Below are 44,354 nucleotides of genomic sequence, written 5' to 3'. Positions count from 1 at the left end.
GGGTTGGGCAGGACGCCCAACCCCGGTCTTGCCGTGTGCGCAGGACTGCGCACACGAGCAAGCGGCTGCCAAGCCCCCAGGGATGGGTTCACGGCGTCCCCGCACTCCGACACCGCCCCACCAAACCACGGAACGCACGCTGTTGCTGTTGCTTCTGAGGTTGCCGGCCAGCGGCCGGCACTACCACGGGTGCAGGGCGCAGCCCTGCAAAGAAACCCCTATCCTCGCGGCCGGCTGCGGGATGGCACCAGTGCGAACGTATCCACCGCCAGCTTCTCGGCGTGGTTCAACCACGCGCGGATCTCCAGATCATCCACTTCGTGGTCCAGACCGAAGGACACGTTGATCTTGCCGTTGGCATCGGGCTGCACCCACTGCTGCGCCAGTACCACCTTGCGCTGCGAGGACACCGCCTCGATCCAGAAACCACGATCCGGGCGCGTGCTTGCCACCAGCTGCAGCATGTACTGGCCGGCACGGGTACGGCGGCCCTTCTGGGTGATCATGTGCGCCTGGCGCACGCTCGGGCGCGGGCCCTGGAACGCATCCAGCGGTGCATCCACGGCAATGCCACCGCGCAGGTCATTGTCGCGGTACAGCTTGATGCCGTTGTCACGGTTGACCAGCAGGGCGCACCAGTCACCATCGGCTGAGCCATCCTCGAACGCGGTGCAGCGATCGACATAGGCCAGGGTGTTGTCCGGGTTGGCATCGTCGAACTGGCGCGAGGTGTTCTCCAGGTACACCGACTTCAACCCCCAGTCCTTGTCGTACTCCAGCAGCACCGGCGGCTGCACGTGCTGCAGGCCGACCACCACCTGGTCATCGCCATCGATCTTCAGCTCGCGGGTCGGTTCGCCCAGCCACAGTGAACGCGCGAAGGCCAGGTACTGCGGATAGTCGCGACCACCATCGCGCTGGGTGGCCACGCTGGCGCTGGGCGCGCGCTGGCTGTCGATCAGCGAACGGCCGAAGCCCATCGTCTTCAGGTTCGGGTCCAGTAGGCTGAGCAGGGTCGCACCCGAATCCAGGGTGGTGCCGGCATCGGCGCTGAGCTGCTGCGGAGCAATGCCGTCGCCGAGGAACAGCAGCAGGTTCTCGCGCTTCTGCTGGGTCAGAATGTGGGTCAGATCGTTGGGCATCGCCAGGTGGTCGGAGGCGATCACGATCAGCGTGTCCTTGCCGTACGGGCTGGCCTGGATGCGCTGCACCAGCTGCGAGATCAGCCGGTCGCTGCACTTGAGCGCGTTGAGCATGTTGATGTTGCCGTACTGGCTCTGGTAGCGCTCGCCCTTGCACGACACCGGCAGGTGGCCCGCCGGATGGTGGGTGTCCATGGTCAGCGTGGTCAGCATGAACGGTGAGCCGGCGCGCGAGAGCTGTTCAAAGCGCTGGTAGGCGGTGTCCAGCAGCACGTCGTCGTGCACGCCCCAGGCCGAGTAGTGGATGCGGCCGATCTTCTTCTGCTGCTTGAACCACGCCAGGTCGTGTACTTCATCGAAACCGTGGCTGGCCAGGAACTGGCCCTTGCCGGCGAACTGGCCGTTGGCGCCACCCAGATAGTGGTTGGTGTAGCCCTGCTGCTTCAGGTAGTCGCCCAGGCACACGGCCTTGGGCAGGAAGCTGCCCATGCGGTCCATGCTGTTCTCGTCGCCTTGGGAGGTGGTCAGCGGCACACCGCACATCGACGAGACCAGGCCGGCGATGGTCCAGCCGCTGCCTTCGGCCGAGGCCAGGCCGCGCACGTCCAGCGACTTCGTGGCCAGACGGTTGAGATTGGGCATCAGGCCTGGGAACACGTTCTCGTCCAGGTAGGTGCGTTCCAGGCTTTCGCCATAGATCCAGACGATGTTGCGCGGGCGCTGCAGCGGCTGCGTCGGCACCTGGTATTCGGGCGCGATGCGGGCGAAGTCGACCGGCCGCAGCTGCTGGTAGAGGCGCTGGCCGTCGCGGGCCAGCGGGCTGATCATGATCGTGGCCACCCATACGGCCGCGAAACCGGCAAACAATGCGCCACCGTGGCCGGGCCGGCGCCAGCGCTTGACCCGTGTGGCGAACAGCGGCAGCAGCGAGACCAGCGCCAGCACGATGAAGCCGGCGATATAGCCCTTGAAGTCGGAGACACCGGCGCCTTCCATGTCGGCGCCCAGGTGGTACAGGGTGGCGGCATTGAGCCCATCACCGGACAGCTTGTCGATCAGCCACCACGCGCTGAGCGTCAGCAGCAGCAGCGAGAGCGCACCGGCCTTCCACCACACCCACTTGTCGGACGCGAGGAACAACCAGCACAACAGCAACAACGACAGCAGCAGTATCCAGAGCATAGGCAGCTTCGGCAGTGACGGGGTGGTGGTGATGGACGTCGTACCGACGCGTGTCCATCCGACCGGCGCTGCCACAAGCACATCCACATGACAGGCCGATGACCCGATAGTGCATGCACGAACCTGACTGAAATGTTTGTTGAAATGACGCGTGTGCAATCGCGCTCAGAAGGTAAAACGAGCGTGAAAGGCTTCGTTGGATTGCATTAAAAACCGCATGAATACGGGTGTTTTCGTCGACGCGCTAGCGGTGCCCGCGCTCTTCGCGTGCCCGCGCACGGCGGTCGAACAGCAATGCACTGGTCACGATGCCCAGGCCGAGTACCACGCCGATGAACAACAGGATCAGGGCGATGAGCGGGTAGCCGAACAGGTGCCAGCCGGTGTCGATCTTCATCATCATTGCCGCGGCCATGATCAATGCCGCGCTGATGATGCCGGCTGCCACGCGGTTGGCGATCTTCTGCAGGTTTTCCATCAACCGCGATTCTTCCAGGCCGGTGACCTTCATCTGCAGGCGGTTCTCGGCCAGCAGCGCCATGATGTCCGACAGCTTGCGCGGCCCATCGCGCAGCAGCTGCTGCAGCTCCATCGCCTCGCTGGCGATGTTGGCTGCCGACAGCGATTTCTTCAGGCGCGCACGCATCACGTGCTGCAGCTGGCGCTCGACGATGCGGCGGGTTTCCAGCTCGGGTGCCAGCAGCCGGCACACGGTTTCCAGGTTGAGCAAGGCCTTGCCCAGCAGGCTCAGTTCCGGCGGCGTGCGCAGGCCGCAGGCGGTGGCGATGCGCACCATGTCCAGCACCACGCGGCCTTCGGAGAAGCTGCCGCTGGCGGCGTAGCGCGCGATCAGCTGGCCGGTCTCGCGCAGGTAGCGTTCTTCGTCGAACGCCTCCAGCCGCGTGCTGATGCTGATCAGGTCGTCGGCAACTTCTTCGCCGCGGCCATCGACGGCAGCGAACAGGATCTTCAGCAGCCGCTCGCGCAGGCGTGGCGGCATGTGCGCGACCATGCCCAGGTCGAAGATCGCCAGCCGGCCATCGGGCATCACCCGCAGATTGCCCGGGTGTGGATCCGCATGGATCTCGCCGTGCACGAAGATCTGGTCCAGGTAGCCGCGGATCAGCGCCGCCGCCAGCGGGTCCATCGACTGCTCGGTGCGGCGCACATCGGGAATCGCATCTACGCGCACGCCGGTGGCCAGTTCCATGGTCAGCACGCGCTGGCTGCTGTAATCCCACAGTGGCTGCGGAATCCACAGTCGCCGGAACGGCTTGAGATGGCGGCCGAAACGGGCCAGGTTTTCGGCCTCGGCGTGGTAGTCCAGCTCCTGCATCAGGGTCTTGGCGAACTCGTTGAGCCAGTCGCGCAGGCGTACGCGGCGACCGACCTGGGTCAGGTGGTCGGCCGCCAGCGCAAAGCTGCGCAACGCCTCCAGGTCCGAACGCAGCTGCGCGGCGACCTCGGGCTTCTGCACCTTCACCGCCACCTGGCGGCCATCGTGCAGCACCGCGCGATGCACCTGCGCGATCGACGCGCATCCCAGTGGCTCGGGATCGAACGCGGCAAACAGCTTGTTCACCGGCGCGCCCAGCTCCTGCTCGACGATGGCATGGATGCGCTCGACCGGGATCTCGGCCACCTTTTCCTGCATGCGCTCCAGCGCGGTGGCGAACTCCACCGGCACCATGTCCGGGCGCGTGGACAGCATCTGGCCCAGCTTGACGAAGGTCGGTCCCAGCGCTTCCAGGTCGCTGACGAACTGTTCCGGGTTGCCATCGGCGGGCACGTCGGCCTGGTTGCTGGCGGCGTCCAGGTTCATGCCCGAGAACACGCCCGAATGGCGATAGCGCATCAGCAGGCGCAGGATCTGGCTGCGCCGGTTCATGCCTTTGACCAGCGGAGGGTTGCCATTGGCGGTGGGCGGATTGCTCAAGCGACACTCCCATGCGACGAATACAGGTAGTGCCGGCCGCTGGCCGGCAATGTCCGGATTCCGCAGTGTCGCCGGGGGGCGGTAGGCACGCGGTGAATCCGACCGCTTCCGCAGCTGCCCCGGTATCGGTCAGAATCAGCTCATTCCCTCTCTTGGACGCCCCATGGCCGGTGCCAGCCTGTTTGCCCTGCTCGACGATATCGCCTCCCTGCTGGACGATGTCTCGGTGCTGACCAAGGTCGCGGCGAAGAAGACCGCGGGCGTGCTGGGCGACGATCTGGCGCTGAACGCGCAGCAGGTGACCGGGGTCAACGCCAACCGCGAACTGCCGGTGGTGTGGGCGGTGGCCAAGGGCTCGCTGGTGAACAAGGTGATCCTGGTGCCGGCGGCCCTGGCGATCAGTGCGCTGGAAGCCTGGCTGCACAGCCGTGGCTGGAACGTGCCGCTGATCGTGCCGCTGATGATGATCGGTGGTGCCTTCCTGTGTTTCGAGGGCGTGGAGAAGCTGGCGCACCGCTTCCTGCATTCGGCTGACGACGATGCCGAGCGCCTGGCCGAGCGTCGCAAGGCGCTGGCCGATGGGCAGGTGGACATGGTCGCGTGGGAGAAGGACAAGGTGAAGGGCGCGATCCGCACCGACTTCATCCTCTCGGCCGAGATCATCGTGCTGACCCTGGGCGTGGTCGCCACCGCACCATTCACCAACCAGGTGATCACCCTGGCGGTGGTGGCGCTGGCGATGACGATCTTCGTTTACGGACTGGTGGCAGGCATCGTCAAGCTCGATGACGTCGGCCTGTACCTGTCGCGCAAGGGAGGGGCCATCGCTGCCTTCGGTCGTGGCCTGGTCGCCTCCGCGCCGTGGCTGATGAAGTTCCTGTCGGTAGCCGGCACCATCGCCATGTTCCTGGTCGGTGGCGGCATCCTGGTGCACAACGTGCCGGCGCTGCACCACGCGGTGCAGGCACTGGGCGGGGAAGGGCAGTGGGGCTGGCTGATCAGTGCGGTGGGCAACATGGTGGTCGGCATCATCGCCGGCGCCATCGTGCTGGCCGCGGTGACCGGGTTCCAGAAGCTGCGCGGGAAGTAGGCGCCGGCCCATTGCCCGGTAGAGGCCGACCTTGGTCGGCGCTGTGATTCCGCGCGTGCCAACCAAGGTTGGCACCTACCAAAGCGTTGTCCTTTGCATTGGTAGAGGCCGACCTTGGTCGGCGCTGTGTTTCCATGTGTGCCAACCAAGGTTGGCACCTACCGGAGCGTTGTCCTTTGCATTGGTAGAGGCCGACCTTGGTCGGCGCTTTGTTTCCGCGCGTGCCAACCAAGGTTGGCACCTACCGAAGCGATGTCCTTTGCGCTGGTAGAGGCCGACCTTGGTCGGCGCTTTGTTTCCGCGTGTGCCAACCAAGGTTGGCACCTACCGAAGCGCTGTCCTTTGCGTTGGTAGAGGCCGACCTTGGTCGGCGCTTTGTTTCCGCGCGTGCCAACCAAGGTTGGCACCTACCGGAGCGCTGTCCTTTGCATTGGTAGAGGCCGACCTTGGTCGGCGCTGTGTTTCCGCGCGTGCCAACCAAGGTTGGCACCTGCCGAAGCGATGTCCTTTGCATTGGTAGAGGTCGACCTTGGTCGGCGCTTTGTTCCGGCGCGTGCCAACCAAGGTTGGCACCTACCAAAGCGGTTTCCGGTGTACCGAAGAACTACCCCGCCTGTACCCGGTTCTTGCCTTGCCGCTTGGCTGCATACAGCGCGTCATCGGCGCGGCGCAGCAGGGTCTCGGTATCGTCGCCGGGCTGCCATTGCGCCAGCCCGGCACTGAAATGCACCGGCACGCGCTGGTCCTGCACGGTCAGCACGCGGTGTGCCAGTGAACGCTGCAGGCGCTGCACGGTGGCCATGCTGTCGGCGCCCTGGGTCTCCGGCAGCACCAGCACGAACTCGTCGCCACCCAGCCGCGCGATGCCATCGGTGGCGCGCAGCAACAGCTTGCAGACGGTTACCAGGTGCTGCAGCAGTGCATCGCCACCGGCATGGCCATGTGCATCGTTGGTCTGGTGGAAATCATCCAGGTCGATCACCGCCACGCCCAGCGGCGAGTTGTTGCGCGCGGCGCGGGCCAGTTCACGTTGCAGCAGTTCGTCCAGGCCGCGGCGGTTCAGCGCCTGGGTCAGTGGATCGATGCGCGCCAGGTCACCGGCGGCACGTAGTTCCTGCTCCAGCTCGGCGATGCGCTGCTCTGCACGCTCCACTTCCTGCCGCGCGTTGGCCAGGTGATCGCGCGCCTGTGCGGCCTGCTGCTGCACCTTGCCGGTATCGCGCATCACGTCCTGCAGCAGCTGGTTGAGGTCGGCGATGCTGCGCGCTTCGCGCAGCTGCAGCGCGTAGCTGCCGATGCGGTCGTGGTATTCACCGGTGCTGGTGGCCATGCCGTCCATGCGCTCGATGAACTCGCCCATCAAGCCGCGCATCGCCGCCTTCGAATCGTCGATGCCCTGGCGCAGCAGCCCCTGCTTGTAGATCACTTCGCGCAGTTCGGCGCGGGTGCGCTCGACCGCCTCAGCTTCCAACGGCCCGTCCAGCAGCTGGCGTACTGCGGCGATCTGGCCCTGCAGCCAGCTGCGGTCATCCAGCAGCTCGCTCACGTTCTCCAGCAGCAGCGCGAACAGCTCCAGCAGCAGCGCCTGCTGCTCCTGCCAGCTCTCGGCACGCACGCCGACCTGGTGGCCGAGCTCGCGCACGCCCTGTTCGATCGGTTCCAGCGCCGTACCCGGCTGCCACTGGCGCAGGCGCGTGGCCAGTGCTTGGGCCTGCTCGCGCAGATCCGGGTCGTGCTGCAGCAGGGCCACCACGGCGCCACCCAGCAGCAGGCGCAACTGCTCGGACAGGCGCAGGCTTTCCGGTTGCCCGTCCGGTGAATGCTGTTCGATGGTGCGGATGTACTTGTCGATCAGCTGCCGCATCGCGCGCCCGTAGCGCGGCCAATCGGCACTAGCCTGCGCCGACTGCAGGCGATCACCCATGTCACCCAGTTCGCCGGGCAGGGTGGCCATGCCGTTGGCGAACGCGGCCAGCAGCGGCTCCGGCGCGTCGGCACCAGCAAACAGCTGCTGCAGCGCCACCCCGCCGCCGCCCTGCAGCACCACCCGGTCACCCAGGCCATCGTCCACCACCGCGCGCACGCGTGCCGGCGGCCCAAGGGCGGTACCGGGGGCAGGGCGGTGGTCGGGCTGGTCCGTCATGGAGCAAATCCTGGGGCTGGCAGGGACTGGTTCCAGCATATCGGCGCGGCCGCCGACGGCTTGAACGGCTAGGATGGGCGACAGGATGCCGCAGTGGAGGTGGTGATGCGCGTGATGTTGCTGGGGGCGACCGGCCTGGTTGGCGGGCTGACCCTGTCCAGGCTGCTGGACGACCCGCGCTGCAGCGCCGTGATTGCGCCGACCCGCCGCCCGTTGGCTGTGGCCCACGCCAAGCTGGAGAATCCGGTGCTGGCCTTCGATGCGTTGCCTGGCGCGCCCGAGTGGGCACGCGTGGACGCGGTCATCTGTGCGCTCGGCAGCACCATCGCCCAGGCCGGCAGCCGCGAGGCCTTCCACCGTATCGACCATGACTACCCGCTGGCGTTCGCCCGCTTGGCGCAGGCGCAGGGTGCGCAGACCTATGTGCTGAATTCCGCAGCCGGTGCCAACCCGCAGTCGTCGATCTTCTACAGCCGGGTGAAGGGTGAGCTGGAGCGTGACCTGCGCGCGCTGGGCTTCAACTCGTTGACCCTGGTCCGCCCCGGGCTGATCGGGGGCGAGCGCACCGAGGTGCGACGTGGCGAGCGCTTGGCTCTGACGGTGTTGGGGGCATTGGGGTCGCTGCTGCCACGGGCATGGCGGATCAATCCGGCCAGCGAGATCGCCACGGCACTGGTCGAGGCCGCGCTGGCCCCGCAACCGGGGCAGCATGTAGTGGCATCCAGCGCACTGGCCGGCTGATGTCGCGTGCGCTACGCCTGACCCAGCTGCTGCAGCTGCTGCGCCGCCATCGACGGCCGGTGGCCGGGCAGGTGCTGGCCGAAGCGCTGGGCATCAGCCTGCGCACGCTGTACCGCGATATCGAGACCCTGCGCGAGCAGGGTGCCGACCTGCGTGGCGAGGCCGGCGTCGGCTACCAGCTGGCACCGAGCGATACCTTGCCTCCCATGACCCTGCCACCGGCCGAGATCGACGCGCTGGTGCTGGGCCTGCGCTGGGTTGCGGCGCGCACCGAGCCGGCGTTGGCTGAGGCCGCACGCGATGCTCTGGCGCGTATCGCGCATGTATTGCCAGCAGCACGCCGGGAAGCCTTGCGTGATAGCGGCCTGCGCGTTGGCCCTTCGCGCGCTGCGGCCAAGGTGCCGGCGGCACGCCTGCAGGCTGTGCGCGAAGCGGTGAGCGCGCAACAACGACTGCAGTTCGGCTACCAGGATGCGCAGGGCCAACGTACCGAGCGCATTGTGTGGCCGTTCGCGCTGGGCTACTTCGATGAAGTGCCGATGCTGGCGGCGTGGTGCGAAGGCCGCGAGGACTTCCGCCATTTCCGCCTGGACCGCATCCGCCAGGTGCGCGTGCTGGGGGATCGCTACCTCGTGCCGCGCGCCACCCTGCTGCGGCGCTGGCAGAAGGCACAGGGCATCGCACCGGACTGGCTGGATCGTTTGTAGCGTCGAGCGTGCTCGCCTGCTTCTGTGCTTCGCTTCCTGCTTCTGGGGGAGGGCGGCCTTCGCTCTTCGCTCCTGGTAGGGGGCGAGCTTGCTCGACCGCCTTTGATCTTCGCGAACAGCAGTCGAGCAAGCTCGACATCTACCAGGGCCGGGGCAACAGCCGCCGAGCACGCGCGACGCTACTGACAGAATCTGTCAGCAGGGCCGTACCACCATGATCGCTCCCAACAACGGAGCTTCCCCCATGTTCACGCCCAGCACCCTGCTGCAGTACGTGCGCGACGTCGCCACCAGCGCCACGTTCTACAGCGGCATTCTCGGCAAGCCACCGGTCGAGCAGTCGCCCGGCTTTGCTTTGTTCCTGCTCGGCGATGGCGCCGCACTGGGCCTGTGGCAACGCGACGACGTGCAGCCGCCGGTGTCCGCACAGGCCGGTGCCGCCGAACTGGCGATGGTGGTCGGCAACCCGCAGGCCGTGCAGCAGATGCACGATGCGTGGCGCGCACTCGGTGTGCAGATTCTGCAGGCACCGGTGACCCTGGAATTCGGCCATGCCTTCGTCGGCGCCGATCCGGATGGCCACCGCCTGCGTGTCTACAGCCGCGCGGAAGGCATGGTCGCGCGCGATTGATCGCCCGCATTGTGTAGATCCACGCCATGCGTGGATGCAGGCACAAAAAAACGCCGGGCAGTGCCCGGCGTTTTTCCAGTTCATGTGCCAACCCAAGGTCGGCACCCACCGATAAGGTGGCCGATCAGCTGGCCAGCGCCAGATCGTCCATCATCGCGCGCAGGAAGCGGGCCGCTTCACCACCGGTGGCCGCGCGGTGGTCGAAGGTGACCGACAGCGGGATCACCTTGTGCGCTTCCACACCGCCCATCACCGGGGTCATCTGGTGGCGGGCACGGCCGGCACCAACGATGGCCACGCACGGCGGCACCACGACCGGGGTCGCGTAGCGGCCGGCGAACATGCCGAAATTGGACAGCGAGATGGTGTAGCCGCTGAGTTCCGAGGCGGCGATCGAACGCGATTCCACCTGCTCGCGCAGGCGGTTGACGCCTTCGCGGATGCCGCGTGCATCGAGCATGTCGGCGTTGCGCAGGGCCGGCACGAACAGGCCGTCGTCGGTGTCCACGGCGATGCCGATGTCCACCTGCGCGTGCAGGGTGCGGGTCAGCGCTTCGCCGTCGAACCAGGCGTTCATCGCCGGCACCTTCTGTGCGGCGACCACGATCGAACGCACCAGGCGCGCGGTGACGTCGTTGCCCGGCAGCCAGGCGTGGATGTCGGCGTCGTCGTTCAGCGTGGTCGGCACGACCTTGCTATGCGCATCGGCCATCACGCGCGCCATGTTGCGGCGCACGCCCTTCAGCGGTTCCGGCTGACCCTTGGCGATCACGCCCGGCGGCTGGGTACGCATCGGCTTGCCGGCGGCAGACAGAGGGGTGCGGGCTTCGCTCTGCACCGGGGCAGACACCTGCGCCGGGGCCGGCGCGGCATAGGCAGCAGCGGCCGGAGCCGGAGCGGCACCGATCTTGGCGCTGCCATCCGCAGCCGCCTGCTTGACGTCGGCCATGGTCACCGCGCCATCGGCGCCGGTGGCGCGCACGCGGGACAGGTCCACGCCCAGCTTGCGCGCGGTGGCACGCACGGCCGGCACGGCCTTGACGCCACCGACGGCCAGCGCCTGCTCGGCGTGCACGGCGTTGGAACTCTGCATGGCGCCGACCACGGTACCGGCGTCATCACGCTCGGCGGCGGCGGGCTTGGCCGCTTCGGCGGCCACCGGCGCGGCAGCGGCCGGCAGCGGCGGCGGGGTCGGTGCCGCGGCCGGTGCAGCATGGCCGTGGCTGTGGCCGGTGTCCTGGCCATCCGCGCGCTGTGGCAGGTTGGGGTCCAGTTCGAAGCTGGCCAGCACCGAGCCGGTCGGGATGATGTCGCCGGCAGCGCCGGACAGCTTCAGCACCTTGCCGGAGAACGGCGACGGCACTTCGACGACGGCCTTGGCGGTCTCCATCGAGACCAGCGGCTCGTCCAGCTTGATCACATCGCCTTCCTTGACGAACCACTCGACGATGGTCGCGTCCGGCAGGCCTTCGCCCAGGTCGGGCAGGTTGAAGTTCTTGGTCTGGCTCATTTGCAGTTCTCTTCCAGCAGTTCCAGTTCGCGGGCCGGCAGCCAACCCGTCGCGCCATTGGCGCGCTCGGACCACCACCACCCGCCGTGTTCGTGATGAAGCTTCACCATCTCGCCGCTTTCCACATCCAGCTCGCGGGCGTCGTAGTCGCACAGTGCTTCGGCGCGACCCTCGTCCAGCAGCTGCAACCAGGCGATGGGCGCCCATCCAGCGCGCCCATCGTTGGTGCGTACCCAGGCAAACGCCGGCCATTCCTCGTCACGGACACCTACTTCGACGATCTGGCCGGTGTGGAACCGGAGCGGGTTGGGATACTGGCTGCGGTAAGCCCCCAGAAGGCGGGCCCGCATGTCAGCCGGCCGCCACCGCGCGCTTGGCCGCAGCCACGATCCGCTCAACGCTCGGCAGGTACTTCATTTCCAGGCGGAACAGCGGAATGTGGGTGTCGTAGCCAGTAACGCGCTCGACCGGGGCCAGCAGGTCGTAGATCGATTCCTCGGCTAGGCGCGCAGCGATTTCGGCGCCGAAGCCCGCGGTCTTCGGGGCCTCCTGCACGATCACGCAGCGGCCGGTCTTGGCCACCGATTCGGCGATGGTGGCGAAGTCCAGCGGACGCAGCGTGGCCACGTCGATGACTTCGGCGCTGATGCCTTCGCCGGCCAGCTTGTCGGCCGCTTCCAGCGCTTCCTTCACCTGCGCGCCCCAGGTCACCAGGGTCACGTCGGTGCCGTCGCGCAGCACGAAGCAGACGTCCAGCGGCAAGGCTTCGCCGTCGTTGACGACCACTTCCTTGTACTGGCGGTAGATGCGCTTGGGCTCCATGTAGATCACCGGATCCGGCTCGCGGATCGCGGCCAGCAGCAGGCCGTAGGCGCGCTGCGGCGACGACGGCAGCACCACGCGCAGGCCCGGCACGTTGGTGAAGATCGCTTCGTTGGCTTCGCTGTGGTGTTCCGGTGCGCGGATGCCACCGCCCCACGGCACGCGCAGCACCATCGGGCAGTGCAGGCGGCCACGCGTGCGGTAACGCAGGCGTGCGGCGTGGCAGACGATATGGTCGACCATCGGGTACATGAAACCGTCGAACTGGGCCTCGGCCACGGGCTTCATGCCCTGCGCGGCCAGACCGATGGTCAGGCCGGCAATGGTGGTTTCATCCAGCGGGGTGTCGAGGATGCGTTCGGAGCCGAAGCGCTGCTGCAGGCCGGCGGTGGCGCGGAACACGCCGCCGTTGACGCCCACGTCCTCGCCCAGCACCAGCACCGACGGGTCGTGCTCCAGCTCCCAGGCCAGTGCCTGGGTGATGGCTTCGATCAGGGTGATGGGGGTGGTGGTCATGCTCTCTTCTCCGCGCGCGACGGCGGCGCTGTCGGCGGCGTTGGTGTGCGCGCCGGGCGCGCCGTTCTTGATCTCATCCATGGCGCTTCTCCAGGGCGATCGCCTGGGCACGCTGGGCCAGCAGGTCCTGCGGCGGATCGGCGTAGAGGAAATCGAACATCGCCTCGACCGGCTGCACCGGCGTGTTGAGGTACAGGTTCACTTCCTCGTCCACGCGCGCGCCGCACTCGGCGACCCACGCGGTTTCCTCGTCCTCGCTCCACACGCCGGCGTTGATCAGGTACTTGCGCAGGCGCAGCATCGGCTCGCGCTGCCAGGCATCCTTCACTTCGGCGTCGTCGCGGTAGCGGCGTGCGTCATCGGCGGTGGTGTGGTCGGACAGGCGGTAGGTCATCAGTTCCAGCACGGTGCCACCGTTGCCGGCCAGCGCACGTTCGCGCGCCTGCTCCATCGCCGCCAGCACTGCGATCAGATCGTTGCCGTCCACCTGCAGGCAGTGCAGGCCGCCGGCCAGGCCCTTCTGCGCCAGCGTTTCGGCACCGGTCTGGGCCGAACGCGGAACCGAGATGGCCCAGCCGTTGTTGACGATGCACAGGATCAGGGGCAGCTTGTAGGCGCCCGCCGAATTCAGTGCCGCGTAGAAGTCGGTCTTGGAGCTGCCGCCGTCGCCACACACGGCCACCGCGATCTGCGGTTCCTTGTTGAGCTTGAACTTCAGCGCGGCGCCTGCGGCATGCAGGCACTGGGTGGAAATCGGCACGCAGAACGGGAAGTCCTTGGCCGCGTTGCCGCCGTAATCGTTGCCGCGTTCGTCGCCGCCCCAGTACATCAGCACGTCGTGCGGGCGCACGCCACGCATGAACATCGCGCCATACTCGCGGTACGAAGGTGCGAACACGTCGTCCTTCTGCATCGCGGCACCGATGCCCACGTGCGCGGCTTCATGGCCCAGGCAGGCGGCGTAGGTGCCGAGCTTGCCGGTGCGCTGCAGCGCGATGGATTTGCTGTCGAACGTACGTACGAACAGCATCTGCTTGAACAGCGGTACCAGGACCTTGGGGTCGCGCAGCGACGCGGGCAGGTCATCGCGGACGAGCTTGCCGTCCGTGTCCAGGTACTGCAGGTATTCGATCTTGAATTCAGCGGCAACCGTCATTGCGTACTGCACCTTCGACAGAGAAGTTACAAATGATATGAATCGCCATGTTAAGGAACGCGTACGGAATAGCCTTCCTGCGGCGCAACACGGCGACACCCCGTTTTACCCCTGCCGGCGGGTGGGGGGCCAATAACAACAACGTATTCAGTCGTTGCTGCAAAGCATCAGAATATGCCTCTGGCTGACTGCCCGCGCAACGGCCTGATCGGTTCCACGCGCAGGCCCGGCATCGGGCGATGCTCCACGGCCTTCCGCACGCCCGGGTATGGAGGTGGCGGCTGCCAGCACGGCGGCAACGCGCTACCCTTGCCGCCCCCGATCTGGCCGCACCCATGTCCGTCGACAACAACCAACGCGATCTCGAAGCCGGCATCCACACCGATCTGCAGGGGCGCCTGACCTATGGCGGCTACCTGCGGCTGGACCAGCTGCTCAGCGCGCAGCAGCCGCTGTCCAACCCGCCGCACCACGATGAGATGCTTTTCATCATCCAGCACCAGACCTCGGAGCTGTGGCTGAAGCTGCTGGGCCACGAACTGCGTGCCGCGATTGGCTTCCTGCAGCGCGATGAAGTCTGGCAATGCCGCAAGGTGCTGGCGCGCAGCAAGCAGGTGCTGCGCCAGCTCACCGAGCAGTGGTCGGTGCTGGAAACGCTGACTCCGTCCGAGTACATGGGCTTCCGCGACGTGCTGGGCCCGTCGTCGGGCTTCCAGTCGCTGCAGTACCGCTACATCGAGTTCCTGCTGGGCAACAAGAACGCGCAGATGCTGCAGGTGTTCGAGCACGACGCGGCCGGGCAGGCGCAGCTGCGCAGCGTGCTGGAAGCGCCCAGCCTGTACGAGGAATTCCTGAAGTACCTGGCCCGCTTCGGCCATGCCGTCCCGGCAGTCTACGAGGCCCATGACTGGACCCAGCCGCATGTGGCCGACGACGCACTGCAGCCGGTCTTCGAACGCATCTACCAGGACACCGACCGCTACTGGCGCGAGTACTCGCTGTGCGAGGACCTGGTGGACCTGGAGACCGCCTTCCAGCTGTGGCGATTCCGACACATGCGCACGGTGATGCGGGTGATCGGCTTCAAGCGCGGCACCGGCGGCTCGTCCGGGGTGGGCTTCCTGGCCAAGGCGCTGGAGCTGACCTTCTTCCCCGAACTGTTCCAGGTACGCACCAGCCTGCAGGCCGCGCCCCCGGCAGAACTGGGGTGATCCCCATTCAGCTTGGGCCCCGGCGATTGGCTGGATCGTTTCAGATGCAAGTTCAGCGAGCAGGCCGGCACCTGCCTCAAACGGCGTGTATTTGACGTGAACGCCAGAAGTCGGTGATCCTCGCGCGTTGCTCCAACTGCACATCGGACGTGCTCGTCATCCACCGAACCAGGAAATCCGCATGAGCGTAAACGCCACTGCGAACACCCCAGAGCCGGCGCTGCCGGACTTCAAGACCACGCTGGGCCACCCGCGCCCGTTGTGGATGCTGTTCATGACCGAGTTCTGGGAGCGCTTTGCGTTCTACGGCATCCGCTGGGCCTTGGTGCTGTACATCGTCGCCCAGTTCTACAACGGCAACGCTGCCGGTGAAGGCGACGCCAGCCGCATCTACGGTGCCTATCTGGCCCTGGTGTACGCCGCGGCGATCTTCGGTGGCTACGTGGCCGACCGGGTCCTGGGCTACCAGCGCTCGATCCTGACCGGCGCGATCATCATGGCCGCCGGCCTGTTCATGATCTCGCTGCCGCAGGAGCACATCTTCAAGCTCGGCCTGGCCACGATCATCGTCGGCAACGGCCTGTTCAAGCCCAACATCTCGACCATGGTCGGCAAGCTGTACGGCCTGAAGGACGAGCGCCGCGATTCGGGCTTCACCATCTTCTACATGGGCATCAACATCGGCGCGATGATCGCCCCGGTGCTGACCGAGTACCTGGCCCGCAAGGTCTTCGGTACCACCGAAATGCCGTCGTACAAGGTCGTGTTCATTGCCTCGGGCGTGGGCATGCTGATCTCGCTGGTGTGGTTCTACATCGGTCGTGCCGGCCTGAAGGGCATCGGTGCACCGCCGGCCGGCGCTGAAGGCTTCGGTCGCATCATCATGGTGCTGATCGGTGCCGTGGTCGCCATCCCGGTCGCGTACTTCCTGCTGGCCACCGGCGCCACCGCGCTGGCCTGGATCCTGGGCGCGATGTTCACCGCGCTGGCCGTGCTGCTGCTGGTCGAGGGCATCCGCGAGGGCAAGGTGCAGCGCGACCGCGTGATCGCCATGCTGATCATCTTCGCCTTCAACGTGATGTTCTGGATGTTCTTCGAGCAGGCCGGCAGCTCGTTCACCTTCCTGGCCGAGAACATCGTCAACCGCCAGTTCGGTGACTGGACCTTCCCGACCGCGTGGTTCCAGTCGGTCAACTCGGTGGCCATCATCACCCTGGCACCGATCATCGCCTGGATCTGGGTGGCCATGGGCCGCGCCAATCCGTCCATCCCGCGCAAGTTCGGCCTGGGCCTGCTGTTCAACGGCGCCGCGTTCGCGCTGTTGATGTTCGCCCTGTCGCAGATGGTCGTGGACGGCAAGATCCCGTTCTGGACCCTGTTCATGGTCTACGTCATCCAGTCCGTGGGTGAGCTGTGCCTGTCGCCGATCGGCCTGTCGATGGTGACCAAGCTGGCCCCGGTGCGCCTGGTCGGCTTCGGCATGGGTGGCTGGTTCCTGTCCACCGGCATCGGCAACAACCTGTCGGGCATCTTCGCCGGTGTGGTCAGTGGTGAAGGCGGCATGACGGTCGAGTCGGCCCTGAAGGGGTATACCTTCGGGTTCTGGGCCCTGATCGGCTCCGGCGTGGTGCTGTTCCTGGTCGCCCCGCTGATCAACAAGCTGATGCACGGCGTCAAATGATGAGGAGAGGGTAGAAGGCATGCGCAGCAAGCTCGGTGGTGCAATGGGGGTGGTCTGTGCGGCGCTGATCGGCGCCTGTTCCCAACCGCAACCGCCTGCCGCCGCCGAGCCCACGCAGCCTCTGGATACCCGACCCACCGAGCCACCGGTCGCTGACCCCAGCGAACCGGTGGCCTCGGGCAACACCCCGGTGGCGGCGGACATCGCCGCCATCGCCGGGCTCGGCGCGCAGTTCGACCCGGCCCGCGATCCCGCCGACGATCTGGCCACCGCCAAGGTGGAAGCCCAGCGCGGCAAGAAGCGCATCCTGCTGGAGGTCGGCAACGCCGCCTGCGATCGCTGCCAGGCGCTGGACGAGCTGGTGGAAGGCAACGGCGATCTGCGCCGCTTCCGCGATGCCCACTACGTGTGGGTGAAGATCAACGCCAGCGACGAACAGCCCAACACCGCCTTCTTCGCCCAGTTCCCGGAAATGGAGCGCGACTACCCGCACCTGCTGGTGCTCAATGCCGATGGCAGCCTGCTGGTGTCGCAGGCGACCGGCGAACTGCGCAAGGGCGACGCCTTCCAGCCGGCACGGGTGACCGCCTTCCTCAAGCAGTGGGCACCTGACAAACCGGAATAGGGTAGTGCCGGCCGCTGGCCGGCCGCTGGCCGGCAGCTTCGGTGGATGCCGACCGCTGACCGCCACCCCCGGTGGGTGCCGACCGTTGGTCGGCACTGAGGCACATCCACGCGTGACGTGGGTCGATTGCGCGCGCCGTCACACTCTCCGAATCGGCATCTCAACTTCACCGTACGTACGCCGTTACCGGCAAGGACCTCAGTCGACATCCCGTCGATACACCCTACCGGAATGCCCATGCACAGCGACCACGCCGAACGACTGCCCGAACCTGCCAGCACTCTGGCCGACGGCGAAGCAGGCGATGGCGTGACCCTGCCGCCGCAGGAGGCACTGCTGGATGACGCGGGTACCGGCGAGGACACCGTTGAACTGGCACCGCCGCGTCACCGCCTGCCGCAGATCGCGCTGCCCGACAACGTGGTGCTGAAGGGCGCGGTGCAGAAGCTGGTCGAGCAGAAGGCGCGGCTCGATGCATTGGCCGCCGAAGGCCAGCTGGCCGGGCTGCTGCCGCCGGAATGGCAGGGCCATGGCGTGCGGGCCATCGAACTGTCCACGTTCATCCAGGGCGTACTGCCGTTCCTGCAGCCGGGCGAACGCGGCGAAACCGCGCCCGCACGCCTGCCGGTGCGCCATGTGCTGGGGGACGACAGCCGCTGGGGCCTGGACGATGTCTCCGAACCGAAGTCGCTGGCCTGGTACCTGGCCAGCGACGAACGCGCTACCGCCGGCAGCAAGGATGTGGCCGAGGCCTATCTGGTGGGTGCACTCGGCCTGGCGTGGATGCAGGAAGGGCGCAGCCGTCCTGGATTCCTGCGCGCGATGGGCCAGGACAGCCTGGCGGCGCGGGTGACCATGCTCGGCTACCCACCAGCCGGGGAGTTGGCGCTGTACAGCGTCACCGCCCACGGCCAGCCACAGATCTGGTGCGTGCATGGCCGCCGCCGCATGCGCCCGCTGGTGGCGCCGTGGCTGAGCGTGCCGCTGCTGACCGCCTATGGCGTGCCGGCGCCGGTCGCGTGGCCGTCCAGTTTCCCGCCGGTGGAGGCGGTGGCCGAACTGCTGGCGACCGCGCGGCAGGGGCGCGCGCTGCCGGAAGTGGACCTGGGCAAGGTCGTGGCGAAGATCGCCGAGGACGCCGCGTCTGACGCCTGGCAGCCGGTCAGCCTGCTGCAGCTCAACACCTGGTCACCGCGCTGGCACTTCTTCCTGGGCACCTTCGTCGGCCTGCCGTCGCTGCTGCTGGTGGCTGCCGCGCTGGCGCTGCCGGGCGCGGTCGAAGCGGCCACGGTTGCCGCCTCGCTCGGCTTCGCCGGGGGGGCCATCGCTGCGCTGGCGGTGCCGTGGATCCATGCGCGGCGCAAGCATCTGAGCTGAAGCATGAGCGCCATCCACGCGCGGCGTGGATCTACAGGGGGCCGGGTGCCGCGGTCTGCAGCTGTTGCCGGGCCCGCTCCATGGCGGTCTGCAGTCTTTGTTTGAGGACCTCACGAGAGGGCAGCGTGGTCAGGTACTCCGCAACATGGATGCCTGAGCGATCCAGCTCCAGCAATTCGATCTGACCCGCCTTCTTCCCCGTGCAGAGGATGATGCCCAACGGCGCCTGCTCGCCGTCCTCACGTTCGTAGCGGTCCAGCCAGCGCAGATAGAGTTCCATCTGCCCTTTATAGGCGGGCTTGAATTCGCCGATCTTCAGCTCGATGGCGATCAGCCTGCGCAGACGCCGGTTGTAGAACAGCAGGTCCAGGTGGAAGTCATCGCCGTCGATCTGGATGCGCTTCTGGCGGGCGACGAAACTGAAGCCGGTGCCAAGTTCGAGCAGGAAACCCTGCATCTCGCGTAGGATCGCGCTTTCAAGGTCCTGCTCGTCCCAGCTGTCCTTGAGGCCAAGAAAATCCAGTACGTAGGGATCACGCAGTACCAGCCCTGGAGACAGCTGCTGGTTGTCGCGCAGTGCCGCCAACTCATCGGCGATGGTCTGCTCGGGTTGACTGGAAAGCGCCGTGCGCTCGTACAGCATCGAATCGATGCGCTGGCGCAGCGTGCGCACACTCCAGCCTTCGGTGGCGGCCATCTGCGCATAGAAGTCACGCTTTAGCGGATCCGCCAGCGGGATCAGTGCGATGAAGTGGGTCCAGCTCAATTGTCGTATCAGCGATACGACAATCTGCTCGTCTGCAAATGCGGTGGAGAACTGCACCATCCGGCGCAGGCTCTTCTCACCGAAGGAGGTACCGAACTCGGTCGTCAGCGCCTTGGCTATCCGGGTGAAGACAAGCTCTCCGTAGCGGGCCCGTCGGCCCCTCAACTGATCAACGTGGATGCGACGCCCGATCCGCCAGTACAACAGAGTCAGTTCGGTGTTGATGGTCCTGTGCATCCTGTTGCGCGCCGCGCAGATCAGCTCCCTGAGATCGGCCAGCAATTCCTGGCCATGCGGCAGCGTTGAACGCGAGTCATCCATGAGGGGGCCCGTCCGATGTGGATCCATGGCCGGGCTGATACCCGTTGAACGTTTACCGTCAGGCCGCACACGTGAGCAGTCCAATAGGAGAATTCACTGAATCAGCCCGTTTCGATACACCAGCCTGGCGGAAACGGGCCGTAACGGGCCAATGCGGAAATGTCGCTGGGCGAGGGCGACACTTCAGGGCGGGATCTGCGGGAGGTGAATGCGTCCGATGGCATCGCTTGCGGTCGGTCCGCAGTCCGCCAAAGAGCGGGTCCCGTCAGATCAAAGGGGGCGGACGACAATCGCCCGGCCACTGTTCCGCTACCGCTCGGGGTCGGAACCCGCAACTTGGGGTCCAAAACGACTTAATCCCCTCCGTCCCCTTTTTCTTTCAGACCCCTTCGCCCATCCGCTCCAGGCCTTCGCCGGCCAAGCGCAGGATCAGCTTTTCCAGCACCTGCTCTTCCTCGTCGCTCAGCACCGACATCAGTTTGCGGGTGATCTCGATCACCATCGGCGCGATGGTCTCGTACACCTCGAAACCGGCTGCAGACAGGGCAAGCACCGAGCGGCGGCGGTCGTCGCCGTGGGTCTCGCGCTTGATGAAGCCGCGCTCCAGCAGGCGGGCCACGGCACGGCTGACCGCCACCTTGTCCATCGCCGTGCGGTCGGAGACCTCGCTGGCCGAGGAGCCCGGGTACAGCGCCAGGATGGTGATCACCCGCCACTCGGGAATCGCCAGACCGTAACGATCGCCGTATAGCTTGGCGATGTTGCCGCTGACCCGGTTGGACAGCACGCTCAGCCGGTACGGCAGGAACTGTTCCAGGTCGAGCAGGACGTGCGAGGCACGCAGGCGGGTCGAGGCGGGATCGGGGCTCATGTTGCGGTGCACCTTGCTGGTGGTTTCAAGTGTAACTATAAGGGTTGGGTCCAGACCCTGCATTCTCGCCGGGTCCCTACCTGCCCGCACCTGGTTTGTACCGATGCGGTACCGATTCGGAGCCACGCCATGAATACCGCAGTCCCGACCGCCTCGCACCCCAACCCCGGCATGCAGGTCACCACCTTCGAGAACCCGATGGGCATCGACGGCTTCGAGTTCGTCGAATTCGCCGCCCCGGCCGGCCGTGGCCAGGAGCTGCACGAGTACTTCCGGAAGATGGGTTTCAGCGCGGTGCTCAAGCACAAGCAGCGTCCGATTACCGTCTATCGCCAGGGCGACGTCAACTTCCTGGTCAATGAAGACCCCGATTCGTTCGCCTCGGACTTCGCCGAAAAGCACGGCCCGTGCGCTTGCGGCTTCGCCATCCGCTTCAAGAAGCCGGGCCAGGAGGTCTACCAGACCGCGCTGGGCAACGGCGCCGAAGCCATCGCCTTCAAGCCGGACAGCAAGGCGGTCAGCGCGCCGGTCATCAAGGGCATCGGCGACTGCATGCTGTACCTGGTCGACCGCTACGGCAGCGCAGGCAGCATCTTCGATGGCGACTACGAGTCGATCGCCGGTGCCGACCTGCACCCGGTGGGCTTCGGCCTGACCTTCATCGACCACCTGACCCACAACCTGTACTTCGGCAACATGCAGCAGTGGTCGGACTACTACGAACGCCTGTTCAACTTCCGCGAGATCCGCTACTTCGACATCAAGGGCCTGAAGACCGGCCTGGTGTCCAAGGCGATGACCGCGCCGGACGGCATCGTGCGCATCCCGCTGAACGAATCGTCCGACCCGAAGAGCCAGATCAACGAGTATCTGGACGCGTACAAGGGCGAGGGCATCCAGCACATCGCCTGCTTCACTGAGAACATCTACGAGACCGTCGAAGCGATGCGCGCGCAGGGCGTGGATTTCCTCGATACGCCGGAGACCTACTTCGACGTGATCGACCAGCGCGTGCCGAACCACGGTGAAGACGTGGCGCGCCTGGCCAAGAACAAGATCCTGATCGATGCCGATCCGGAAACCCACCAGCGCAAGCTGCTGCAGATCTTCACCCAGAACTGCATCGGCCCGATCTTCTTCGAGATCATCCAGCGCAAGGGCAACGAAGGCTTCGGCGAAGGCAACTTCACCGCGCTGTTCGAAAGCATCGAGCGCGACCAGATCCGCCGCGGCGTGCTGTAACGTTCAACGGTAGCGCCGGGTCATGCCCGGCGCCTGCTCATCTGTAGAGCCGAGCCATGCTCGGCTGCTTCCCGTTCCGGTCTCGCCGTTTTTCAGGAGCCCCCATGTCCACCGCCATCACCGCCCGCGGCTACCAGTCCGGTTTCGGCAACGAATTCGCCACTGAGGCCGTCGCCGGCGCGCTGCCGGTCGGGCAGAACTCGCCGCAGAAGGTGGCCCACGGCCTGTACGCCGAACAGCTGACCGGCACCGCCTTCACCGCGCCGCGCGGCAGCAACCGCCGCAGCTGGCTGTACCGGATCCGCCCGGCGGTGACCCATGGCGAATTCACGCCGTTCGCGCAGTCGCAGCTGCAGTGCGATTTCGGCGCTCAACCGGCTTCGCCGAACCAGCTGCGCTGGAGCCCGCTGCCGCTGCCGGAACTGCCGACCGACTTCGTCGAGGGCCTGTACACGATGGGCGGCAACGGCTCGCCCGATGCGCATGCCGGCGTGGGCATCCACCTCTACGCCGCCAACCGCGACATGGTCGGCCGCTACTTCTACGATGCCGATGGCGAGCTGCTGATCGTGCCGCAGCTGGGCGGCCTGCGCCTGCTGACCGAGCTGGGCGTGATCGAGATCGAGCCGCAGCAGATCGCGGTGATCCCGCGCGGCGTGCGCTTCCGCGTCGAACTGCCCGATGGCCCGAGCCGCGGCTACATCTGCGAAAACTACGGTGCGCTGCTGAAACTGCCGGACCTCGGTCCGATCGGTTCCAACGGCCTGGCCAACCCGCGCGACTTCGAGACCCCGCACGCGGCGTTCGAGGATGTCGATGGTGATTTCGAGCTGATCGCCAAGTTCGAGGGCCGCCTGTGGCGTGCGCCGATCGACCATTCGCCGCTGGACGTGGTGGCCTGGCATGGCAATTACGCGCCGTACCGCTACGACCTGCGCCGCTTCAACACCATCGGTTCGATCAGCTACGACCACCCGGATCCGTCGATCTTCCTGGTGCTGCATTCGCCCAGCGACACGCCGGGCACCAGCAACATGGATTTCGCGATCTTCCCGCCGCGCTGGCTGGTGGCGCAGAACACGTTCCGCCCGCCGTGGTTCCACCGCAACATCGCCAGCGAGTTCATGGGTCTGGTGCATGGCGCCTACGACGCCAAGGCCGAAGGCTTCGTGCCGGGCGGCGCGTCGCTGCACAACTGCATGAGTGGCCACGGTCCGGATGCGCCGACCTTCGACAAGGCCTCCAATGCGGACCTGTCCAAGGCGGACGTGATCAAGGACACGATGGCCTTCATGTTCGAGACACGCGCGGTGATCCGCCCGACCGCGCAGGCCTTGGCGGCCGGCCATCGCCAGGGCGATTACCAGCAGTGCTGGAACGGGCTGCGCAACAACTTCCGCTGACCCGGAAAAGGGGACGGAGGGGATTAAGTCGCAAACAGCGCACGTGTGCTTGAAACGACTTAATCCCCTCCGTCCCCTTTTTCTTCAAGCGGCCTCGGCGAATGCGTCGCAATGCTCCAGCGGCAGCGCTTCCAACAGGCGCTGGCGTACGCGCTGGCAATAGCCGTCCGAGGTCAGCGCGGGCAGCATCTGCATCGCCGACTGCAGCCGCTGCAGCACCTCGTCTTCCGCACGCGCCTGCTGCAGGTCGCGGAACAGTGCAGCCGCCTGCGGGTGGCGCTGCATCTCCAGGATGCCCAGCACATAGATGCGCGCGGCCACCAGCGAGCGGCGGCGTTCGACCGGTGTGGCAGTCGCTGCAGCCGGAGCCGGTGCTGCAGCAACAGGTTCGGGTGCGATGACAGCGCTGGGGGAGGGCGTGGCCGTGGCCTGCCCTGTGCTCAGGTAGCCCGCCTGCACCAGCTGGATGACCATCGCCGGCGCCTCCGCACCGAGCAGGCCGGTCAGTTCGGCGATGCTGCGCTGGCCGTCGCACAGGATCAGCAGCCGGCGCTGGCGCATGTCCAGCGGCGCGCGGTGGGCCTGCAGCGCGGTTCGGGCGAGATCGGTCTTGCGCGGTTGCATGGGAGGGACAGCCAAGTCGGTGCACGCCGAGCCTGAACGAAGGCGATGAAACCGCGATGACAATGCAACGCCTGCACGCACCTTGCGCTAGCGTGCAGCCACCTTCGTGCCAGGGAACCGCACCGATGAAGCACCTCCCGATTGCTGGTCTGTTGCTGCTGTCGCTCGCCGCCTGCAACCGCAATGCCGAGGCACCCGCCGCGGCCGACGCTACCACGCCATCCAGCGCAGGCGCCTCCGCCAGCCCGGCAGCCACACCCATTGCAGCCGCGGAACCGGGCCCGGCACGCCTGGATGGCTTCGCCGGCGCGACGCTGGGCACCGGCATCGCCGAGGTCCGCAGCGGCTTCGGCGCGCCACTGCAGGGGCTGGGTGCCGACGCCAGCGGCACGCCGCTGCCGGCCGACGACAGCAACGACGGCTGCTATTTCCTGCATCCGCAGGACGCCGAAGACCCGCGCCTGATGATCGAAGGTCGCAAGCTGGTGCGCTATGACGTGCGCAGCCCCGCGATCACCGCACCGGGTGGCGGCAAGGTCGGCATGACCCTCGGCGAGCTGCAGGTGCTGTACCCCGAGCGCGCCGACGTCGGCCCTGACAAATACGACGAGAAGGCCCAGCACCTGCGCGTGCGCCCGGCGCAGGACGGCGCTGCGGTGATCGACTTTGCGCTTGGCGCTGATGGCCGGGTGAGTGCATGGCGGGTCGGGCAGACCCCGCAGGTCGATTATGTGGAAGGCTGTGGCTGATCCTTGATCCACGGCCCAGCCATGCGCGCGGGGCCAGCGTAGAATCGCGCCACGACCGCTGGGGGAGTGCTCGATGATCGCTATTGCCATTGCCTGGTTCCTGCTCGGCCTGCTGTTGCTGGCGCTGGGCGGGGACTCCATCGTCAAGGCCGTGTCCGGCCTGGCCCAGCGCTTCGGGGCCAGCCCGTTCACTGCGGGCCTGCTGTTGCTCGGGGTGACCACCTCGTTGCCGGAACTGGCGGTCAACGCGCGCGCGCTGGCGGTCGGCCAACCCGAGCTGGCGCTGGGCAATGCAGTAGGCAGCAGCATCGTCAACGTGGGCCTGACCCTGGCCATGGCGGCGATCGCCGCCCCGCTGCTGCTGCGCGCGCGCCTGCAGACGGTGCTGTGGTGGTCGCTGCTGGCAGCGGGCGTGCTGCTGATCCTGTTCGGGCTGGATGGGCGCCTGGTGCGCTGGGAGGGTGGCGTGCTGGTGGCCGGCTTCATCGTCGTGCAGGTGCTGCTGCTGCGCCGTGGCCGCAGCGAGAGCGCGGACGTGCAGGCGACCATCGCCGAGTCCGCCTTGAGCCGCACCAGCCTGCCATTGAACGTGCTGCGCGTGCTGATCGCGGCGTTGACCCTGTACTGGGGCGCGCGCCTGGTGGTGGGTGCCGCAGCGGACTTCGGTGCGGCGCTGCGCTGGACGCCACTGCTGGTCGGCCTGCTGCCGGTTGCAATCGGCACCGCATTGCCGGAGGTGGCCACCGCCATCGCCGCCGCGCGTCGCGGTCACGGCGACATGGTGCTGGGGCACGTGCTGGGCTCCAGCGTGGTCAACCTGCTGCTGGTGATCGGCGCGATGGCGATGCTGCAGCCGCTGGCGCTGCCGGCCTCGTTCGTACGCCTGGAACTGCCGGCGCTGCTGGCCTTCGCCCTGGTGCTGTACCCCATGCTGCGCGGCGATCTGAAGATCAGCCGCGGCGAAGGCGGGATCCTGCTGGTCGCGTTCACGGGCTGGTTCGTGCTGGAACTGCTGCTGGTGGGTGCCCCAGCGTTGTAAATCCACGCCATGCGTGGATGCAGTTGGCTCCGTGCCGACCAAGGTCGGCACCTACCGGTCACCCCGCCGATGATGCGGTAGCTGCCAACCTTGGTTGGCACTCGGGGAAACAAAGCGCCGACCAAGGTCGGCCTCTACCGGATTTACCGGTTCTGCGTGGTTTCTTCTTCCCGCACCGGTTCCGGCGGCGGCAGCTGCTCTTCAGCAGCCGGCTCGTTGCCGGGCAGGCTGGGGCGGGTTTCCATCAGCAGCGACAGCGCGGCCTTGGCCATCATGTGTGCGCTGATCGGTGCAGTGATGAACAGGAACACGGTGATCAGCAGCTCGCGCGGCTGTGGGTCCTGGCCGAGGAAGATGTGGTAGCACACCGAACACACCAGCACGCAGCCCACGCCCAGCGTGCTGGCCTTGGTCGGTGCGTGCAGCCGCTTGAAGAAGGTGGACAGCTTCACCAGGCCCAGTGCGCCGACCAGGATGAAGAAGCAGCCGAACAGCAGCAGGATCGACAGGCCGATCTGGATCGCAGTGATCATTCGACGATGTCCCGGCGCAGCACGAACTTGCTCAGCACCACGGTGCTGCCGAAGCCGAGCATGGCGATGACCAGTGCGGCTTCGAAATAGATCGCTGAGTTGAGGTACATGCCGAACAGCATCAGCTCGGCAATGGCAGTCACCGACAGGGTGTCCAGCGCGAGGATGCGGTCGGGCACGGTCGGGCCGCGCAGCAGGCGCCAGGTGGCCAGCAGCATCGCCAGCCCGACCACGTGCATGCACACCACCAGCGTGGTCTGGATGATCTGGAATCCAGTCATGGGAAGATCTCCATCAACGGGGCTTCGTAACGTCGCTTGATCGTGTCGATCAGGTCCTGCGGGTCCTCCAGGTGCAGCACGTGCACCAGCAGGAACCTGCGGTCGTCGCTGAGCGCGGCCGAGACCGTGCCCGGGGTCAGGGTGATCATGCTGGTCAGCGCGGCGATGCCGTGGATGTTGGCGATGTCCAGCGGCAGCCAGATGAAACCCGGGTGGATGTTCTTCTCCGGGCCCAGTACCTGGATCGCCACGCGGATGTTGGACATCAGGATGTCCCACAGGGTCACGCACAGCAGCTTGGGCAGCGGGCGCAGGGTGCCGATGCGGGCGAACTCGCGGTCCAGGCGCGCGGCGAACAGCGGCACCACCACGCCCAGCACCAGCCCCAGCACGAACTGGCCGAGGGTGAAGCTGTCGGACATCAGCAGCCAGAACGCCACCACCATGATGCTGAGCATCGGCGAGGGAATGATGCGGCGGAACAGGGAGCGCTGGGCGGTCATGGCTGGCGGATCTCCGGCGGGGTCGCACGCAGCTGCTGCACATACTCGCTGGGGTGCAGCAGCTGTGCAGCGGTGGCGTCGGTGTAGCGCATCAGCGGTGCAGCGGCCAGGGTCATGCCGATGCCATAGGCCAGCAGGATGCAGGCCGCGTACAGCTCGACCCGGCGCAGGCGTGCCTTGCGCGGCTTCGGTGCATCGGCCTCGACCGGCGGCACGCGCCAGAACAGGCGGATGCCGCCGCGGGTCAGGCCCATGATCACCAGCAGGCTGCTGACCAGCACCGCAGTCCACACCGGGGCGGTGTACTGCGCCGGTATGCCGGCCAGCAGCGCGGCCTTGGCCAGGAAGCCGGACAGCGGCGGCAGGCCGGCCACCGACACCGCGCCGATCAGGAACAGCACCGCCGGGGTTTCCTTGCCCGGCATCGGCGCGACCACTTCCTTGCGGTCGCTGGCGCCACCGCGACGGCGGCGGATCAGGTCGGCAATCAGGAACAGTGCGGCGGCGACGAAGCTGCTGTGCGGCAGGTAGTACAGGCCGGCCGACAGCACCTGCGGCGTGCCTACCGAGAAGGCGATGAACAGCGTGGCTGCCGAGATGATCACCAGGTACGAGATCAGCACGCGCAGGCGGGTCGCGGCCAGCGCACCGAGGCCGCCAAGCACCAGCGTTGCCACGCCGGCCCACAGCAGCCAGTCGCGGCCGTAGCCGGCCATCGCACCGGCATCGTCGCCGAACCACAGCATCTGGATGCGCAGCACCGAGTACAGGCCGACCTTGGTCATGATCGCGAACAGGGCGGCGACTGCAGCCGGTGCGCGCGAATAGGCTTCCGGCAGCCACAGGTACAGCGGCATCAATGCGGCCTTGGCGCAGAACACCAGCAGCAACAGGCCCATCGTCGCCTTCACCAGGGTCAGCTGCGCCGGCGGCACTTCGGCGATGCGCTGCGAGAGCTCGGCCATGTTCAGCGAACCCAGCGAGGCGTACAGCAGGCCCAGCGCGATCAGGAACAACGTCGAGGCGGTGACGTTGAACACCACGTAGTGCAGGCCGATGCGCATGCGCAGGCCGCGGCCACCACTGAGCAGCAGGCCGTAGGAGGCGATCAGCATCACCTCGAAGAACACGAACAGGTTGAAGATGTCGCCGGTGAGGAACGCACCGTTGAGGCCGACCAGCTGGAACTGGAACAGTGCATGGAAGTGCGGCGCGCGGCGGTCCCAGCCCGAGCAGGCATGCAGCAGGCAGGGAATGGCCAGCAGCAGGGTGGTCAGCAGCATCCATGCCGACAGCCGGTCGGCCACCAGCGCGATGCCCAGCCGCGACGGCCAGTCGCCCAGCAGGTAGACGTTGATGTCACCGCCCGCGGTCGATGCGAACAGCAGGCCCACCGCCAGCGCCAGCGCCGACAGCGAGGTCCAGGCCACCGTGCGCTGCACCCTGGGGCCATAGCGGCGGTGCTCGACGAACAGCGACAGTGCGGCACCGAGCAGCGGAATCAGGATCGGCAGGATCACCAGATGGTTCATGCGCGATCCTCGCCCTGGCGCGGCGGCGCGTCGTCGCCTGGTCCGGTTTCGTCAGGTTCGTGGGCGTCCACATGGTCGCTGTGGTTGTCGCTGCGGCTGCGCATGGCCAGCACGATGCTGACGGCGGTCATCGCGAAGGCGATCACGATCGCGGTCAGCACCAGCGCCTGCGGCAGCGGGTCGGTGTAGTTGCCGAGGTGGCTGTCCACGCCTTCCTGCAGCACCGGCGCCTTGCCCAGCACCACGCGGCCACCGGCGAAGATCAGCAGGTTGGTCGCATAGGACAGGAAGGTCATGCCGAGGATCACGTCAAAGCTGCGCGCACGCAGCAGCAGGTAGACGCCGATCGCGGTCAGCACGCCGATCGCGGTAGCCAGGGCCAGTTCCATCAGTGCATCTCCCCGGTGCGTGCCGAACGGCGTTGCAGGTCGATCTCACCCTTGCGGGCGGTACGGGTACGCGACGGCTTGATCGTGCCCATCATCGACAGCATCAGCATGGCGCCACCGAACACCACCAGGTACACGCCGATGTCGAAGCCGATGGCGCTGGCCAGTGGCACGTCACCGATCAGCGGCAGGTGCAGGTCGAGGTGGCCGCTGGTCAGGAACGGCACGCCGAACAGCATCGACGCGCTGCCGCTGAGCAGGGCGATCAACAGGCCCGTGCCGATGCAGCGGATGTAGTCGAAGCCGAAGCGCGATTCCACCGACGCGGTGCCCTGGATCACGTACTGGATCAGCAGCGGCACCGCCAGCACCAGGCCGGCGATGAAGCCACCGCCCGGCGCGTTGTGGCCGCGCAGGAACAGGAAGATCGATACGGTCAGGGTCAGCGGGAACATGATCTGCGCCAGGTCGGCCGGCACCGGCAGCTTGATTGGCGGGCCGGGCATGATCTGCTCCGGCGCCATGCGGGTGCGCCGCAGCAGCGCGTGCACCACCAGCGCGGCGATGCCGAACACGGTGATCTCGCCGAAGGTATCGAAGCCGCGGAAGTCGACCAGGATCACGTTGACCACGTTCTGGCCGTAGGCCTCGGGCAGTGCCCGGCCCAGCAGCTCGCCGGCCATGGTGTTCGGCGGCAGGGTCATCGCGGAGTACGCCAGCGCGCCAAGGCCGGCACCGGCGATGATCGCGATCACCGCATCGCGGCGCTTGCGCCAGCGCGGCCGCTCCGGCCCGGACTGCGCGGGCAGGTAGTTCATGCCCAGCAGCATCAGCACCAGGGTCACCATCTCCACCAGCAGCTGGGTCAGGGCGAGGTCGGGCGCGGACAGGAACACGAAGGTCAGCGCCACCATCAGGCCGACGCCGCCGACCAGCAGCACCGCCAGCAGGCGCTGCTTGTAGACGCGCAGGGTGGCGACCGCACAGGCCATCATCACCAGCCACAGCGCCCAGCCCAGCAGCGGGATCGGCTGCGGCGCGGTCCAGTTCGGCGAGGCCGGATTGGCCACGAATGGTGCGGCGGCGACCACGATCGCCACCAGCACCAGGCCCAGCAGCATGCGCTGCAGGCTGCCGTTGGCGATGCCGTTGGTCAGGCGCATGGCCAGCGCGGAAAGCGCATCCAGCTGCGCATGGAACACGTTGCGGCCGGTGGTGCGGGTTTCCACGCCGTGCAGATTGATCAGCCTGCGCAGGCCGAAGTACAGCGCCACGCCACCGACCACGCCGATCGCACTCATTGCCAGCGGCAGGTTGAAACCGTGCCATACCGCCAGGCTGTACTCGGGCATGGCATTGCCGAGGATCGAGGCCGCGGCGGCATGCAGCACCGGCGCCACGGTCAGTGCCGGGGCGATGCCCACCGCCACGCAGATCACCACCAGCAGTTCCACCGGCACCTTCATCCAGCGCGGCGGCTCATGCGGCACGCGGTCGAGGTCGTGCGGGCCGGGGCCGAAGAAGGTGTCGTGCACGAAGCGCAGGCTGTAGGCCACGCCGAACACACCGGCCAGCAGCGCCGCGATCGACACCGCCGTGCGCATGGCGCCCGGGCCGCCGCCGGCGGTCAGCGCTTCGGCGAACAGCATTTCCTTGGACAGGAAGCCGTTGAGCAGCGGGATGCCGGCCATCGCCAGCGAGGCGATGATCGCCAGCGCGCTGGTGAACGGCATCAGCCTGCGCAGGCCGCCCAGCTTGCGCATGTCACGGGTGCCGGTTTCGTGGTCGATGATGCCGGCGGCCATGAACAGCGAGGCCTTGAAGGTGGCGTGGTTGAGGATGTGGAACACGCCGGCCACCACCGCCATCGGCGTGGACAGGCCGAACAGCAGGGTGATCAGGCCAAGGTGGGAAATGGTCGAGTACGCCAGCAGGCCTTTCAGGTCGTGCTGGAAGATCGCATTCCAGGCACCGATCAGCAGGGTCAGCGCGCCGATGCCACTGACCGTGTAGAAGAACAGGTCGCTGCCGGCCAGCGCCGGGTGCAGGCGTGCCAGCAGGAACACGCCGGCCTTCACCATGGTGGCCGAATGCAGGTAGGCCGAGACCGGCGTGGGCGCCGCCATCGCGTGCGGCAGCCAGAAGTGGAACGGGAACTGCGCGCTCTTGGTGAAGATGCCGGCCAGCACCAGGAACAGGGCGTAGGGGTACAGCGCGCTGGCGCGGATCTGCTCGCCGGCGGCCAGCACCACGTCCAGGTCGAAGCTGCCGACGATGCGGCCGATCAGCAGCACGCCACCGAGCAGGGCCAGGCCACCGCCGCCGGTGATCACCAGCGCCATGCGTGCGCCCTCGCGGGCGTCCTGGCGGTGCGACCAGAAGCCGATCAGCAGGAACGAGCTGATGCTGGTCATTTCCCAGAAGATCATCAGCAACAGCAGGTTGCCCGACAGCACCATGCCCAGCATGGCGCCCATGAACAGCAGCAGGTAGCAGTAGAAGCGGTGGGCGTTGTCCTGCTGGCTCAGGTAGTAGCGCGCATACAGCACCACCAGCGCGCCGATGCCGAGCACCAGCCCGGCGAACATCCAGGCCAGCCCGTCCAGGCGCAGGGTGAAGTCCAGGCCGATCTGCGGCAGCCAAGGGACCATCGTCCGCACCACCTGGCCGTCGAGCACCGACGGGGTCAGCCAGCCGAGGATGGCCAGCCCGCCCAACGGCGCCAGCGCCGCCAGCCAGGCAGCAGTCGAGCGCGAACTACGGGGGAAGGCCGCAACAGCCGCTGCCATCAGGAACGGCAGGGCCAGCAGCAGGGGCAGGCTGGGGAGCATGCAGGGAATCCATGATTCACGAGCAGGTCAGGGAGGATAACAGGCTGCGAAATGTCGCCGAAACCCATCGAACAGCGATCAATTGCATGTAACGTCCGCTGATTCATTTTTTCTGCAGCGCAGCATCACGTTGCTGCGGTCCCTCCCCGGTTGCCCTCGGGGGACACCCTACGCCCACGCAGGGAGACCGCAGGCCCTGTCGCACAGGGGCTGCCGTCGACGGGCGGGCGATGGGGAACGGATCACCGGTGCAGGCTGGCAGGGCCGTCGTGGAGTGCGGGTGACGGAATCTGCCCGTTCAGGAAACGAGGGGCGCGGTCGGCCACGGGCAGGTCAGTAGCGCCAGTCGAGCTTGCGGTAGAACTTGGCCATCACCCAGGCCGGGCCGATCAGCAGGTAGGTCAGGTCGGTCAGGAAGCTGGGCTTGCGGCCCTCGAACTTGTGACCGATGAACTGCGCGATCCAGGCCACCACGAACACGCCCACCGCCAGCCAGAACAGATTGTGCAGGCCGATCTCGGCCTCCAGCAGGCGGCACAGGCAGCCGAACACGAAGAACTGGATGAGCATGCCGATGCCCAGCGGGCGCGACAGCTTGTTGTAGAAGCACCAGGCGCTGAACATCGCGAACGCCGACCAGATGCCGTACTGGAGCCAGGTGATCAGTGGCGGCAGGCACCACAGCAGGGCCACCACCGACCACAGGATTGCCGGGACCGCCACCACGTGGATGCGCTGGTTGATCACATTGCGGTGGTCGTCGGAGTAGCTGGCGAAATAGCGGTCGATCGGCCGCGCAAGCTCGGTGGATGTCTGCATGCTGCGTTGCTTCCTCGGACAACGGTAGTGCCGGCCGCTGGCCGGCAAGCCAGAGCATAGCCGAGTTCGCGAGGTTGCCGGCCAGCGGCCGGCACTACCCCAGGCAACCGGCAGTAGAGCCAGGCCATGCCTGGCTGCAGGTTCGCGAGGTTGCCGGCCAGCGGCCGGCGGTACCGCATTCAGAACGCCCCCAGCCAGACCGGCCGGGGGCGCAGGGGATCAGTCGACGCTGATCCCGGCCAGGCGCTGCAGCGCCTCGGCGTACTTGGCGCGGGTGCGCTCGATGATCTCGGCCGGGATGGTCGGGCCCGGGGCGGTCTTGCCCCAGTCCAGCGTCTCCAGGTAATCGCGCACGAACTGCTTGTCGTAGCTCGGCGGGCTGGTGCCCACCTCGTACTCGTCGGCCGGCCAGTAACGCGAGGAATCCGGCGTCAGCATCTCGTCCATGATGTACAGGCGGCCATCGGCATCGGTACCGAATTCGAACTTGGTATCGGCCAGGATGATGCCGCGCTCGCGGGCGTAATCGGCGGCGAACTTGTAGATGCGCAGGGTGGCGTCGCGCACACGCTCGGCCATCTCGGCACCGACCTGCTTCACCATCGCATCGAAATCGATGTTCTCGTCATGGTCGCCCACGGCGGCCTTGGTCGAGGGGGTGAAGATCGGCTCAGGCAGCTGCTCGGCCTGGCGCAGGCCGTCCGGCAGGTCGATGCCGCTGACCTTGCCGGTGCGCTGGTAGTCCTTCCAGCCGCTGCCGATCAGGTAACCGCGGGCGATCGCTTCCACCGGCACCGGCTTCAGCTTGCGGGTGACTACCGCGCGCTTGGCGTACAGGGCCGGGTCCACGCCTTCGGGCAGCACGCTGGCCACGTCGATGCCGGTCAGGTGGTTGGGCATCAGGTGCGCGGTCTTGGCGAACCAGAAGTTGGAGACCTGGCAGAGCATCTCGCCCTTGCCCGGGATCGGGTCGGGCAGGACCACGTCGAACGCCGACAGGCGATCGGTGGCCACCATCAGCAGGTACTCGCCCGGCGGGGTTCCGGCTGGCAGCCGCTCGCGCGGGATATCGAACACATCACGCACCTTGCCGCGATGGCGCAAGGGCAGGCCGGGGAGATCGGATTGCAACAGCGTGGTTGGCACGGGCACTCCTGGGGCGTTGTCGATACGGCTGCTGCCCAACGGACCCGGCGGGCCCGCTGACCAGCGGGCGGCCTAGTGTAAAGCGGTCCGGGCCCGCTGTGACGTAAAATGAGCGTCCATTTCGTCGGTCGACCCCGGAGCGCCATGCGCTGGTACGGAAAACTGCTCGGATTCATCGCCGGCGCCCTGCTGTTCCGGCCCAATCCGCTGTTCGGCGCGGTGGTCGGCCTGTTGATCGGCCACGCCTTCGACTCGGACTGGTTTCGCCTGAACAAGGAGAACCCGTACCGGGAGCTGGGGCTGACCTCCGAGGCCACCGATGCCGAGGTCGAGCGCGCCTACCGCAGGCTGATCTCGCAGTACCACCCCGACAAGCTCGGCGGCGCCGCCCCCGAGCTGCAGCAGCAGGCCGAGCAGAAGTCGCGGCGGATCAATGCCGCCTACGACCGCATCAAGACCCTGCGCAAGCGCTGACCCACTTTCCCCTCGTTGCAAGGCCCGGCCATGTCCAACTGCCTCATCGCCCCCTCCATCCTGTCCGCCAACTTCGCCCGCCTCGGCGAGGAAGTCGACAACGTCCTCGCCGCCGGCGCGGACTGGGTCCACTTCGATGTGATGGACAACCACTACGTGCCGAACCTGACCATCGGCCCGATGGTCTGCCAGGCCCTGCGCAAGCACGGCGTGACCGCGCCGATCGACGTGCACCTGATGGTCGAGCCGGTGGACCGCATCATCCCGGACTTCGCCGAAGCCGGTGCCACCTACATCAGCTTCCACCCGGAAGCGAGCCGCCACGTGCACCGCACCATCCAGCTGATCCGCTCGCTGGGCTGCAAGCCGGGCATCGTGCTCAATCCGGCCACGCCGGTGGACATCCTCGACTGGGTGCTGGATGACCTGGACCTGGTGCTGCTGATGTCGGTCAACCCGGGCTTCGGCGGCCAGGCCTTCATCCCCTCGACGCTGGACAAGCTGCGCGTGGTGCGCAAGATGATCGATGCCAGCGGCAAGGACATCCGCCTGGAGATCGACGGCGGCGTGAAGGCCGACAACATCGGCGAGATCGCCGCCGCCGGCGCCGATACCTTCGTTGCCGGTTCGGCCATCTTCAACGCCAAGACCAGCTACCAGGACGTGATCGCGCAGATGCGCGCGAATGTCGCTGCGGCACGCTGACAAAAAAGGGACGGAGGGGATTAAGCTCGCCTGATTCCCCCCATCCCTTTTTCGCCCATGGCTCTGTTGAACATCCGTCCGGCCACTGTGGCTGATGCCGGCCTGATCCTGCATTTCATCCGCGAACTGGCCATCTACGAGAAGGCCGAGCATTCGGTGCAGACCGATGAGATCGGCATCGCCGAGAGCCTGTTCGGCGCCGATGCCACGGCCCGCGCGCTGATCTGCGAAGTCGACGGCGAAGCGATCGGCTATGCGGTGTACTTCTACAACTACTCCACGTGGTTGGGCCGCAAGGGCATCTACCTGGAAGACCTGTATGTCAGCCAGGAAAAGCGTGGTGTGGGCGCCGGCAAGGCGCTGCTGAAGTACATCGCACGCCAGGCCGTGGCCGAAGGCTGCGGCCGTTTCGAATGGTCGGTGCTGGACTGGAACACCCCGGCCATCGAGTTCTACACCGCCGCTGGTGCCACGCCGCAGGACGAGTGGACGGTGTACCGGCTGCAGGGCCAGGCACTCGCGAAGTATGCTTCCGCGTAATGGTTCGAATTGCCAATCAATTGTCGCTTGTTCTGGTACAGTCCGCGCTAGGTCCCGTACTTTTCTGTCGTTTGTTCGATGGATAGGGAAGTTGGTGATAATTGGATTAAGAGAAATAGGATGACTAATGATGGCTAATGTGCGTCTTCCGGCTCGTTTAGGGAAGGAACCCCTGATTGATGTGGTGTTCGGAATGTCATTTGCATTTAATTCGATAGTTGAGCACATGCTGCCTGGCGTGTTGCTGTCTGTTTTTTCTGCAAACAGTTCTGAAGCTAAGCCGACTATTGAAGTTCTTCCAATTGCCCAATTGCCATCTTCCGTTCGTGGTAGCGAGCCTGGCTTGAGGCGTGCGCCGTCATTGAAGATATCTATAGATAATAGTTACGCTGTTCTTGTGGGCTCCCGATGGCTGGGGATTTCCTGCCTTATGCCCTACAGGGGGTGGGGGGATTTCAAGTCAATGATAGAGAAAACAATTCAGGCCCTGGCTTCGTCGGCTTCGGTTTCTCAAATAAATGGATATTCTCTTAAGTACGCTGATTTCATGGCGGATGAAGATGGTATTCCTGCGCTTGAGTCATTCAATGCGAAGGTGAGGATTGGTTGTGAGGATTTAATTAATCAGCCGCTTCAGCTGAAGGTTGAAATGGAGCGGGAAGGGTTTGTGAGTGTGGTGACATTGTTCAGTCGAGCGGCGCGAGCGGATTCTGATGGGGTGCGTTTGCACGGTGCCTTGCTCGATGTGGACGTCCACAAAAATATTGATATGGATCTTGAGGGTTTTGTGGCCGGTGCGGGAAGCCTGCTGGATGAGATTCACTCAGCGAACAAGCGGCTCTTTTTTGAGCTTCTTAGTGAGCAGGGGTTGGCGCGCTTGGAGCCCGTCTATGAGTAGCGCGGCGATGCTATCGGTAGGGCCCGATTCTACAGAGCTAGGGTGGCTGCCGTTGTTTGGAGATGTTCGCCCTGTTGAGCAAGTATCGACACTGGCATACCGAACGCTTACAGGTGCTGACTTTTATGCGCAAGAAGTAAGTGGAATTATGCGGGGGTACATTAATTATTCCTACTTGCCTCGCGATCTTGGTCTTCAGTTATCTAGTGATTTTCCGTGGGGCCAGGTCTTTCAAAGAGGAGAAATTAGTTCACTGGTGGTTGGGCTTGAGGGGGAATGGAGTGGCCAGCCGGAATGGATCGCCGAAGTAGTGAAAGCTTCCAGGGATTGTTCGAAGCACGAGGTGGTTAACTTGGTGTCTCGCATGACCTCGGATGCGAAGGCGTTGGGGCGCGTTGATGATTTTGATTGCTTGGATCTGGTTCCCGTTGATGAGTTGCCAGCTGTTGTCTCCTTAGCTATTGCAAGGAATACATTTACATTTCGGAAAGAATTGAGCACATGGGAAGACTTGGTAGGGCGGCTTAAGGCTCATCTTGACGAATTGAGATTGGACTCTTCCAATCTCCTTCGTGGACTGCTGTAGAAAGGAGGGGCATGGATGCAAAGGTTCAATGGAGAATCCTGGCCCGCACCAGACATGCTTTTTGGTTTGGTCTTGAGTTTGTCTTCGCCTGAGCGTGATCAGTTTCATGTGGCAGTGTTTTTTCGCGACGAGGTAGGCGCAGTACTGATGTATGGGGATTTGCAGTGGCATCTTCGCGCAAGGTGCTCTGAGGCGGTTGCTCGCGATCGATACATTTGGGTGTGCCCACGTCTAGGCGAATTCGATCAAATTCTCCTTGCATCCAAGGCAAAAATATGGCTGGAGAATAATCCTGATACAATTCCTTATTCAGTATCTCACCCTATGGGTGGAGTCATGTTTAAGGATGACAAATGGGCAGGAGAGGCGCCGGGTATGGGATTGACCTGCGCAACCTTTGTTGTCGCGCTTTTTGATGAGCTGGGTATTCCATTTATCGATTCTTCCTCTTGGCAGGAACGCGATGGGGATGCTGAGTGGAAGAGCGAGATTCTGATGTACTTGCGTAATTGCCCGGGCGTTGCGCCTGAGCATGTTGAGGCTCAGATGAACTCCCTTGGGGCTACAGTGAGAATTCGGCCGAGCGACGTATTCGCAGCGGGAAGGAGCTTGACGGGGTCAGAGACGCGACCAGGCCTGTGTTTTGAATTGGTTTCTAGGCAGGTTGGTGAAGTTGAAGATCTGTTGCGCTCGTTTCAATAGCATTGAGCGAGCATTTCTCGATTATATTGTTTTATTTTGTGTGGATGAAGCCTATCGAACGGGCAAAAAAAAGCCACGCCAATCACTGGCGTGGCCTCGCTGCATGCGTGGGAGGCTGATCCTGCCTCCATCCGTCGTCCCTGCTATGGCCTTCCATTCTCCGGCAACTGAATGACACCTGCGTGACATTCACTGCGGACAAACGGCGCATTGCTAGCCTGTGCCACCCCCGTCCTGGAAGCACCGCATGAGCACCCCGCGCTGGCGCCTGATCCTCAACGGAAAATCCGCAGGCAATGACGCGCTGCGCGACGCGGTCGGTCATTGGCGTGGGCAAGGCGTGCAGCTGGACGTGCGGGTGACCTGGGAGGACGGTGACGCCGAGCGCTACGTGGCCGAGGCCATCGATCATGGCGTGGACGTGATCGTCGCTGCCGGTGGTGATGGCACGCTCAGTGCCGTGGCCGAGACGCTGGCGCACCGTGAGGAAGCGGCAGATGCGTTGCCCTCGCTTGCACTGATTCCGATGGGGACCGCCAACGATTTCGCCACCTCGGCCGGCATTCCGACCGCGCCGAAGGAGGCCTTTGCCTTGATCGCGCAGGCGGTGCCGCACGCCATCGATCTGCTGCGCGTGGACGCCGATGGCACGCCCTGGTGGTGCGCCAATCTCGCCAGCGGGGGCTTCGGCACGCAGGTGACGGTGGAGACCGATGCCGGCTTGAAGAAGATGCTGGGCGGGCTGGCGTATGTGATCACCGGCATCGCCAAGCTGGGGCGGATCGAGCCGATCCATGCGCGCCTGTCGGGTCCGGATTTCGCATGGGAGGGCGACTTCATCGCGCTCGGCATCGGCAATGGCCGCCAGGCCGGTGGTGGCCAGCAGTTGTGCCCGCAGGCACTGATCGATGATGGGCAGCTGGACGTGACGGTGCTTCCGGAGCTGGAGGGTGAAGTCACCGCCACGCTCGGCCAGATGCTGAAGTCGGGCACCCAGGCCGCACTGGAACAGCTGGCAACGCGCGCGCGCCTGCCGTGGCTGCAGGTGGAATCCGAGCGCCCGTTGACGCTCAACCTGGACGGCGAACCGGTACAGGCCCGCCAGTTCCGCATCGCGTGCGTGCCGGGCAGGGTACGGATGCATCTGCCGACCGGATGCCCGTTGCTTGCTGGGGCCTCTGCTGAGAATGCCCCGGCGTAGCGCCGGTCTCCCTGGCCGCCCCGGGGCGGCCCGTGGTTCAGTTTCACAGGGTTCCCCTCCCGTCCAAGCTGCGATACAGTCAAGGGGTGTCCAGCCTGACGACCCCGCATACCCTTTCTTCCGCACGCCGTTGGTGGCGATGGTGGCCCGTTGCCGTCGTCCGCCCCCATAACGCTGTGTCCCGGAAGGAAAGTCGTCTTGAACTCGCACGCTCAGTTTCAGCTGCAGGCCGCTGAAGGCCACACCCATATTCCCGTCGTCCGTGAAGTGCTGTCCGACCTGGACACGCCGCTTTCGGTCTATCTGAAGCTCGCCGACGGCCCCAATACCTACCTGTTTGAATCCGTCGAAGGCGGCGAGCGTTTTGGTCGTTACTCGATCATCGGCCTGCCGGCGCGCCGCGTGTACGCCTTCCACGGCCACACGCTGACCGTGCGCGAAGACGGCCAGGTGGTGGACACCCGCGAGGTGGCCGACCCGTTCGCTGAAGTCGAGGCGCTGCGCAGCGCTCACTCGGTGCCGAAGCTGGAAGGCCTGCCGGGCTTCACCGGCGGCCTGGTCGGCTGGTTCGGTTTCGAGTGCATCGGCTACATCGAACCGCGCCTGGCACCGCCGGCCGGTCGCGATGAACTGGGCACGCCGGACATCCTGCTGCTGGACTCCAACGAGCTGGCGGTGTTCGACAACCTCAAGGGCCGGCTGTACCTGATCGTGCATGCCGATCCGCGTGTCGACGGTGCCTTCGAGCAGGCCCAGGCACGCCTGGATGCATTGACCGCCAAGCTGCGCGCACCGGGGGCCGGCTATCCCGCGCCGCTCAACAGCGACGTGCTGGACGAGTCCGATTTCGTCTCCGGCTTCACCCGCGAAGGCTTCGTCGATGCGGTCCAGCGCAGCAAGGAATACATCCGTGCCGGCGACATCTTCCAGGTGGTGCTGAGCCAGCGCCTGAGCGTGCCGTTCAAGGCGCGCCCGGTGGATGTGTACCGCGCGCTGCGCGCATTGAATCCCTCGCCGTACATGTATTTCCTCGATGTCGGCGACCTGCAGGTGGTCGGTTCCTCGCCGGAAATCCTGGTGCGCCTGCAGGATGGCGAAGTCACCGTGCGTCCAATCGCCGGCACGCGTCCGCGCGGTGCGACCGTCGAGCAGGACCTGGCGCTGGAAGCCGAGCTGCTGGCCGATCCGAAGGAACGTGCCGAGCACCTGATGCTGATCGACCTCGGCCGCAACGATGCTGGTCGCGTATCGAAGGCCGGCACCGTGGAAGTGGGCGAGCAGTTCGTGATCGAGCGCTACAGCCACGTCATGCATATCGTCAGCGAAGTGACCGGGCAGCTGCAGCCGGGCCTGAGCTACGCCGACGTGCTGCGCGCCACCTTCCCGGCCGGCACCGTCAGCGGTGCGCCGAAGATCCGTGCGCTGGAAGTGATCCGCGAGCTGGAACCGATCAAGCGCAATGTCTACGCCGGCAGCATCGGCTACATCGGTTGGCACGGCGATGCCGATACCGCGATCGCGATCCGCACCGCGGTGATCAAGGATGGCCGCCTGTACGTGCAGGCCGGCGCCGGCATCGTCTACGACTCGGACCCGGACAAGGAATGGGACGAGACGATGAACAAGGGCCGCGCGCTGTTCCGCGCCGTCGCCCAGGCCGCCAAGGGCCTGTAAGCCTGCCTCGCCACGGCCGCTGCGCCGTGGTCGTTCCGCCGTTCCCGTTCAAGACAAGGAGTACTGCATGAAGCTGCTGAGCGCATTGCTGTGGTCGTCACTGCTGGCCACGATGGCCCCGTCTGCGTGGGCGCAGGCCAATACCATTCCCTCGCAGCCGCACCTGCTGGTGAAGGGCGAGGCGCGCCGCGTGGTGATGCCGGACCGGTTCGGCCTGCAGTTGAACATCGAAGAGACCGACATGGATGCCGACGCCGCGCGCCGCCGCGTGCAGGACAACGTCGCGCGAGTGCTGGCGCTGTTCAAGCAGAACAAGGCGGTGGAAGGCAGCGTGCGTGCGGACAATCTGCGGATTGGTCCAGCCCATCGCTACGACAATGGCAAGCAGGTCTTCATCGGTACCCGCGTGGCGCGCCAGCTGCGTGCGAGCTTCGCCAGTGTGCAGGCCATGCAGGCAACGCTGGCTGCACTGAAGGCCAACGAGAACCTGCAGGTCAGCAGCGTGGCCCCGACCTACTCGGGCGAAGTGGCGCTGCGCCGCGAACTCAAGGGCGAGGCCGCGGCCAGGACCCGCGAGTCCGCACAGGGCCTGGCCAAGGCCTACGGCACCCAGCTGCGAGGCCTGTACAGCATCTCCGACGTGGCCCCGGACTTCGCCTATGGCATCCAGGCCGGCCGATGGCCACAGCCGGTCGAGGGTGAGGTGAGCGGCGTGCCTGAGCCACGCCTTACCGATATCACCCTGACCGGCAGCGCTGCAGCGCCCGCACCCATGGCACCGGAGTCGATCGAGGCCGGTCCCATCACCTACACCGAAAACGTGTACGCCATTTTCCTGATAAGCGACGGAACCTGACCATGTTGTGGATGATCGACAACTACGACAGCTTCACCTACAACCTCGTGCAGTACCTGCAGACGCTGGGCGCCGAGGTGAAGGTGGTGCGCAACGATGCGATGAGCGTGGACGAGATCGCCGCGCAGAAGCCCGAGCGCATCGTCATCTCGCCCGGCCCGTGCACGCCCAACGAAGCGGGCGTGTCGCTGGAGCTGATCCAGCGCCTGGGCCCGACCACGCCCATCCTCGGCGTCTGCCTGGGCCACCAGGGCATCGGCCAGGTCTACGGCGGCACGGTCATCCGTGCCGGCAACATCATGCACGGCAAGACCTCGCCGATCCGCCATGAAGGCAAGGGCGTGTTCGCTGGCCTGCCGGACCGCTACCAGGCCACCCGCTACCACTCGCTGGTGGTGGACAAGAACAGCCTGCCGGACTGCCTGGAAGTGACCGCCTGGACCGAGAACGACGACGGCTCGATCGAAGAGATCATGGGCCTGCGCCACCGCCAGTTCCCGGTGGAAGGCGTGCAGTTCCATCCCGAATCCATCCTCACCGAACACGGCCACGCCCTGCTGCGCAATTTCCTGCAGCGTCCGGCGGCCTGATCCAAGGAGCATTCCCATGAGCTTCTCCCCCCAGGAAGCCCTGCAACGCACCATCGAGCACCGCGAAATCTTCTTCGACGAAATGGTCGACCTGATGCGGCAGATCATGCGCGGCGACGTCTCGCCGATGATGACCGCCGCGATCCTCACCGGCCTGCGCGTGAAGAAGGAAACCATCGACGAGATCGCCGCGGCGGCCACGGTCATGCGTGAATTCGCGCTGGCGGTGCCGGTGGCCGACAGCACCCACCTGGTCGACATCGTCGGCACCGGTGGCGATGGCTCGCACACCTTCAACATCTCTACCTGCGCGATGTTCGTCGCCGCTGCGGCCGGTGCGCGCGTGGCCAAGCATGGCAACCGCAGCGTGTCGTCCAAGTCCGGCAGCGCCGATGCGGTGGAAGCACTGGGTGCGGCCATCGAGCTGCAGCCGGCCCAGGTGGCCGCGGCGATCGAGCAGACCGGTATCGGTTTCATGTTCGCGCCGATCCATCACCCGTCGATGAAGGTCGTCGCGCCGGTCCGCCGCGAGATGGGCGTGCGCACCATCTTCAACATCCTTGGCCCGCTGACCAACCCGGCCAGCGCACCGTCGGTACTGATGGGCGTGTTCCACCCCGATCTGGTGGGTATCCAGGCACGGGTGCTGCGCGAGCTGGGTACCGAACGCGCCATGGTGGTCTGGGGCCGCGACAACATGGACGAGATTTCGCTGGGCGCCGGCACCCTGGTGGGCGAGCTGCGCGATGGCAAGGTGCGCGAGTACGAGATCCACCCGGAGGACTTCGGCATCGCCATGTCGGCCAGCCGCAACCTGCGCGTGGACAGCCCGGAGCAGTCCATCGCCATGCTGCGCGCGGTGCTGGACAACCAGCCCGGCCCGGCGCTGGACATCGTGGCCCTGAATGCCGGCGCCGCGCTGTACGTGGCCGGCGTGGCCAGCGACATCGGCGACGGCCTGGCCCGCGCCCGTGCCGCCATTGCCAACGGCAGCGCCCGCCAGCGCCTGCAGCAGTATGTGGAGACCACCCGCGCGCTGGTTGCCTGAGCGCGCGGTTCAGCCTGACCCTCTTGATGGCCGATAATGGCCGTCCTCACCGCCCCCGCACCGAACCGAAGACGATGAGCGACATCCTGCAGACGATCCTGGCCCGCAAGGCCGAAGAAGTGGCCCAGCGCCGCGCCCAGCGCCCGCTCGAGGAGCTGCAGGCCGCCGTGGCCAGCGCCCCGCCGGTACGTGGCTTCGTGCGCGCGCTGCAGGCGGCGGTGGCCAACGGCGACCCGGCGGTGATTGCCGAGGTGAAGAAGGCCAGCCCCTCCAAGGGTGTGATCCGCCCGGACTTCCGCCCGGCCGACATCGCGGTCAGCTACGAGTTCGGTGGCGCCAGCTGCCTGTCGGTGTTGACCGACGTGGACTTCTTCCAGGGCGCCGACGCCTACCTGCAGCAGGCCCGCGAAGCCTGCACGCTGCCGGTGCTGCGCAAGGACTTCGTGATCGACGCCTACCAGGTGTACGAGGCGCGCGTGCTGGGCGCCGACTGCATCCTGCTGATCGTCGCCGCGCTGGACGACACCCAGCTGGCCACGCTGTCCGAACTGGCGTTGTCGCTGGGCATGGACGTGCTGGTGGAAGTGCACGACATCGACGAGCTGGAGCGTGCGCTGCAGGTGCCGGCGCCGATGATCGGCATCAACAACCGCAACCTGCGCACCTTTGAGGTGTCGCTGCAGACCACGCTGGACATGCAGAAAGCGGTGCCGCGCGATCGCCTGCTGGTCACCGAGAGCGGCATCCTCGGTCCGCAGGACGTGGCGCTGATGCGTGATGCCGGCATCCATGCGTTCCTGGTCGGCGAGGCCTTCATGCGCGTGGAAGAGCCGGGCGAGGGCCTGCGTCAGCTATTCTTCGCGGCATGACAACGCACTATCCAACGCCGCGCGAGGATGCGCCGCTGGTGGTCTTCGACTTCGACCACACCCTCTACGACGGCGATTCGGGTACTCACCTGTTCGCTTCGCTGATCAAGCGCAACCCACTGCGGATGCTGGCAGCGCTGCTGGTCACGCCGATCGCCGGGCCGCTGGTGGCGATGCTGCCGACGCGTCGCACCGGCATTTCGGTCTATGTGTGGATCGGCAGCTTCGGCCTGCACCGTGCGCGTGATTTCAACAAGGTGATCGACGCCTACGTGCTGCGCAACGAGGCGCAGATGCGCGCCAAGCTGCTGCCGCAGGCGCTGGAGGTCTTTGCTGCGCACCGCGCCAAGGGCGACCGCGTGGTGGTCGCTACCGGCGCGCCGCCGGAACTGGCGCGCGCGATCCTGGCCTTCGTGGCCCACCAGGACGTGCCGGTGATCGGCACCGAGGTCGGCCCGCGGCTGGGCGGCGTCGGCCCGACCCGCCACTGCCACAACGAAGAGAAGATGCGCATGCTGCGCGAGCGCGGCTATGGCGACATCGACGTCGCGTACTCCGACAGTACTGCCGACCTGCCGCTGCTGCTGGCCGCCAAGGCGCCGGTGGTGGTGAACCCGAAGCCGAGCCGCGTGGACTTCTTCCGCCGCGTGCTGCCGGCCGGCACCCGCATCCTCAACTGGGGCTGCGTGGAC

Annotated in this window: 42 protein-coding genes and 1 pseudogene; 25 read left to right on the top strand and 18 right to left on the bottom strand. The window is 66.1% G+C overall.

The genetic code is table 11. From position 1 onward, the window contains the following. Nucleotides 1–218: 218 nt before the first annotated feature. Both N5D91_RS17725 and N5D91_RS17720 read right to left on the bottom strand, forming a co-directional pair. The gene (locus tag N5D91_RS17725) at nucleotides 219–2,324 is read right to left on the bottom strand and encodes a phosphoglycerol transferase I (protein WP_180854051.1); all 2,106 of its coding nucleotides are present in this window, start codon (nucleotides 2,322–2,324) and stop codon (nucleotides 219–221) included. A gap of 244 nt (nucleotides 2,325–2,568) precedes the next feature. Then, nucleotides 2,569–4,224, bottom strand: a pseudogene (locus N5D91_RS17720) (AarF/UbiB family protein); the annotation flags it as partial. Nucleotides 4,225–4,423: 199 nt separating this feature from the next. Here N5D91_RS17720 and N5D91_RS17715 point away from each other — a divergent pair. Then, the gene (locus tag N5D91_RS17715) at nucleotides 4,424–5,350 is read left to right on the top strand and encodes a DUF808 domain-containing protein (RefSeq protein ID WP_153854708.1); all 927 of its coding nucleotides are present in this window, start codon (nucleotides 4,424–4,426) and stop codon (nucleotides 5,348–5,350) included. Nucleotides 5,351–5,954: 604 nt separating this feature from the next. Here the strand turns inward: N5D91_RS17715 and N5D91_RS17710 are convergent. Beyond that, nucleotides 5,955–7,493, bottom strand: a complete 1,539-nt coding sequence (locus tag N5D91_RS17710) for a GGDEF domain-containing protein (protein ID WP_180854050.1) — start codon at nucleotides 7,491–7,493, stop codon at nucleotides 5,955–5,957. Between the two features lie 105 nt (nucleotides 7,494–7,598). Here N5D91_RS17710 and N5D91_RS17705 point away from each other — a divergent pair, with 105 nt between their 5' ends. From N5D91_RS17705 to N5D91_RS17695, 3 genes are all read left to right on the top strand, one after another. Continuing rightward, entirely contained in the window at nucleotides 7,599–8,234 is a 636-nt protein-coding gene (locus N5D91_RS17705) for an NAD-dependent dehydratase (protein WP_180854049.1), read from the top strand. After that, the gene (locus tag N5D91_RS17700) at nucleotides 8,234–8,941 is read left to right on the top strand and encodes a YafY family protein (protein WP_180854048.1); all 708 of its coding nucleotides are present in this window, start codon (nucleotides 8,234–8,236) and stop codon (nucleotides 8,939–8,941) included. The genes N5D91_RS17705 and N5D91_RS17700 overlap by 1 nt, the downstream gene beginning before the upstream one ends. A 244-nt stretch (nucleotides 8,942–9,185) precedes the next feature. Then, the gene (locus N5D91_RS17695) at nucleotides 9,186–9,572 is read left to right on the top strand and encodes a VOC family protein (RefSeq protein ID WP_180854047.1); all 387 of its coding nucleotides are present in this window, start codon (nucleotides 9,186–9,188) and stop codon (nucleotides 9,570–9,572) included. A 124-nt stretch (nucleotides 9,573–9,696) separates the two neighbouring features. Here N5D91_RS17695 and N5D91_RS17690 read toward each other — a convergent pair whose 3' ends face one another. The 4 genes from N5D91_RS17690 to pdhA are packed head-to-tail and all read right to left on the bottom strand — an operon-like array spanning nucleotide 9,697 to nucleotide 13,576. Continuing rightward, nucleotides 9,697–11,082 carry a dihydrolipoamide acetyltransferase family protein gene (locus N5D91_RS17690; protein ID WP_180846925.1) on the bottom strand — a complete coding sequence of 462 codons (1,386 nt, stop codon included), beginning with the start codon at nucleotides 11,080–11,082 and terminating at the stop codon, nucleotides 9,697–9,699. Continuing rightward, nucleotides 11,079–11,432: an SH3 domain-containing protein gene (locus N5D91_RS17685; RefSeq protein WP_005411349.1), complete on the bottom strand. Its 354-nt coding sequence runs from the start codon at nucleotides 11,430–11,432 to the stop codon at nucleotides 11,079–11,081. Before N5D91_RS17685 ends, N5D91_RS17690 begins: the two co-directional genes overlap by 4 nt. 1 nt (nucleotide 11,433) lies before the next feature. Further along, nucleotides 11,434–12,501 carry an alpha-ketoacid dehydrogenase subunit beta gene (locus N5D91_RS17680; protein WP_019338598.1) on the bottom strand — a complete coding sequence of 356 codons (1,068 nt, stop codon included), beginning with the start codon at nucleotides 12,499–12,501 and terminating at the stop codon, nucleotides 11,434–11,436. Further along, nucleotides 12,494–13,576 (bottom strand): pyruvate dehydrogenase (acetyl-transferring) E1 component subunit alpha, encoded by a 1,083-nt coding sequence (gene pdhA, locus N5D91_RS17675; protein WP_153854702.1) that lies wholly within the window; start codon nucleotides 13,574–13,576, stop codon nucleotides 12,494–12,496. The genes N5D91_RS17680 and pdhA overlap by 8 nt, the downstream gene beginning before the upstream one ends. Before the next feature lie 335 nt (nucleotides 13,577–13,911). On the opposite strand from pdhA, the gene N5D91_RS17670 reads away from it, so the two are divergent. From N5D91_RS17670 to N5D91_RS17655, 4 genes are all read left to right on the top strand, one after another. Beyond that, nucleotides 13,912–14,787 carry a tryptophan 2,3-dioxygenase family protein gene (locus N5D91_RS17670; protein ID WP_125426943.1) on the top strand — a complete coding sequence of 292 codons (876 nt, stop codon included), beginning with the start codon at nucleotides 13,912–13,914 and terminating at the stop codon, nucleotides 14,785–14,787. A 181-nt stretch (nucleotides 14,788–14,968) separates the two neighbouring features. Beyond that, nucleotides 14,969–16,468 carry a peptide MFS transporter gene (locus tag N5D91_RS17665; protein ID WP_153854701.1) on the top strand — a complete coding sequence of 500 codons (1,500 nt, stop codon included), beginning with the start codon at nucleotides 14,969–14,971 and terminating at the stop codon, nucleotides 16,466–16,468. Between the two features lie 19 nt (nucleotides 16,469–16,487). Beyond that, complete coding sequence (locus tag N5D91_RS17660) at nucleotides 16,488–17,093, top strand: thioredoxin family protein (protein ID WP_153854700.1); 606 nt, start codon at nucleotides 16,488–16,490, stop codon at nucleotides 17,091–17,093. A 237-nt stretch (nucleotides 17,094–17,330) separates the two neighbouring features. Then, nucleotides 17,331–18,470, top strand: a complete 1,140-nt coding sequence (locus tag N5D91_RS17655; protein ID WP_153854699.1) for a hypothetical protein — start codon at nucleotides 17,331–17,333, stop codon at nucleotides 18,468–18,470. Between the two features lie 31 nt (nucleotides 18,471–18,501). Here N5D91_RS17655 and N5D91_RS17650 read toward each other — a convergent pair whose 3' ends face one another. Together N5D91_RS17650 and N5D91_RS17645 are read right to left on the bottom strand one after the other, a co-directional pair. Then, nucleotides 18,502–19,557, bottom strand: coding sequence for a PDDEXK nuclease domain-containing protein (locus tag N5D91_RS17650; RefSeq protein ID WP_110713982.1), 1,056 nt, complete (start codon nucleotides 19,555–19,557; stop codon nucleotides 18,502–18,504). A 379-nt stretch (nucleotides 19,558–19,936) separates the two neighbouring features. Beyond that, nucleotides 19,937–20,428 (bottom strand): MarR family winged helix-turn-helix transcriptional regulator, encoded by a 492-nt coding sequence (locus tag N5D91_RS17645; RefSeq protein ID WP_057501376.1) that lies wholly within the window; start codon nucleotides 20,426–20,428, stop codon nucleotides 19,937–19,939. A 129-nt stretch (nucleotides 20,429–20,557) separates the two neighbouring features. Between N5D91_RS17645 and hppD the strand changes: the two genes are divergently transcribed. Next, nucleotides 20,558–21,670, top strand: coding sequence for a 4-hydroxyphenylpyruvate dioxygenase (hppD, locus tag N5D91_RS17640; protein WP_180854046.1), 1,113 nt, complete (start codon nucleotides 20,558–20,560; stop codon nucleotides 21,668–21,670). Between the two features lie 104 nt (nucleotides 21,671–21,774). Further along, the gene (gene hmgA, locus N5D91_RS17635; RefSeq protein WP_049401681.1) at nucleotides 21,775–23,073 is read left to right on the top strand and encodes a homogentisate 1,2-dioxygenase; all 1,299 of its coding nucleotides are present in this window, start codon (nucleotides 21,775–21,777) and stop codon (nucleotides 23,071–23,073) included. Between the two features lie 84 nt (nucleotides 23,074–23,157). Here hmgA and N5D91_RS17630 read toward each other — a convergent pair whose 3' ends face one another. Then, nucleotides 23,158–23,697 carry a hypothetical protein gene (locus N5D91_RS17630; RefSeq protein WP_153854697.1) on the bottom strand — a complete coding sequence of 180 codons (540 nt, stop codon included), beginning with the start codon at nucleotides 23,695–23,697 and terminating at the stop codon, nucleotides 23,158–23,160. Between the two features lie 125 nt (nucleotides 23,698–23,822). Here N5D91_RS17630 and N5D91_RS17625 point away from each other — a divergent pair, with 125 nt between their 5' ends. After that, nucleotides 23,823–24,446 (top strand): hypothetical protein, encoded by a 624-nt coding sequence (locus N5D91_RS17625; RefSeq protein ID WP_153854696.1) that lies wholly within the window; start codon nucleotides 23,823–23,825, stop codon nucleotides 24,444–24,446. A gap of 73 nt (nucleotides 24,447–24,519) precedes the next feature. Further along, nucleotides 24,520–25,485: a sodium:calcium antiporter gene (locus N5D91_RS17620; RefSeq protein ID WP_180854045.1), complete on the top strand. Its 966-nt coding sequence runs from the start codon at nucleotides 24,520–24,522 to the stop codon at nucleotides 25,483–25,485. Nucleotides 25,486–25,628: 143 nt separating this feature from the next. On the opposite strand, the gene N5D91_RS17615 is transcribed toward N5D91_RS17620, so the two are convergent. From N5D91_RS17615 to N5D91_RS17580, 8 genes are all read right to left on the bottom strand, one after another. Beyond that, nucleotides 25,629–26,018, bottom strand: a complete 390-nt coding sequence (locus N5D91_RS17615) for a Na+/H+ antiporter subunit G (RefSeq protein WP_049401677.1) — start codon at nucleotides 26,016–26,018, stop codon at nucleotides 25,629–25,631. Then, the gene (locus tag N5D91_RS17610; RefSeq protein ID WP_006399171.1) at nucleotides 26,015–26,299 is read right to left on the bottom strand and encodes a K+/H+ antiporter subunit F; all 285 of its coding nucleotides are present in this window, start codon (nucleotides 26,297–26,299) and stop codon (nucleotides 26,015–26,017) included. Before N5D91_RS17610 ends, N5D91_RS17615 begins: the two co-directional genes overlap by 4 nt. Next, nucleotides 26,296–26,802 (bottom strand): Na+/H+ antiporter subunit E, encoded by a 507-nt coding sequence (locus N5D91_RS17605; RefSeq protein ID WP_110713978.1) that lies wholly within the window; start codon nucleotides 26,800–26,802, stop codon nucleotides 26,296–26,298. Before N5D91_RS17605 ends, N5D91_RS17610 begins: the two co-directional genes overlap by 4 nt. Further along, entirely contained in the window at nucleotides 26,799–28,334 is a 1,536-nt protein-coding gene (locus N5D91_RS17600; RefSeq protein WP_180854044.1) for a monovalent cation/H+ antiporter subunit D, read from the bottom strand. The genes N5D91_RS17605 and N5D91_RS17600 overlap by 4 nt, the downstream gene beginning before the upstream one ends. Further along, on the bottom strand, nucleotides 28,331–28,723 hold the full coding sequence (locus N5D91_RS17595) for a Na+/H+ antiporter subunit C (RefSeq protein ID WP_153854693.1): 393 nt from the start codon (nucleotides 28,721–28,723) through the stop codon (nucleotides 28,331–28,333). Before N5D91_RS17595 ends, N5D91_RS17600 begins: the two co-directional genes overlap by 4 nt. Beyond that, nucleotides 28,723–31,554 (bottom strand): monovalent cation/H+ antiporter subunit A, encoded by a 2,832-nt coding sequence (locus tag N5D91_RS17590; protein WP_164161314.1) that lies wholly within the window; start codon nucleotides 31,552–31,554, stop codon nucleotides 28,723–28,725. Before N5D91_RS17590 ends, N5D91_RS17595 begins: the two co-directional genes overlap by 1 nt. Nucleotides 31,555–31,887: 333 nt before the next feature. Beyond that, on the bottom strand, nucleotides 31,888–32,373 hold the full coding sequence (locus tag N5D91_RS17585; protein ID WP_153854691.1) for an Mpo1-like protein: 486 nt from the start codon (nucleotides 32,371–32,373) through the stop codon (nucleotides 31,888–31,890). 219 nt (nucleotides 32,374–32,592) lie between these two features. Further along, the gene (locus N5D91_RS17580; protein ID WP_162622101.1) at nucleotides 32,593–33,519 is read right to left on the bottom strand and encodes a phosphoribosylaminoimidazolesuccinocarboxamide synthase; all 927 of its coding nucleotides are present in this window, start codon (nucleotides 33,517–33,519) and stop codon (nucleotides 32,593–32,595) included. Nucleotides 33,520–33,663: 144 nt separating this feature from the next. On the opposite strand from N5D91_RS17580, the gene N5D91_RS17575 reads away from it, so the two are divergent. From N5D91_RS17575 to N5D91_RS17515, 13 genes are all read left to right on the top strand, one after another. Next, nucleotides 33,664–33,993, top strand: coding sequence for a DnaJ domain-containing protein (locus N5D91_RS17575; RefSeq protein ID WP_014038745.1), 330 nt, complete (start codon nucleotides 33,664–33,666; stop codon nucleotides 33,991–33,993). A gap of 30 nt (nucleotides 33,994–34,023) precedes the next feature. Beyond that, a complete protein-coding gene (rpe, locus tag N5D91_RS17570) occupies nucleotides 34,024–34,698 on the top strand; it encodes a ribulose-phosphate 3-epimerase (protein WP_180854043.1) in 675 nt (224 codons plus the stop codon). Nucleotides 34,699–34,755: 57 nt separating this feature from the next. Continuing rightward, nucleotides 34,756–35,238: a GNAT family N-acetyltransferase gene (locus N5D91_RS17565; protein ID WP_164161310.1), complete on the top strand. Its 483-nt coding sequence runs from the start codon at nucleotides 34,756–34,758 to the stop codon at nucleotides 35,236–35,238. 130 nt (nucleotides 35,239–35,368) lie between these two features. Continuing rightward, nucleotides 35,369–36,136: a TIGR04255 family protein gene (locus tag N5D91_RS17560; RefSeq protein WP_164161308.1), complete on the top strand. Its 768-nt coding sequence runs from the start codon at nucleotides 35,369–35,371 to the stop codon at nucleotides 36,134–36,136. After that, entirely contained in the window at nucleotides 36,129–36,722 is a 594-nt protein-coding gene (locus N5D91_RS17555; protein WP_180854042.1) for a hypothetical protein, read from the top strand. The genes N5D91_RS17560 and N5D91_RS17555 overlap by 8 nt, the downstream gene beginning before the upstream one ends. A 15-nt stretch (nucleotides 36,723–36,737) precedes the next feature. Continuing rightward, entirely contained in the window at nucleotides 36,738–37,424 is a 687-nt protein-coding gene (locus N5D91_RS17550) for a hypothetical protein (protein ID WP_164161305.1), read from the top strand. A gap of 247 nt (nucleotides 37,425–37,671) precedes the next feature. Continuing rightward, nucleotides 37,672–38,625 carry a lipid kinase YegS gene (gene yegS, locus N5D91_RS17545; protein WP_180854041.1) on the top strand — a complete coding sequence of 318 codons (954 nt, stop codon included), beginning with the start codon at nucleotides 37,672–37,674 and terminating at the stop codon, nucleotides 38,623–38,625. Nucleotides 38,626–38,823: 198 nt separating this feature from the next. Then, complete coding sequence (gene trpE, locus N5D91_RS17540; protein ID WP_049443910.1) at nucleotides 38,824–40,299, top strand: anthranilate synthase component I; 1,476 nt, start codon at nucleotides 38,824–38,826, stop codon at nucleotides 40,297–40,299. Nucleotides 40,300–40,366: 67 nt separating this feature from the next. Then, complete coding sequence (locus N5D91_RS17535; protein ID WP_110713970.1) at nucleotides 40,367–41,155, top strand: SIMPL domain-containing protein; 789 nt, start codon at nucleotides 40,367–40,369, stop codon at nucleotides 41,153–41,155. A 2-nt stretch (nucleotides 41,156–41,157) separates the two neighbouring features. Then, nucleotides 41,158–41,745, top strand: coding sequence for an aminodeoxychorismate/anthranilate synthase component II (locus N5D91_RS17530; RefSeq protein ID WP_014648668.1), 588 nt, complete (start codon nucleotides 41,158–41,160; stop codon nucleotides 41,743–41,745). 16 nt (nucleotides 41,746–41,761) lie between these two features. Further along, nucleotides 41,762–42,793 (top strand): anthranilate phosphoribosyltransferase, encoded by a 1,032-nt coding sequence (gene trpD, locus N5D91_RS17525; protein WP_110713969.1) that lies wholly within the window; start codon nucleotides 41,762–41,764, stop codon nucleotides 42,791–42,793. A 74-nt stretch (nucleotides 42,794–42,867) separates the two neighbouring features. Then, entirely contained in the window at nucleotides 42,868–43,662 is a 795-nt protein-coding gene (gene trpC / locus N5D91_RS17520; RefSeq protein WP_106550927.1) for an indole-3-glycerol phosphate synthase TrpC, read from the top strand. Beyond that, on the top strand, nucleotides 43,659–44,354 hold a 696-nt coding region (locus N5D91_RS17515; protein ID WP_279922717.1), incomplete at its 3' end, for a haloacid dehalogenase-like hydrolase. The genes trpC and N5D91_RS17515, both read left to right, overlap by 4 nt.

Source organism: Stenotrophomonas sp. GD03794 (assembly GCF_029842145.1).
Lineage (GTDB): Bacteria > Pseudomonadota > Gammaproteobacteria > Xanthomonadales > Xanthomonadaceae > Stenotrophomonas > Stenotrophomonas riyadhensis.
The sequence above is the reverse complement of the archived record's forward strand: the minus strand, read 5'-3'. Positions and strand labels throughout refer to the sequence as shown.

What these genes read in the sequence shown, in the direction of transcription:
- N5D91_RS17585 (WP_153854691.1), bottom strand. Translation starts at nt 32,373, where the DNA reads ATGCAGACATCCACCGAGCTTGCGCGGCCGATCGACCGCTATTTCGCC.
- N5D91_RS17710 (WP_180854050.1), bottom strand. Translation starts at nt 7,493, where the DNA reads ATGACGGACCAGCCCGACCACCGCCCTGCCCCCGGTACCGCCCTTGGG.
- N5D91_RS17630 (WP_153854697.1), bottom strand. Translation starts at nt 23,697, where the DNA reads ATGCAACCGCGCAAGACCGATCTCGCCCGAACCGCGCTGCAGGCCCAC.
- N5D91_RS17530 (WP_014648668.1), top strand. Translation starts at nt 41,158, where the DNA reads ATGTTGTGGATGATCGACAACTACGACAGCTTCACCTACAACCTCGTG.
- N5D91_RS17645 (WP_057501376.1), bottom strand. Translation starts at nt 20,428, where the DNA reads ATGAGCCCCGATCCCGCCTCGACCCGCCTGCGTGCCTCGCACGTCCTG.
- pdhA (WP_153854702.1), bottom strand. Translation starts at nt 13,576, where the DNA reads ATGACGGTTGCCGCTGAATTCAAGATCGAATACCTGCAGTACCTGGAC.
- N5D91_RS17535 (WP_110713970.1), top strand. Translation starts at nt 40,367, where the DNA reads ATGAAGCTGCTGAGCGCATTGCTGTGGTCGTCACTGCTGGCCACGATG.
- N5D91_RS17700 (WP_180854048.1), top strand. Translation starts at nt 8,234, where the DNA reads ATGTCGCGTGCGCTACGCCTGACCCAGCTGCTGCAGCTGCTGCGCCGC.
- N5D91_RS17655 (WP_153854699.1), top strand. Translation starts at nt 17,331, where the DNA reads ATGCACAGCGACCACGCCGAACGACTGCCCGAACCTGCCAGCACTCTG.
- N5D91_RS17665 (WP_153854701.1), top strand. Translation starts at nt 14,969, where the DNA reads ATGAGCGTAAACGCCACTGCGAACACCCCAGAGCCGGCGCTGCCGGAC.
- trpD (WP_110713969.1), top strand. Translation starts at nt 41,762, where the DNA reads ATGAGCTTCTCCCCCCAGGAAGCCCTGCAACGCACCATCGAGCACCGC.
- N5D91_RS17620 (WP_180854045.1), top strand. Translation starts at nt 24,520, where the DNA reads ATGATCGCTATTGCCATTGCCTGGTTCCTGCTCGGCCTGCTGTTGCTG.
- N5D91_RS17590 (WP_164161314.1), bottom strand. Translation starts at nt 31,554, where the DNA reads ATGCTCCCCAGCCTGCCCCTGCTGCTGGCCCTGCCGTTCCTGATGGCA.
- N5D91_RS17555 (WP_180854042.1), top strand. Translation starts at nt 36,129, where the DNA reads ATGAGTAGCGCGGCGATGCTATCGGTAGGGCCCGATTCTACAGAGCTA.
- N5D91_RS17670 (WP_125426943.1), top strand. Translation starts at nt 13,912, where the DNA reads ATGTCCGTCGACAACAACCAACGCGATCTCGAAGCCGGCATCCACACC.
- N5D91_RS17600 (WP_180854044.1), bottom strand. Translation starts at nt 28,334, where the DNA reads ATGAACCATCTGGTGATCCTGCCGATCCTGATTCCGCTGCTCGGTGCC.
- yegS (WP_180854041.1), top strand. Translation starts at nt 37,672, where the DNA reads ATGAGCACCCCGCGCTGGCGCCTGATCCTCAACGGAAAATCCGCAGGC.
- N5D91_RS17660 (WP_153854700.1), top strand. Translation starts at nt 16,488, where the DNA reads ATGCGCAGCAAGCTCGGTGGTGCAATGGGGGTGGTCTGTGCGGCGCTG.
- N5D91_RS17595 (WP_153854693.1), bottom strand. Translation starts at nt 28,723, where the DNA reads ATGGAACTGGCCCTGGCTACCGCGATCGGCGTGCTGACCGCGATCGGC.
- trpC (WP_106550927.1), top strand. Translation starts at nt 42,868, where the DNA reads ATGAGCGACATCCTGCAGACGATCCTGGCCCGCAAGGCCGAAGAAGTG.
- N5D91_RS17690 (WP_180846925.1), bottom strand. Translation starts at nt 11,082, where the DNA reads ATGAGCCAGACCAAGAACTTCAACCTGCCCGACCTGGGCGAAGGCCTG.
- N5D91_RS17615 (WP_049401677.1), bottom strand. Translation starts at nt 26,018, where the DNA reads ATGATCACTGCGATCCAGATCGGCCTGTCGATCCTGCTGCTGTTCGGC.
- N5D91_RS17560 (WP_164161308.1), top strand. Translation starts at nt 35,369, where the DNA reads ATGGCTAATGTGCGTCTTCCGGCTCGTTTAGGGAAGGAACCCCTGATT.
- N5D91_RS17550 (WP_164161305.1), top strand. Translation starts at nt 36,738, where the DNA reads ATGCAAAGGTTCAATGGAGAATCCTGGCCCGCACCAGACATGCTTTTT.
- N5D91_RS17650 (WP_110713982.1), bottom strand. Translation starts at nt 19,557, where the DNA reads ATGGATGACTCGCGTTCAACGCTGCCGCATGGCCAGGAATTGCTGGCC.
- N5D91_RS17680 (WP_019338598.1), bottom strand. Translation starts at nt 12,501, where the DNA reads ATGGATGAGATCAAGAACGGCGCGCCCGGCGCGCACACCAACGCCGCC.
- N5D91_RS17685 (WP_005411349.1), bottom strand. Translation starts at nt 11,432, where the DNA reads ATGCGGGCCCGCCTTCTGGGGGCTTACCGCAGCCAGTATCCCAACCCG.
- N5D91_RS17695 (WP_180854047.1), top strand. Translation starts at nt 9,186, where the DNA reads ATGTTCACGCCCAGCACCCTGCTGCAGTACGTGCGCGACGTCGCCACC.
- N5D91_RS17705 (WP_180854049.1), top strand. Translation starts at nt 7,599, where the DNA reads ATGCGCGTGATGTTGCTGGGGGCGACCGGCCTGGTTGGCGGGCTGACC.
- N5D91_RS17565 (WP_164161310.1), top strand. Translation starts at nt 34,756, where the DNA reads ATGGCTCTGTTGAACATCCGTCCGGCCACTGTGGCTGATGCCGGCCTG.
- hmgA (WP_049401681.1), top strand. Translation starts at nt 21,775, where the DNA reads ATGTCCACCGCCATCACCGCCCGCGGCTACCAGTCCGGTTTCGGCAAC.
- rpe (WP_180854043.1), top strand. Translation starts at nt 34,024, where the DNA reads ATGTCCAACTGCCTCATCGCCCCCTCCATCCTGTCCGCCAACTTCGCC.
- N5D91_RS17625 (WP_153854696.1), top strand. Translation starts at nt 23,823, where the DNA reads ATGAAGCACCTCCCGATTGCTGGTCTGTTGCTGCTGTCGCTCGCCGCC.
- N5D91_RS17610 (WP_006399171.1), bottom strand. Translation starts at nt 26,299, where the DNA reads ATGACTGGATTCCAGATCATCCAGACCACGCTGGTGGTGTGCATGCAC.
- N5D91_RS17575 (WP_014038745.1), top strand. Translation starts at nt 33,664, where the DNA reads ATGCGCTGGTACGGAAAACTGCTCGGATTCATCGCCGGCGCCCTGCTG.
- hppD (WP_180854046.1), top strand. Translation starts at nt 20,558, where the DNA reads ATGAATACCGCAGTCCCGACCGCCTCGCACCCCAACCCCGGCATGCAG.
- N5D91_RS17605 (WP_110713978.1), bottom strand. Translation starts at nt 26,802, where the DNA reads ATGACCGCCCAGCGCTCCCTGTTCCGCCGCATCATTCCCTCGCCGATG.
- N5D91_RS17725 (WP_180854051.1), bottom strand. Translation starts at nt 2,324, where the DNA reads ATGCTCTGGATACTGCTGCTGTCGTTGTTGCTGTTGTGCTGGTTGTTC.
- N5D91_RS17715 (WP_153854708.1), top strand. Translation starts at nt 4,424, where the DNA reads ATGGCCGGTGCCAGCCTGTTTGCCCTGCTCGACGATATCGCCTCCCTG.